The organism is Marinobacter lacisalsi (genome assembly GCF_042651045.1).
Lineage (GTDB): Bacteria > Pseudomonadota > Gammaproteobacteria > Pseudomonadales > Oleiphilaceae > Marinobacter > Marinobacter lacisalsi.
Genome location: NZ_JBHSDI010000016.1, coordinates 56,126 through 113,653 on the forward strand (window position 1 = coordinate 56,126; position 57,528 = coordinate 113,653).

A 57,528-nucleotide genomic window follows, 5' to 3' on the forward strand; every position below is an offset into this window, starting at 1 on the left:
CCAGGGTCAGCGGCGACTTAATGCAGGCCCGCAGGTCGAGACCGGCGGAACCGTCAGTGGCATAGACGGGCATGGGGATCTCATCCCCGATTCGTGCATCCAGCACTCTCAGCTGCACTGGCTGTTGACTCATAATGCGTCCTATCTCATTGGAATGTCGGAGGTTAGCGGACCCTGAACGCCGGACGCCAGGGATCCATTGAACGGGTTTGTCAGGCCATACGCTCGGCGATCAGCCCTATCAGCGAGGTGGCGATCTCCCGTTTGGAGGCGGGGCCGATGGCTTGCCGGCCACCGGGCCAGAATACCGTCACGGCATTGTCGTCGCTGTTGAAGCCAATACCGGGGGCAGAGACATCGTTCGCAACGATCATGCCCAGCTTTTTCCGTTTCATCTTGTCCGTGGCGTAATGCTCGACGTCCGTGGTTTCCGCCGCAAAACCAACGGTAAACGGGGCATCCTCTCGAGCAGCAATGGTAGCCAGGGTATCGGGATTGCGCACCAGTTCCAGCGACAAAGATTCGTGGGATTTCTTCATCTTCTGCCCGGCACGGGAGGCCGGGCGATAGTCCGCCACGGCAGCGGTGGCGACAAACAGATCGGCGCCCTTGTCCACCTCTTCCGAGGTAGCCAGCAGCATTTCTTCGGCTGTCTCGACCGGCACCACCTGGACCCCTGCCGGGGCGGCCAGGCTGACCGGGCCACTGATCAGGGTCACCGTCGCCCCGGCTGCGCGGGCCGCCTCGGCAAGGGCGTAACCCATCTTGCCGGAGCTGTGATTGGTAATATAACGAACGGGATCGATAGGCTCGCGGGTAGGGCCAGCGGTAATCACCACACGGCGCCCCGCCAACCGACCACCACCGGTGACCACGGCTGCGGAGGCCTGCTCGATCAGGGCGAACAGGGTTTCCGGCTCCAGCATGCGCCCGGGGCCCACGTCGCCACAGGCCTGACTACCCTGGTCCGGCCCCCACAGGGTGATCTGGGGATCGTCCTGCAACAGGCGGACGTTGCGCTGAGTCCGGTAATTTCCCCACATCGCCTGGTTCATGGCCGGCGCCAGGGCAATCGGTGCCTCGGTGGCGCTGCAGACCGTGGCCAGAAGGTCATCGGCCAGACCATGGGCCAGCCGCGCCATGAAATCCGCCGACGCCGGTGCTACCACTATCTGATCAGCCCATTTGGCCAGCTCGATATGCCCCATGCCGGCCTCCGCCTCCGGATCCAGCAGTGAGGTACGCACCGGCTCGCCACTGAGGGCCTGGAACGTCATGGGGGTTACAAAGGCTTCAGCGCCCCTGGTCATCACCACCCGGACCTCGTAGTCGGCCTTCTTCAGCAGCCGGACCAGTTCCGCGCTCTTATAGGCGGCAATGCCACCGGTGATACCAAGCAGGATCTTTCGGCTGGCCATAGCGTCTCCATCGATTACCACGTCCAGGGCCCCTTTATATGGCCCCGGTCAAAGGGCTATAAGATAGCATTGCCGGCATCTCCCCGACAGTGCAGCTCTCATGTTAGGATAGCCAAGTGTCTCGTTTGGTTAATTTGCTGATCTACTGAGCCACTGAGAGCTTTGAGAGCTAGGCGCGGTGGCGAAGGTCTGGTGGTTCCAAATCGAGTCAGCGCAACGCGGCTATCAAAGCTCTCAGTGGCTCCCGAAGGGCGTCACGCAGTAGGTCAGCGAATTGACCAAACGGGACACTAATGCAGGACGCATTAACACCGCACAAGGAACGTCATGACAACAACGGAATGGCCCCGGGACGAACGCCCCCGGGAACGACTGCTCGCCCACGGCCCGGAAACCCTGTCCGATACTGAATTGCTGGCTATTTTCCTGCGTACCGGAACCGCCGGCATGCCGGTGATGGCTCTGGCACGCCACCTGCTGGACGAATTCGGCAGTCTGCGTGGTCTGATGACCACGTCCCACAGCAGCTTCTGCCGGGTAAAGGGTCTGGGCACGGCCAAGTACGCCCAGGTCCAGGCGGCCATGGAAATGGCCCGCAGGGTGATGGACGAACCGGTACGCCAGGGTGATCCACTGACATCGCCGCAAGACACCCGGCGCTATCTGAGCAGCCGGCTGGGCACCCAGCCCCACGAGGTGTTCGCCGGCCTGTTCCTGGACAACCGCCATCGGGTTATCCGTTACCAGGAGCTGTTTCGCGGCACCATCGACGGGGCGGCGGTCTACCCCCGGGAAGTGGTGCGCCACGCCCTGGACTTCAATGCGGCGGCGGTCATCTTCGCCCACAATCATCCGTCAGGGATTGCCGAACCCAGCCAGGCGGACATCTCGCTTACCCGGCGCCTGAAGGAGGCCCTGGGGCTGGTGGACATTCGTGTGCTGGATCATATGGTTGTGGGCCACGGCGATGTCATCTCCCTGGCTGAGCGGGGGCTGATGTGAATAGCCGGCAGGCTGAACAATTTCCCAACAATTTTTTGCGTTAGGGGGGGCATTCTGGTATAAAAGCGTCCCTTTCTGGCGGCGTCTGGCGAGCACCGTGCGATCTGCAGACACGTAGAGCAACCAGAGACCCGATACAAGGAGCCCCCGAAAAGGGGATCTGCCCTTTCCAGAGGCTCCTTTACCAAAAACGATTTCGTATTCAGGACCAACGTTCAGGTCGGAGGCAAACATGTCCAGAGTCTGTCAGGTAACCGGTAAGCGACCGGTCACCGGTAACAACGTTTCTCACGCGATGAACCACAACAAGCGTCGTTTTCTGCCCAATCTGCAGAATCATCGCTTCTGGGTTGAGTCCGAGAAGCGCTTCGTGAAGCTGCGCGTATCCACCAAGGGCATGCGTATCATCGACAAGAAAGGCATCGACGCTGTGCTGGCCGATATTCGTGCCCGCGGCGAGAAAGCTTAAGGAGCCGCATCATGCGCGAGAAAATCAAACTGGTTTCATCAGCAGGTACTGGTCACTTCTACACGACCAAGAAGAACAAGCGTAACACTCCGGAAAAGATCGAGATCAAGAAGTACGATCCGGTTGTCCGCAAGCACGTTGCGTACAAGGAAGCCAAGATCAAGTAAGGTCTTTGCCTCCAGAGAAAACCCGGCCCCGGCCGGGTTTTTTTATGCCTGAACCCAAAGCCCCGGGCGGAACCGTCAGAACGTCTTGAGATACCCTCTCGGCAGGGCGATATCCATGGCAATGGGAAGGTGATCAGACAGGGGGTAACTCACCACCTCGGAGTTGCGGATCTCCAGGCTGGGGCTGACCAGGATATGATCCAGTGCCCGCTCGGGCCGCCAGCTGGGAAAGCTGTGGGCGGTGTCCGGCAACGGAATCAGGTTGGCATGCTTCAGGGGCGTATTGGTGAGCAGTTCTTCCGCGTGGTTGTTGAGATCTCCCATCAGCACCACATGCTGATAGTCCGCAATCAACTCGTGCACATAGGCCAGCTGACGACTTTGCCCCGCCTTGCTCAGCGACAGGTGCATGATCACCAGCACCAGGGGGTCCTCAATATCCCCGAAACGGGCAATGATCGCACCCCGCCCCGGCAATATGCCCGGCAACCGGTGCTCCGTCACGTCCAGCGGTCGGAACCGGCTGAGCAGGCCATTGCTGTGCTGGGCCACCGGCCCCAGATTACGATTCAGTTGCTGATGCCAGTAGGGAATGCCACTGGCCTCGGCCAGATACTGGACCTGGTTGATATAACCACTGCGAATGCTGCCGCCGTCACACTCCTGCAGGGCGACCACATCATAGTTGCGTACCAGGCTGGCAATACGGTCCAGGTTTTCAATGCGGCCCCGGTGTGGCAGCACATGCTGCCAGCTTCGGGTCACGTAATGATGATAGGACGCGGTATTGATCCCCACCTGGATGTTGAAGGTCAACAGGCGGATATGGCGGTGGGGCTCGAAATCCGGCACATGGTCCATACCGGAGCAGGAACCCCGCGAGGGCGAGGCCCGGCCGGAGATATTACTGAACCCCTGCTTCAACCTTCGATACATCAGTGAGGCTCCGGAAACATGGTGGTGCCGGGGAAGAGCCTGCATGGATACCACGCAGGCTTCCGGATCTTACTCGGCGCGTTCGTTGCGCTCCTTCTCAACAAGATAGTCCACAACTTCCAGGGCTTCCTCGTAGCCACCGGCCATTACCGGCCCGGTCTTGTACTTGCCCGCCACCAGCATGGTGGGGGTACCACCGACCTGGGCGCCGCGAAGCAGTGACACGGAACGCTGCATCTGGGCTTTCACTCCGAAACTGTTGAATGCCTTGATAAACGCTTCACGGTCAACCCCCTGGGCTTCAACGAAATCCCCCAGAGTAGAGGCATTGCTCAGGTCCTGACGCTCTTCAGCCAGGGCTTTATAGAAGGCATCATGGGTCTTGTCGGTGGCGCCAATCGCCTTGGTGGCGTAATAGGCGCGGGCGTGCTCGACAGCGGCCTTGTTCATGGGGGCAGGCACCAGGACAACATTGACGTCATCAGCAGCCTCTTTTTTCCAGGCCTGCATCAACGGCTCAAACTGGTTACAGGCACCGCAGCCGTACCAGAACACCTCGACCACCTCGATGCCCTCATCGGAAGACGCAGAAACTTCCGTTGCCAGGCGCTGGTAATGCTGCCCTTCCACCCACTGGTCCTGTGCGGAAGCGGAAAACGCGACAGTCGCGGCGACAACGCCGGCGGCAAGAGTTCGGAAAATACCCATCAGACACCTCTGGATTGGTTATGATTGTTTCATGGACCCGGCTGAGACAGGTCCACCGGTAAAAGGTTCATCTGCCATGGATTATGCCATGGCATGGCGCCATATCCAGTCGACCACCGTTACAGCCAGGTCAGAATGCCAGAAACGCAAAAGCCCGCACATGGCGGGCTTTTGTGATTGCCAGACTGACCGGGAATCAGTTCAGACCGGAAATATAGTTCGCAACGGCTTCAATTTCAGCGTCAGTCAGCCGGGATGCAATGTCCACCATGATCTGCGCCTGGGGCGCACCATTACGCTCACCGGACTTGTAATCGTTCAGGGACTTGATCACGTATTCGGCGTTCTGGCCACCAATATGAGGATAGCCGGCCGGACCATTACCCTTGCCTTCCGGGTTGTGGCAGGCTGCACAGGCGGCCACACCGGAAGCCAGGTTGCCTCCCTTGTAGAGGCTGCGCCCCTGCTCCAGGCCTTCGGGGCTGGCCTGACCGACGGGCATGTCTGTCTGCTCAAAGTAAGCGGCCAGATCCTGCAGATCCTGATCGCTCTTACCGTCGAGCAGACCGGTCATTTCCGGAATCGGACGATCACCATCGCGAATGGCCTGCAGCTGCTGGAACAGGTATTTTTCTCCCAGACCCGCAATCTTGGGATAGGCTCCCATTACCGGGGCAGCACCATTCTGCCCATGACAGCCAGCACAAACACCGGCATTCGCCTCACCTGCTTCAGGATCTCCCGCCCCGTGGGCCGCCATCGAAAGGCCCAGGCCGAGAACCACACCTGCGATCAGTTTTTTCATGCTCGCTCCGCTTGTCTCTCATCAGAAATGTTATTCTTTGTGCCGCCGGCAGAACTGGGAAAAGCCCCCGACTGGCGGGCCATTTGGCAGTAGTACCCTGCGCACTGTCCGGAAATTGGTGTAGCATTATACATTAAGGAGCCCATGAATAAATGCCATGGGTCAGTTTGCAGCCACCCGACCGTTCGCCCATGTCATCCAGGATCTCTTTGTGACCACTGAACCACCCAAGCCAATCTCCTATAATAGTGCCCGCTTTCTGCTCAGCGCCGCGCAACTGTCGGACTGCCCGCCGGACAGCGGTCGCGAGGTCGCCTTTGCCGGCCGCTCCAACGCCGGCAAATCCAGCGCGATCAACTGCATCACCACCAACGGCAAGCTGGCACGTACCAGCAAGACGCCAGGGCGCACCCGGTTGATCAACTTCTTTTCCCTGAACCGGGAGAATTGCCGCCTGGTGGATCTGCCCGGGTACGGTTACGCCAAGGTTTCCCGTGACATGAAGGACGACTGGCAACAGCACCTCAGCCACTACCTCACTGAGCGCCGCAGCCTGGCAGGACTGGTGCTGGTGATGGACATTCGCCACCCGCTCACCGACTTCGACCAGATGATGGTGGAATGGTGCGAACATAACAACCTGCCACTGATGATCCTCGCCACCAAGGCAGACAAGCTCAAGTTCGGACAGGCAAAAACGGCGCTGCTGGGTATAAAGAGTGCACTGAAGGATGTGCAATGCCTGCAGCACCTGATCATGTTCTCCGCGACCGCCAAGACCGGGCTGGAGGATTGCCGCAATGGCCTGACCCAGTGGCTCGAAGGTTGAAGCAAAAAAAAACCCGACCGGGAACGCCGGTCGGGAATCGTCAGGGTTAGCGACGTACTGAGACCTGAGTCTCGCCGGCGAGTCCTTCTGCACCGGCATTGACTATGATCAAACTTTCACCGAAAAGTTCCCGTCCCTGCGTTTTAATACTGAACCCGGGTCGGCGAGACTCCCGTTCCTGAAATCGGCATTTATTCCCGCACGTCTTAACGTATAAACTCTAATCAACAGTGAAGCCTGTCAGGTGCGGTTTTTGCAAACCCACCGTGTCGGGGGCAAACCCCATGTTTCCGGGTCGGCCCACCCGGCGCCACAGGCTCCACATCATCTGGCCGAGGATTCCATCATGACTGCCACGGTTGTTCCACTGAATGAAAGCAAGAAACAGATCCAGCTCACCGCCAGGGTACTGGCCGAGCAGAAGCAGGCCTTCAGCCGCAACCCGCTGCCGTCGCTGACCGAGCGCAAGGATAACCTGTCACGCCTCAAGAAGACGCTGATCGCTCACCAGGAACAATTCTGTGAAGCCATCGACAAGGACTTCAACGGCCGCTCCCGGGACGAAACCCTGATCGCGGAAATCATTCCCTCAATCCAGGGTATCAATTACGCCCTCAGCCACCTCAAGGACTGGATGCAGCCGGAACGCCGGCACGTATCCATGCTGTTCCAGCCCGCCAGCAACAAGGTCTTCTATCAACCAAAGGGCGTTGTCGGCATTATCGTGCCCTGGAACTACCCGCTGTATCTGGCGATCGGGCCACTGGTGGCCGCGCTGGCCGCTGGCAACCGCGCCATGATCAAGATGTCCGAATTCACCCCCCACACCTCCGCCCTGCTGGCCAACCTGGTGGAAACCACCTTCCCCCGGGACCTGGTAGCGGTGATCAACGGCGAGGCGGATGTGGCCGCCGACTTCTCGAGTCGGCCCTTCGACCACCTGTTGTTTACCGGCTCCACCACCGTGGGGCGCCTGGTGATGAAGGCGGCGGCGGAAAACCTGACGCCGGTTACCCTGGAACTGGGCGGCAAATCTCCGGCGGTCATCTCCAGCGACGTGCCTATGGAGGATGCGGCCGAACGCATTGGCTTTGGCAAGGCCCTGAATGCCGGCCAGACCTGCGTGGCGCCAGACTATGTACTGTGCCCGTCTGATCGCATCAATGCCTTCGTCGACGCCATCCAGGACGCCCTCTCGCGCATGTATCCCACGCTGAGGGACAACCCGGATTTCACTGGCATCATCAACGACCGCCAGTACCAGCGTCTGCAGGAACTGCTGGCCGATGCCCGCAGCAAGGGGGCTCAGCTGGTGGAGATCAACCCGGCCCAGGAACACTTCGAGGAGGGCTGCCGCAAAATGCCGATCACCCTGGTGCTCAACCCCACCGAAGACATGAGGGTGATGCAGGAGGAGATTTTCGGCCCCCTGCTGCCGGTGGTGCCCAGCAAGGGTCTGGATGACGCCATCACCTACATAAACAGCCGGCCACGGCCGCTGGCACTGTACTATTTCGGCTATGAACGGGAAGACCAGAAGCGACTGCTGGCGGGCACCCACTCCGGGGGCGTGTGTATCAACGACTCACTGATGCACGTGGCCCAGGATGATCTGCCTTTCGGTGGTGTCGGCGACTCTGGCATGGGGCATTACCATGGCCGGGAAGGCTTTCTCACCTTCTCCCATACCCGGGCGGTGTTCGCCAAGCAGAAGCTCAACAGTGGCAAGCTGGTGTATCCGCCCCATGGCGGCCCACTGCACAAACTGGTCTATCGCTTCTTTATTCGCTAGTATTTCCGGCCACCGAGACCTTAAGGAGCACACCAATGACAACGGTTATCTACCCCGGAACCTTTGACCCCATCACCAACGGTCATGTCGACCTGGTGGAGCGGGCCAGACGGCTGTTTGACGAGGTGGTGATTGCCGTTGCCCACAGCTCCAAGAAAAACCCGCTGTTTACCCTCGAGGAACGGGTAAAGCTGTGCGAGGCGTCCACCAGCCATCTGGACAATATCCGTGTAGTCGGCTTCAACAACCTGTTGGCGGATTTTGTGCGCCAGCAGGAGGGCAACGTTCTGCTGCGTGGGCTGCGGGCAGTGTCGGATTTCGAGTATGAATTCCAGCTGGCGAACATGAACCGCCACCTGGCCCCGGAAGTGGAGAGCGTGTTCCTGACGCCTTCCAATCACCTGTCGTACATTTCCTCCTCCCTGATCCGGGAAATCGCCTCACTGGGCGGGGACGTGTCGGAGTTCGTCACACCAATCGTGCACGACGCCCTCAAGGCGAAGTTTTCAGGGTAGGCCCACGGAACACACTTTCTGATACGGCATAAAAAACGGAGCCCGCAGGCTCCGTTTTCTTATCGTCGGCCATGCATCACTGGAGCATGGGCGAACCACCCCCCATACCGGGCATCGGAATGGGCATCTCCTGCCCGTTCAGATTCACCGTCATGTTCTTCAGGGAAGCATCCATAACATAGAAGTCCCCTTCCTCAACGAGGGCGCCCTGAACAACCATGGGCATGATCTGCGAGCCCAGCTCCGGGTATTCCTCACCCAGGGCCACCGGAATTTTCAGGTTCATCTCGCCTTCGATAGTCTGGGCGATCAGCATCAGGGGTACCCGGTCGGTGTCAGGCTGCTCCGGATGGAAAACCCGCAGGTGACCGGTCACAGGGCCTTCCGGGGAAGCAATGTCCAGGTTGGTGATGAGGGTCATGCCACGGGCCATCAGCTTCTCCAGGCTGCCAGTCACGGCCATGGTCGCCTGCATCTGCTGCTCGAAGGCCTTTTGCGGATCATTGCCTGCCGAGATAGCGAGTTCCTGTGCCGTTTCGACAGCTTCCAGCAGTTCGTTCCAGGCCGCGACATCCATCTCCTTCAGCTGAACCTCCAGGCTGTGGGGACCATAGCTCTCATCCCCATAGACAACCTGGTCCAGGCTTGTCGTGACGGTGGCTGAAAACGCCTTGTCATCATTGAGCGCCTCGGAACTGGAGGCCACCTCCAGCCCCTCCAGGATCACCTCGGGTTCATCCCGGGCTGCGATCGACAGTTTGTCCAGGGTCACGGAACCCTCGCCGGTCCATAGCTTGCCGGTCAGCAGGGTGGACTGCTGCTCCAGGTTCAGGTTTTCCAGGGAAACCCGGGCGTCGGCAGTACGCAGCACCATGCCGGGCCACTGGCTGTCGACATCCAGTGTCTCACCGTCGCTGCTCACCTCCAGGGTGGCATAGCCCCGGGACATATTGAGAGTCTCGCCGGATGCTTCGTCGGTGTAATCGATAGCGGGCACATCCAGTTCCACCAGGGATGAGCCCCAGGCACTGGTGGTCACTTTCACGGTTGGCTGCTCGTCCGGGAAGATCCTGTCAAACTCTTCGTCTTCCGGCAGATCGAAATTGAACAGGATGGTGCTGCTGGTAAGACCGTGAGTGACATCACCGGTCCAGCCCATGGCATGTCGCTCACCGGTATCCGGATCCACCACGTAGAGCTGACCACTCGCCGTGGAACTGAGGTACCCCCTGTCGAACTGCCCGGTTTCCATCACGAAGAAGGGTTGCGACTCGTTGAACTGCGCAGTCGCAGACTGCCAGTGCTGTTCCGTCAGCATTCCCACGGCCCATGGGGCGGCTACCGCTGCCACCACGACCACGCCGCCGGCCATTATCCATATTTTTTTCATGTCCTTTGCTCCATTTCAGGGAGTCCGTCAGGAAGCGACAGTACCAGTCTGCCCCCCAATCTCCCTGTCTACTGATCCCGCCCGTTCATTCTTGAACGGGCTGCGAGACCGGACCCCGGTTACTTGGCGCTCAACCGGTCCAGCAGGACCAGCTGGCACGCAAAGCGTTCCTCATCCGGTGAAGGCTGATTTTGCAGGTAACGTCCATCAGGCTGCAAGACCCAGCTCTGACAGTTGTCACGTAAACAGGCATCCAGGTCTTCTTTCAGGCGGGTGGCCAGGCTGGGCTCCTCCACCGGAAAGGCCGTCTCGACCCGGTTGACCAGATTGCGGACCATGGCATCGGCGCTGGAGCAGTACACCTCGGGCTTGCCATCGTTGCCGAACCAGTAGACCCGGGTGTGCTCCAGAAAGCGCCCGATGATGGACCTTACCTCGATGTTCTCCGACAGCCCCGGCACACCCGGCCGCAGGCAACAGATGCCGCGTATGATCAGGTCGATCTTTACCCCGGCCTGGGAAGCACGGTACAGCGCCAGCATGACTTCCGGATCGGTCAGGGCATTGAACTTGAAGATGATGTGCCCTTTGTCGCCAAAGCCCGCTTCGCGGTCGATCAGCTCGATCAGACGTTTATGCAGGGTAAAGGGCGCGTGGAACAGCTTCTTGATCTTGAGGGCCTTGCCCATCCCCGTGAGCTGCTGGAACAGCTTGTTGACGTCGTCGCCCAGGGCGTCGTCCGCAGACAGGAAACTGTAGTCGGTGTAAAGGCGGGCATTTCCGGCATGGTAGTTACCGGTACCCAGGTGAACGTAGCGCTTGAGGCGGCCTTCCTCCCGGCGCACGATCAGGATCATCTTGGCGTGGGTCTTGTACCCCACCACGCCGTAGACCACGACCACCCCGGATTCCTGCAGGCGACTGGCCAGTTCCAGGTTTTCCGCTTCGTCAAAACGGGCCCGCAATTCAATGACCGCGGTCACCTCCTTGCCGCGACGGGCGGCGTCCATCAATGCCTCGACAATTTCCGAATCGGCGCCGGTGCGGTAGAGCGTCTGGCGGATGGCCAGCACCTGGGGATCCTTGGCGGCCTGACGCAGGAAGTCCACCACCGGGGTAAAGCTCTCGTAGGGGTGCAGTAGCAGGACAGGCTGCTTGCGAATGGCGTCGAAAATCACTTCGTTGTTGCGAATGGGCTTGGGCACCGCCGGCGAAAAGCCCGGATAGGTCAGGTCCGGACGATTGACCAGACCGCTGACCGCCATCAGCCGGGTCAGATTGACCGGCCCATGTACCTTGTAAAGATCCCGTTCGGTCAGGCCAAACTGGCGCAACAGGAACTGCACCAACTCCTCCGGGCAGTTGTCCGCCACCTCCAGGCGCACGCCGTCACCAAAGCGACGGCTCAGCAGCTCGCCGCGCAGGGCGGAGGCCAGGTCTTCCAGATCGTCTTCCAGTTCCAGGTCGGCATTGCGGGTCAGACGAAACTGGTAACAGCCCTTGATTTCCATGCCCGGAAACAGCTCATCGGCGTGGGCGTGGATCATGGACGACAGAAATACCAGATTCTCGCCGCCACTACACACGTCATCCGGCAACCGCACCAGCCGCGGCAGTGAGCGGGGCGCTGGTACGATGGCCATGCCGGTCTCCCGACCGAAGGCATCCTTGCCATCGAGTTCGACGATGAAGTTAAGACTCTTGTTGACCAGCCGCGGGAACGGGTGCGAAGGGTCCAGACCGATGGGGTTGACCACTGGCAGGATCTCATCCTCGAAATACTGGCGCACCCATTCCGCCTGAGCAGGCGTCCAGTCCCGGCGACGCACGAAATGGATGCCCTCCCTCTCCATTTCCGGAATCAGCACCTTATTGAGGATGTCATACTGCTCACTGATGTACTCGTGAGCCACCTGGCTGATTTCCTGCAGCACCTGCTCCGGCAGCATGCCGTCCGGACCCACCATTTCGCGACCGTATTTCATCTGCTGACGCAGCCCGGCGACACGGATCTCGAAGAACTCGTCCATGTTGCTGCTGAAGATACACAGGAAGATCAGCCGGTTGATCAGCGGGTGATGCTCGTCCAGTGCCTGCTGGAGAACACGGTAGTTGAACTGAAGATGGCTCAGCTCGCGGTTGAAATAGTTTTCCCGGGCGGCCAGATCCATTACCCGCTCAGGCACCTCGACGGGTTCAGGTACCGCAGCCACTTCACCCACCTTTCCTACCTCGGGCACCCGTTCCATACTCATATCAACCTCCGTTGAGCAAGCGCGCCGCCCGCACCGCAAAATAGGTGAGAATACCGTCGGCACCGGCCCGACGCATCGCCATCAGACTTTCCATCATCACCTTGTCACCGTCCAGCCAGCCGTTCTGGGCCGCAGCCATGTGCATGGCGTATTCACCACTGACCTGGTAGACAAAGGTAGGCACCTGCAGTTCGGTTTTCACCCGGTGAACAATGTCCAGATAGGGCATGCCCGGCTTGATCATAACCATGTCGGCACCCTCCGCCAGATCCATGGCCACTTCGTGCAGGGCCTCGTCGCTATTGGCGGGATCCATCTGATAGGTTTCCTTGCTGCCCTTGCCCAGATTGCCGGCTGAACCCACCGCATCCCGGAACGGGCCATAGTAGGAAGACGCGTACTTGGCTGAGTAGGCCAGGATGCGGGTATTCACATGACCGGCCTGCTCCAGTGCCTGGCGGATCTCGCCAATGCGGCCATCCATCATGTCGGAGGGAGCCACCACGTCGGCACCGGCCTCAGCATGGGACAACGCCTGCTTCACCAACGCCTCGACGGTAATATCATTCAGCACATAACCGTTGTCATTGATGATGCCATCCTGGCCGTGGGTGGTGAACGGATCCAGGGCCACATCGGTAATAATGCCCAGCCCGGGGAGCTGCTCTTTGAGTGCACGGGTCGCCCGTTGCGCCAGACCCTGCGGATCCCACGCACCGGACCCGTCCAGGTCTTTCTTTTCCACTGGCACCACCGGGAACAGCGCCATGGCGGGTATGCCCAGTTCATAAACCTCCCGGGCGTGATCCAGCAGCAGGTCGATGCTCAGGCGCTCAACCCCCGGCATGGACGGGACGGCCTCACGCTGCCCCTCGCCTTCCAGGACAAATACGGGATAGATCAGGTTATCCGCGCTGAGCTGATTTTCCCGTACCAGCCGGCGGGAAAAATCATCCACCCGGTTCCGGCGCAGACGGGTTCCTGGATAACCACGATTGGGAAGTGAAAACACGAAAGCCCTCCGTAACTGAGTCGTTTAACGCTCCATCATACACGCCACCAGGTTACCGGGGCATGACTTGAGGCATATAAGAATACGCATAGTGAAAGACAGGCGCCCAACAGGCTGGCACCTAAAGGTAGGGAGAGACGGGTTCTCTATTCCGACTGAAGACAATGACAGCCGGCCCAGGTTTGTCCGGCTGCCACCTTTGTGATTACAAACTGCGATTGTTGAATCCCACTTCGACCTTGCGAGGTGCATCCGTGCGGAAACTGGTGTCCACCTGCTCGATCCGACCGCCCTCGTTCAGGAACGCCTGGATATCCGCCTCCAGTTGAGCCCGGATGCGTGCGCGACCGGCAACAGAGTGGTTATCGTCGAGATCGTTCCAGCCGCCGGATACCTCCAGACTGCTTTCGTCCAATTCACTCATGGCTAGCCCCCCATCAGCGAAAATCGGGGTGTATTCGGATACCGCCCCGGCAATCAAATGAAACGCGCTCCGGAGAATGCTCACAGTTCCCGTGGCCGTTTCCTGCTCGACGCCGCTGTTTCCACGGTATACCGGGTAACGTGCATGGGCGCCTTGACGTCTTTATAATCGGGAAATGATGACAGCGCTATCTCAACATCAGATCTTTTTTGTTACTTTTTGTAACTGACCGGATGGCACGCCTGACCCATCAATTTTTAATAATAATTACAAACAGATACACACAGTGAGGCCCGACATGAACGGCAAGCATCCGACACCCCCGGACGCCGGATTTACCCCTGACCAGTGGCTGGCCAGGACTCACGAGGTCACCAACCAGCCGCCGGCACTGGAAAACTACAACCTGTTCCGGCAGGACAGAGCATTGCAGGAAGCGGTAGATCGGGAAGGCGCCAACTGGGCCCGTTCCGAACTGGACACGTACGGCGAGCTGGTCGGGCGTAGCGATATCATTGAACTGGGCTTCCAGGCCAACGACAACAAGCCCTCTTTTCATACCCACGACCGCTTCGGCCACCGTATCGACGAGGTACGTTTCCACCCGGCCTACCATGAGCTGATGGCGATGGCCATGGAACATGGCCTGCACAGTAGCCCATGGCAGAAGCCCGGCCCCGGGGCTCATGTGGCCAGGGCGGCCCGGTACTACCTGCACACCCAGGTGGAAGCATCCCACGGCTGCCCCATTACCATGACCTTTGCCGCCATGCCGTCGATCATGAAACAGCCGGACCTGGCGGAGACCTGGGCACCAAAGATACTGGATTGCAGTTACGATTCACGTAACCTGCCCGACTCCGAAAAACAGTCGGTCACCATTGGCATGGCGATGACCGAGAAACAGGGCGGCAGCGATGTGCGCGCCAACTCCACCCGCGCCATTCCCACCGGCAGGGAAGGCCCCGGCCAGGCCTATGAGCTGGTGGGCCACAAGTGGTTCGTCTCCGCCCCGATGTGCGATGCCTTCCTGGTGCTGGCCCAGGCCCCCGGCGGCCTGTCATGCTTTCTGATGCCACGCTGGTGCCCGGACGGCAGCAAGAACCCCTGGCAGATCCAGCGCCTGAAGAACAAGATGGGTAACGTGGCCAATGCCTCCAGCGAGGCGGAACTGCGAGGTGCCCTGGGCTGGATGGTGGGCGAGGAAGGCCGCGGCGTACCGACCATCATCGAAATGGTGGCCATGACCCGCTTCGACTGCATGATCGGCAGCTCTTCCGGCATGCGCCAGGCCGCTGCCCAGGCACTGCACCACTGCCACCACCGCAGCGCCTTCGGGGCCCGCCTCAGTGAGCAACCGCTGATGCAGAACGTGCTGGCCGACCTGGCCCTGGAAAACGAGGCGGCGATGACCTACAGCCTTCGCGTGGCCCGGGCCCTGGACGCCGGTAACGATGAACAGGAAAAGCTGTTCCTGCGCCTGGCCACACCGGTGGGCAAGTACTGGATCTGCAAGCGCACGCCCAACCACGCCTACGAAGCCATGGAATGCATCGGGGGCAGCGGTGTCATGGAAGACTGCATCATGCCCCGGCTGTTCCGGGAGTCCCCGGTGAATGCTATCTGGGAAGGCTCGGGCAACGTCCAGTGCCTGGATACCCTGCGGGCTCTGCAGAAATCGCCGGAAAGCCTTGATGCCTTCCTCGGCGAGGTGAATCTGGCCCGGGGCAGCGACCGCCGTCTTGACGGCTTTGTTGACCGGCTGACGACGGACTTCGGCGCCGCCATCAGCAACCCGGACCGGATTGCCTTCCAGGCACGGGATCTGGTGGACCGGCTGGCGGTATCCCTGCAGGCCTCACTGCTGATCCGCCACGCGCCGGCCGCGGTGGCCGACGCTTTCTGCGCCTCCCGCATTGACAGCCAGGGCATCCACAATATCGGCGCCCTGCCTGTCGGCGTGGACGCCAAAACCATTATCCAACGGGCCACACCCCATGTCTGATGCGTTTCGCAAACTGCTGGCGGAGCGGGAAACCGCTCCTGCCACCATTACACCCCACATCGGCATCGTGACGCTGCACTTCCAGCTTTACGGCGTGGAAGACCTGAAAGCCAAGCGCAAGGCCTTCACCCCCATGCGGGCCATCTGGGGCAAGGAGCCCGACCTGGCTGTCGCTGAAACCGGTGATCATGAGACACTGGACAGTGCCGTGTGGAGTATCGTCGCCATTGGCGGCACCTCACAGCAACTGACGGCCCGCTTGGACCAGGTGGAAAAGGCCATCGAACAGCGTATTGATGCGCCGGTTCTGGAGGTCCACCGGGAGCTGTTATAAGTGCTCGTGCGGACCAGGCCGGTCGCTTGGCAACCAATGTCATGACGCCGTATACTACGCGGCCCTGACCACGGACCAGGACAGGAGATGAGGACTGCATCCCCTGTTGAAAGTTCCGCTGAATTCGCCGGGCATCAGGAAAGCCCCCGGGGATACCACAGATGGCGTGGCGTGTATGACCGGTAAGAAAAAATCAGCTCAGGCGTCGGTAGAGGCCATGTACCGGGTATTCACCGTACCCGAGGCCCCCGAATCCACCCTGAGCCGCATTGACCAGAACATCTCGGGCAACCTTGCCGGTTTCCTGCAGGAACATATCGTTGCGGTGGAACGGGACCTGAGCGAGGTGGAGAAAAACTTCGCTGACTCCGCCATTCCAGAGAAGCCCATCTTTGTGTCCGAACAGGCCCAGTTCCTGCTGGACAAGCTGGTGGCCAACTCGGTTCATACCGCCTCCCCCAGCTTTATTGGCCACATGACCTCGGCGCTGCCGTACTTCATGCTGCCGCTGTCCAAGATCATGATCGCCCTGAACCAGAATCTGGTGAAGACGGAGACCTCCAAGGCGTTCACTCCCATGGAGCGTCAGGTGCTGGGCATGATTCACCGGCTGGTCTACCAGCAGGATGGCGCCTACTACCGCAAGTGGATGCACGACCCCCGCCATGCCCTGGGCGCCATGTGCTCCGGTGGCACCGTCGCCAACCTCACCGCCCTGTGGGTGGCCCGCAACCGCGCGTTCCCGGCGGAAGGCAGTTTCCGCGGCCTGCATCAGGAAGGCCTGTTCCGGGCGCTGAAATACTATGGCCATGACGGCGCCGCCATCCTGGTATCCCGCCGCGGCCATTATTCCCTGCGCAAGGCCGCCGACGTGCTGGGCCTGGGCCGGGACGCCCTGATCCCCGTTGACACTGATGATGACAACCGCATCCAGATTGATGCCCTGCGGGACAAGTGCCTGGAACTGCAACGCCAGAAAGTGAAGATCATGGCCATCTGCGGCATCGCCGGCACCACCGAGACCGGCAATGTGGACCCCCTGGACGCCATGTCCGACGTGGCCCGTGAATTTGGCGCCCATTTTCATGTCGATGCCGCCTGGGGCGGACCGACCCTGTTCTCGCGCCAGCACTCCCACCTGATGCGGGGCATCGAGAAGGCCGATTCGGTGACCTTTGACGCCCACAAGCAGCTTTACGTGCCCATGGGCGTGGGCCTCGTAGTCTTCCGCGACCCCACCATGGCGAGCGCGGTGGAACATCATGCCCAGTACATCATCCGCAAGGGCTCCCGGGACCTGGGCAGCACCACGCTGGAAGGCTCCCGCCCCGGCATGGCCATGCTGATCCACTCGGGCCTGAAGATCCTGGCCCGTGAAGGCTACGAAATCCTGATCAACCAGGGCATCGACAAGGCCCGCACCTTCGCGGACATGATCACCGGGCATCCGGATTTCGAGCTGGTGACCGAGCCGGAACTCAACATTCTTACCTACCGCTTCTGCCCGGCCCGGGTGCAGCAGGCGCTTTCAGCCGCCGATACTCTACAGGCCGAGCGCATCAACATGAGCCTGAACCGGGTTACCAAGTACATCCAGAAAACCCAGCGGGAACGGGGCAAGGCCTTTGTCTCACGGACCCGCCTGGAGCCGGCACGCTATGGCAACTTCCCCTGTATCGTGTTCCGGGTGGTACTGGCCAACCCGCTGACCACGAAAGAAATCCTCGACGACATCCTCAACGAGCAGAAGGAACTGGCCGGGGAGCCTGGGCTGAAGGACGAGATGGATATTCTGTACCAGCACACGGAGGCGGTGCTGGGCGGGCCTGTGGCGAAGCGGGCCTGATCAACGATCAACTGTCTTTGGCCAACAAATCAATATTGGCTGGCCAGGCAACTCCGCTGTACGAGGACGGGTAGGTCAGGGTGGTTTTGGAGCAGGGCCAGGGACGGCCCGGAGCAAGGCGGGCGCCAGGGATGGCCCCTGAATTGTGGCGGAAAAACCACCCTGGCCTACCCGGCCATGCTCCCAGACTAAAGAACGCGCCTGAACGAAATCAGTAAAGCGCCTCCTCATCATCCAGCACATCGTCCAGAATCTCGAGGAACATCTTGTCCGCCTCACTCCAGTTCTCGGGAATGCGCACCGTGGTCGAGGCACTGATTTCATCCGCCATCAGCTGGTGGGCATCCGGCTTGCCCCGGTGCTTGCGGGCCACTTCCACACATTTTACCGCCACCGTGGGATCACTCAGAACCTTCTTGATGAACACCCGCAGCTCATCAATCACCCTCGCCTGACGGCTTTCACTTGCTGTACTCATAGGAATCTCCGGAACAGTTCAGGGAAAGGGGCTCACCATGAGTATGCAGGATACCCCACCCGGACAGCCAGTTGTTAGTCGGGAAGTGTTGACCATGCCCGCGTGCGGCAGGCGGACATGGTCTCCAGAAGTCTCTGTCTGGCCGGGAATGGCATCAGATCAGCAGACCACGAATGGTAAAATAGAGAATCGCCGCCAACACTGCTGACACCGGCACCGTAATTACCCAGGCGGCGGCAATACGGATCAGGTGGGAACGCTTGACCAGCTCTTCCCGATAGATCTTTTTCAGCCGCTTGCGCTCCTTCTTGGACAGGGGAATATCCTGCTTGTGCTTGCGGGCTTCCTTCAGCAGTGCCTCCATTTCTTCGACACTGGCATTACGGAAATCATCCAGGAACGGCTGCAGGCGCTCACGCTCGGCATCATCATGCTTGTCCAGGATCGAGTGGATCTGGGTGGCGTAACTGCGCTTGAGGTACTCCCGCAGGAAGCCCACCCCGAAAACACCGCCAATCGCGATGTGGGTTGAGCTGACCGGCAGGCCCAGCTGTGAGGCCAGGATCACCGTCAGGGCCGCAGACAGCGCCACACAGAAAGCCCGGGTCTTGTCGAGCTCGGTGATCTCGGAACCGACCACCTTGATCACCCGGGGCCCGAACAGCAGCAGACCCACGGAAAGACCCAGAGCGCCCACCATCATCACCCACAGGGGGATACTGGCATCGGAGACGATACTGGAAGCGGCCAGGGCATCGTTGATCGCCGCCAGCGGGCCGATAGCGTTGGCCACATCGTTGGCGCCATGGGCAAAGCTGAGCAGACCGGCAGCGAAGATCAGCGGCCAGACAAACAGGGTGTTGACCCCTTCGGCGTTGTTTTCCATGGTAGCTGCGCGCCGGCCGACACGAATCCGCACCAGCACGAACACCACCGCGGCCACCGCCAGGCCCACAAGGGCGGCGCCCATGAAATCCACCTGGATGATCTTCTTCACGCCCTTGATCATCAGGTAGGTACCGAAGGCCCAGGCCATAATTGCTACCAGCCAGGGCACAAAGCGGCGGGCGCTTGCCACCACATCACCCTTATAAAGGATCGTCTTCTTGATCGCATAGAGGAACAGCGCAGCGATCAGCCCCCCAAGAGCCGGCGAGATCACCCAGCTGGCGGCGATCTTGGCCATGACCGACCAGTCAGCAATCCCCCAGCCGCCAGCCGCGATGCCAGCGCCGAGCACACCACCCACGATGGAGTGGGTGGTACTTACCGGCGCGCCCATCCAGGTGGCCAGATTCAGCCACAAGGCTCCCGCCAGCAACGCCGCTGTCATCAGCCACACGAAGGAATTGACGTCGTCCAGACGCTCCGGGGTGATAATGCCGCCCTTGATGGTCGACACCACATCACCCCCGGCAATAATCGCCCCGGCAGCCTCGAATACGGCCGCCAGCATGACCGCACCGAACAGGGAAATGGCCCCGGAGCCTACCGCCGGGCCGACATTGTTGGCCACATCGTTGGCCCCGATATTGATCGCCATGTACCCGGCGATTACGGCGGCGCCGATCAGGAGGGATTTACTGGGGAGATCACCGGCGATCTGGCCAACCACCAGAGCGATGATCACAAGAAAAATGAGACTGAAGCCTATACGGTAACGTTCCGTCGACTGGCTGGTCAGAACCTGATCGATAAAACCGGTTGATTTCGCCATATCGGGTTTCTCATGCAGCGGATTGGTGGGCGGCACTATAAAATTTCTGACATGAAATTGAAATACAGACTCGATGCATCGGTGGCGAGTATAGCCTAAGTGTCCGGTTGTGAGCATGAAGCCTCGCCGCTACCATAGCGGGCTTTGAGCAATCGGCCGGGAGGCAACGGCAAGATGACCCATATCCAGATTCTGGTAGGTAGTGTTTTCGGTGGTGCCCTGATGACCGCCCGCAAGCTCAAAGAGGAGCTGTCTTCCGAAGCGGTTTCCATCACCGTCCATGAGAAACCGACACTGGCCAGCCTCACAGAGACCAGCGGACCGGTGCTGGTCTGCACCTCTACCACCGGCCAGGGAGAGGTCCCCGAGAACCTTTTGCCGTTCTACGTGGAATTGCGCGATACACTGCCCATGCAGGACGGCCGACCCTTTGGCGTTATCGTGCTGGGTGACAGCTCCTATGGCGACACCTTCTGCGGAGCCGGCGAGCTGATGGAGGAAGCACTCTGCGAGGCAGCCGCTCGCAAGGTCGGAGACACCCTTTGCATCGATGCCATGGAAACCATGGAGCCGGAAGAGGAAGCGCTGCCCTGGGCACGGGAATGGGTAAGCCAGGTTACCTGAGCCCTGATCGCGGCAGCGACGTCCCGTCGCTGCGACTGACCTGCCCGGGCCCTGCATCAGGCGGTACAATAGCTGGCTCGTGCACTGTCCTGTTACACACTGTCATTGTCCGGAAACATTCCGTGCCAACATGACACTTGAGTAATCTGTCATATGTGACGATACTCACATCAAACAACCGTATCTAAAACAACAGGATTCCTGTGCTTCGAACGGCGGTTCTGACCCTCCTGCTGACCATTCTGTCCCTGGCTGCGCCCGCAGTGCTGGCAGACACATCAGGAAAGGAAAGCCTGGGCCAGATTGATTACCTTCGCATGCCTGGCGAATCCGGCTTCACCCCGGAGCAGGCCCTCGCCCGGGAAGACTGGCAGCCACTGCCGGGCCAGACGCCGAATTTCGGGTATGAGGAGGACGTCTTCTGGTACCATATGCCCGTGCCGGAAGGGGATACCCGCCTTATCCTGCTGATACCTTATCCCCACCTGGACAACATCCGGTTCTGGCCGCTGACCAATGGCCGGCCGGGGTCGATGATTCAGACCGGCGACCAATACCCTTTCGCCCAGCGGCCACTACCACACTCCAATTTCCTGTTGCCGGTGGAAAGGAAAGCGGGAGCCGAGCACGGCATCCTGCTGCGCATCCAGACCCGGGGCGCCCACCATGTACCCATGGAGCTCTGGGAACCCCGCGCCCTCTTCGTGCAGCTATCAACCGAAGACCAGTTCCACGCCCTTTACTACGGCATACTGATCACTATCATCCTGTTCACCCTGATGGTATTTGCAGGGCTGCGGGAGAAGATCTACCTCTACTATCTTTTTACCACCGCCAGCTTTCTGTTCCTGCTGGCGTCGCTGCGAGGCATCACCTACCCGGTACTCTGGCCAGAAAGCCCGACGCTGCAAAATTACAGCATCCTGATTGCCATACCCCTGGCCGCCCTGTCGATCCTCCTGTTTTCCCGAACACTGCTGGGACTGAATCGTCTCAGGGGGTGGATCCGACACTCGATTCAGGCCGCGACGTACCTCAACCTGTTTGCGTTGGTGGGCGTCGCCATTTTCGACTACAACCTGTCCATCTGGCTGTCGGTATCCATCGCATTGCCCACCGGTATTGTGCTGGCCCTTGTCGGGCCCGCGCTGTGGATGCGCGGGCACCCTCAGGCCGGCATCTACACCCTGTCCTGGGGAGCACTGACCATCGGCAGCCTGCTCACCAGTGCCAACATGTATGGCTTGCTGCCCAACAGCTTCATTACCACTTACGGCGTGCAGCTGGGCTCCACAGTGCAGGCACTGGTACTGACTGCGGCCCTTGCCAACCGCCTGTATCGAGAACGGGCATCCCGGAGCCGCTCGCGGGAAGCCGAACTGGCTGCTCTCTCAGCCCAGCGCCGGGCGGAACAGCGGTCCCTGGACCAGGCCATGAGGGAGCCTTTGACCAAACTGCCCAACCGCACCTGTTTCGAGATGCACGCCAGCGAAATCCTCAATCTGACCCCCGGCAAAAGCTGGGCAGTGTGTGTGCTCAGGCTGAATAACCTGGCCGCCATTACCAAGACCCTGGGCCACCGCAACTCAGACAGGCTTCTGGAACTGGTTGCCCTGCGCTTGCACCAGATTGCCGTGGAACTTCCCGGCGTAAAGACTGTGGGTCCCCGCGACGATGACAACCTGGCGGTACTGGAGCCCGCCACCTTCGCCTACCTGATGGATGCCGGCACCGCTTCCGGGAACCCGCGACGCATGGCCCAGAGCATGGAGCAGCTGCGCGAACCCATTGACTACCTGGGCATGCAACTGCCCCTGGACAGCTGCATTGGTGTCGCCATGTTCCCGGACCACGGCCAGGACCTGAACACCCTCGTCCGCCAGGCCTATGTCGCCCAGGAATCGGCCATTGCCACCGAAAAGGGGCTCGCCTACTACGACCCGGCCCGGGATCCCTACAGCCCGGAACGCCTGACCCTGGTCTCTGAACTCAGGCATGCGCTTCATAACAATGAACTGGCACTCTGGTACCAGCCCAAGCGCTGCCTGAAGAGCAATGAGATTGTCGGCGTGGAAGCGCTAATCCGCTGGCCAGGCCGCCAGCCCGCTGTGCATGCGGACCAGCTGATCGCCCTGGCCGAGCAGAGCGGCCTGATTCGCCCGCTGACCCGTTGGGTAATGGAACAGGCCCTGGCAGCCCGTAATGTTCTGCTGGAAGCGGGCCTGGACCTGACCGTGTCCATAAACATCTCCCCCAACAACCTGAGGGAGCGGGACTTCCCCTTGTTCGTCCAGCGCCTGATGACCAGTCATCACCGGCACCGGGGACGGCTGATTCTGGAAGTCACCGAAACATCCATGATGCAGGACCCGGCTAACTCCATGCGCACCCTGCGCTCCCTGGACTATGCCGGCATCCCGCTGGCCATCGACGACTTCGGTTCCGGCTATTCGTCGCTGTCCTATATCAAGCAACTGCCGGCCTGCGAAGTGAAAATCGACCGCTCACTGATCACCGACCTGCTGACCCACACCGACGACCGCATCATCGTGAAGACCACCATCGACATGTGCCACAACCTGGGGTACCAGGTGGTGGCGGAAGGCGTGGAAGACGAGGAAACCATCGAACTGCTGCGGGAAATGGATTGCGACATGATCCAGGGCTACGTACTGGCAAAGCCGCAGCCACTGGCGGACCTGATCGGGCAATTGCGCGCGCAGGACAGCCAGCCCCCGGTACCCCTGAATCTACGCTAGAAGGCTGTCCTGGTAACGGCGAGGGTTACTGTTTGTTCGGCTTGCGACGCCGTATCAGTGCTTCCTGGGCCGTGGATGCCACCAGGACACCGTCGCGGCTATAGATATTGCCACGATTGAAGCCACGGCCGCCGAAGGCGCTGGGGCTGTCCTTGTCGTAGAGCAGCCAGTCGTCCATGCGCAGGTCCCGGTGGAACCAGATGGCGTGGTCCAGGCTGGCCGACTGCATGTTGGGGGTCATGAACGTGACCCCGTGAGGGTTCAGGGACGTGCCCAGGAAGGCGAAATCCGAGGCGTAGGCCAGAAGGCAACGATGCAGGATACGGTCGTCCGGTAGCTCGCCCTGGGCCCGGAACCAGCTTTGCTTGCCCGGGGGCTTGATTTCCGGGGCCATGGGATTGACCGGGTCCACCGGCCGAATTTCGATGGGACGATCACGGGTCAGCTGGTCGTGGAACTTCTCCGGCACCTTTTCCAGCAGTTGCTGGTTGAGCTCCTGCTCGGACTTCAGGGTTTCCGGCGCCGGTGCGTCCGGCATGTCCATCTGGTGATCGAAGCCATCTTCCTCTACCTGGAATGATACCGAACCGGTGAGGATCTCCTTGCCATCCTGACGGGCAATCACCCGCCTGACTGAAAAGGTGCCACCGTCGCGGACCCGCTGGACCTCATAGTCGACGGGTGCCCGGGCATTGCCGGGGCGCAGGAAATAGGCGTGCATGGAATGGGGCATGCGGCCTTCAATGGTGCGGCTGCTTGCCATTAGCGCCTGCCCCAGCACATGACCCCCAAACAGGTTGGGAAAGCCAAGGTCTTCACTCTGACCCTGGAAGTGATCATCACCCGCAGGGGCGATATCCATCAGTTCAACCAGCGCTCTGGTAATGTCTTGCATGCCTGCTCCTGAAAAACGCTGATCCGGCCACACGCCGGATCGTCTGGAATGCTGCCGCACCTGTCAGTGGGGTTGGTACTGCAGCAACTGCTTAGCTTACGAAGCGGTAATTTCTACCCGATACGGCTGTGAAGCGCAAGACGAGCCTCAGGCGTTGGCGAGCAACGGCGGTACCTCTTTCGCCAAGGCCTGCTTTTCGATCACGTAGTCACCGGTTACCGCGAAACCCAACAGGTCCCCGGCAGCATTCCGGTAAAGCGCCCGTACATTGTTACCTTCCCGCTGCACGTCCCAGTGGCCATCGTCACTCTCAACCGGTGGACACGCGGCGGTCGGGCAGCATGGTGTCTTGACCATGACCGGCATGGCGCCCCACTTCACCGGCGTGGGCGTACCGGTCAGTGTCGCCGCCAGGGCTCTCGCCGCTGCCATCAGCGGCATCACGTACATCAGCACCTGGCCTTCCACTTCGGCGCAATCGCCCAGGGCGTATACGTCCTCCGCGCTGGTGGCCAGCAGCCGGTCCACGCGGATGCCATGGCCAACCTCCAGCCCGGCTTCTGCCGCCAGACTGGTTCGGGGCCGCAACCCCACGGCGGAAATCACCAGATCTCCCTGAAGCATAGCACCGTCACCAAGATGTACCTGCGCACCACTCTCGTCTTCAGACACCGCCTCGGCGGCCACGCCCAGATGGAAGGTAACACCCTCAGCCTCGAGGGCGTTCTGCACTGCCTCTGCGGCCGCCTCCGGCAGTAGCCCGGGCATGACCTGCGTGGACGGTGCCACCACGGTGACATCAAAACCACCATTGCGAAGGTCGTTGGCGTATTCGCACCCGATCAGACCGGCACCCAGCAGGATGAACCGACGACGGCCTTCCACCATCCGCCGGAAATAGCGGTAGTCCTCCAGGTCATTGATGGAGCACACCCGCCCGCAGCCACTGACCGCATCCGGCAGGCGGATAACATCGGCACCCCAGGCCAGCACCAGCTTGCTGTAGGTCAGCCGTTCGCTGCCGATCAGCACCTCATGGGTCTGCGGATCAATTCCCGTGACCAGGGTGTGGGTCCGTATGTCCATGTTGAGCTGTTCCGCCATTGCACCAGCCTCTGACTGGGCCAGCTCATCGGCGGTCTTGCCCTTGGTGAAACCGGTCGACAGCATGGGCTTGGAGTAGCTGGCGCCATCATCGGAGGTGATCATCATCAGTGGCAGGTCGCTGTCGCGTTTGCGCAGTTCCCTGGCCAGAGAATAACCGGACAGCCCGCTGCCGATGATGACCACCGGGGCCTGATCACTCTGGGTGTCTGTCATGCCCCGTTCCTCATCCGATCTCGATCATTTCGAAGTCTTCCTTGCCAACACCGCAGTCCGGGCACTCCCAGTCCTCCGGCACGTCCTCCCACGCCGTTCCCGGGGGGATGCCATCCTCCGGCCAGCCTTCGGCTTCATCATAAATAAAGCCACATACTACGCACTGCCATTTCTTCACGCCTATCCTCCTGCAGGAAACATACTGGCGACCTGACGGCACACCACGAAATTTTCAGCCCATAATACGCATACGGGCGGAACCGCTAAAGGACCATTCCGTAATGCGGGTCCACCCACGGAACCTGCCGTCAACCACCATGGTTGTTTTTGCGTATCCAACAACAGGCAGCGATACTCCCTTACAGCCCTCATTTTCGCTATACTTGCGCGTTTTACGACAGGACCCGACGACTATGACCAACCCCGTCGACGAGCTGAAGCAGGTCATGGCGGAAGCCGACTGCCTGGTTCCCGAGCACCAGGTCTACCAGGCCATCGATACCATGGCGCGGGAGATCACCACCGCCCTGGAAGACAGCAACCCCCTGCTGTTCTGCGTCATGAACGGCGGCCTGATCCTGACCGGCCAGTTGCTGCCCCGGCTCAAATTTCCCGTGCAGGCCGAGTACCTTCACGCCACCCGCTATCGCCAGGAAACCACCGGCGGCATTCTCGAGTGGAAGCTGCGCCCGGACACCGACATGAACGGGCGAACCGTGCTGATCGTGGACGACATCCTCGACGAGGGCACCACTCTGACCGCTATCGCCGACTACTGCCTCGCTCATGGCGCCAGCCAGGTACTGACGGCAGTGCTGGTGGACAAGCTGCATGACCGCAAGGCGCGACCGGGGCTGAAGGCAGACTTCACCGGGCTGGAAGTGGAAGACCGTTTCCTGTTCGGCTTCGGCATGGACTACAAGGGCTACTGGCGCAACGCGCCGGGCATCTATGCAGTCAAGGGACTGTGAACCGCTGGTGAGCAACCGTAACGCACGCTCCATAGTTCCGGCGGTGCGCTGGTACCGGTCCTTCCGGCAGGCGCGTCTGAACCATCCTGGCCTGCAGGGTACGGCGGCCTTCTGGTTACAGGCGGAAGGCTCCCTGACGCGCCACCTGCAACTGCGGTGCCGACAGCACTTCCACGTGGAAGTGGCCAACGAGGGTTTCTCCCTGCCCACCCGTGACGAGGCCCTGACCCTGGGCATCCCCCACCGGCAACGGGCCTGGGTCCGGGAGGTCCGGCTCTGTGGCGACGGTGCGCCCTGGGTGCTGGCCCGCACCATCATTCCCCTGGACACCCTGAGCGGCCGTGGCCGCCGTCTTCGGCACCTGGGGCGGGTGCCGCTCGGTGCGTGGCTGTTCAGTCATCGGGAGTGGAGCCGGGGACCCTTGCAGGCCGGCCTGTGCCGTGAGGCCCGACCCGACGAGCCCCATTGCGCCCGGCGCTCCATCTTCACCAGCCATGACCACAGCCTGCTTGTGGGCGAGTACTTCCTGCCGGAGCTTCTGGCCCAGCCGCTCTGACCACCGGTCCTTACGGATCCGGCGGATAATGATAAACTGCCGGCGTCCGATCACCAGCCGATGGAGCACTGATGACCCTGGCCACGCTATCCCCCAGCCTGCGAAGCCGCCTGAAGGACTACGCGCAACTGTTGCGCATCAATCGCCCCATTGGCTCGCTGCTGTTGCTCTGGCCCACCTGGTGGGCCCTGTGGCTGGCCGCTGACGCCAGCTACCCTGCCATTGGCAACATCATCGTCTTCACCCTTGGGGTCTTCTTCATGCGGGCCGCGGGTTGCGCCATCAATGACTTTGCCGACCGCAAGGTGGACCGGCACGTCAAACGCACCAAAGACCGCCCTCTCACCTCCGGACGCATCCAGCCAAAGGAGGCCATTGCCCTGTTCCTGGGACTGGTGCTGGCCTCCTTCCTGCTGGTGGTGCTGTTTACCAACACCCTGACATTCTACCTGTCGTTCGGCGGCCTGGTGCTGGCCTTTATCTATCCTTTCATGAAGCGCTACACGCACCTGCCCCAGCTGTTCCTGGGAGCGGCCTTTTCCTGGGCCATCCCCATGGCCTGGGCGGCGGAGGCCGGTGAACTGAGCCGCCTGACCTGGCTGCTGTTCACCGCCAACGTCCTGTGGACAGTAGCCTACGACACCCTCTACGCCATGGTGGACCGGGACGACGACCTCAAGATCGGCATCAAGTCCACCGCCATTCTGTTTGGTGATGCCGACCGGGTGATCATCGGCTGCCTTCAGGGAATGGTCGTGGTGACACTGATCATGGTCGGCACCCAGGCGGAATTGGGGTTCTTCTGGTATCTGGGCATAGCCTCCATGGCAGCACTGTTCGGCTGGCAACAGTACCTGGCCCGTAACCGCAGCAGGGAAGGTTGCTTCGAGGCATTCCTGAATAACAACTGGGCAGGTTTCGTTGTCTTTGCCGGCCTGGCCCTGGATAAGGTCTTCTGAACCGTGCGCGCAAATACAACGGCCTCCCGCGGGTAATCCGTACTTTTTCGGATATAAAGCGGCGCATGTCATAAACTTGTAACAGTTCCCCGTTGTAATGAGGCAGCAATAACCAAAGGACTACAGGTAAAAGCGCAATGTCCAAGACCGTTCTGATTGTTGACGATGAAGCGCCCATCCGCGAGATGATCGCCGTTGCCCTGGAAATGGCTGACTATAACTACCTGGAGGCAGCGGACGCCCGCGAAGCCCACGCCCTGATCGTGGACCGACAGCCTGACCTCATACTGCTGGACTGGATGCTGCCCGGCACCAGTGGCGTTGAACTGGCCCGTCGCCTCAAGAAAGAGGAAACCACGGCGGAAATCCCCATCATCATGCTCACCGCCAAGGTGGAGGAAGACAACAAGATTCAGGGCCTGGAAGTGGGTGCGGATGACTACATCACCAAACCTTTCTCTCCCCGGGAACTGGTTGCCCGCCTCAAGGCAGTGCTTCGCCGGACCACGCCGGCGGGCGTTGAGTCTCCGATTGAAGTGGACGGCCTGACGCTGGATCCGGTCGGCCACCGGGTCACCGGCCCCGAGGGCGCCATCAGCATGGGCCCCACGGAATATCGGCTGCTTCAGTTCTTCATGACCCACCAGGAGCGTGTGTACACGCGGTCGCAACTGCTGGACCAGGTTTGGGGCGGCAACGTGTATGTGGAAGAGCGCACGGTGGATGTTCACATCCGTCGCTTGCGAAAAGCCCTTGGAGACCAATATGATCACCTGATCCAGACCGTGCGCGGCACCGGTTACCGGTTCTCCACCAAGGCCGCCTGATGGCCGGGGGTAACCCGGCGGTTCTGGCCAGAGTCCCGTCCGGGAATACGCAGGAGTAGGTCAGATTTCGATGAATTACAAGTGGTCCCGATACCTGAGACTGATCCTGGTGATCCTGGCCCTGGCCACCGGGGTCGGGGCGATATTCGGATACCCGATGGAAGGCCTGCTCGCCGGATTGCTGCTCTATCTGGCGTGGACCCTGGCCCAGGCCCGCAAGCTCTACCAGTGGTTAAGCCATCCCGGCGCAGGACAGGAGGCGCCGGCCAGCATCGGTCTCTGGGGCGATATTTTTGATGGCCTGCACAAGCTGCACCAGGGCCACCTCGCCACCCAGGACCGGCTGCTGGCCCAGTTCAACCGGCTGCAGGAATCCACCAACGCCATGCGCGACGGCGTGGTAATGACCGATGCCAATGGCGTGCTGGTCTGGTGGAACGGTTCCGCCGACTATCTGCTGGGCCTCCAGCGCCAGACTGATCGCGGCCAGCCCATACAGAACCTGCTCAGGGCTCCGGCCTTCAAGGCGTATTTCGACAATCGTGACTACCGCGACCCCCTGGAACTGACGTCCCCCGCCCGCCCCCACCTGCACCTGCAGATCCAGATCAGCCTGTTTGGTGAGGATGACCGTCTGATTGTAGTGAAGGATGTCACCCGCCTGTTCCAGCTTGAGCAGATGCGCCGTGACTTCGTCAGCAACGTTTCCCATGAAATGCGCACGCCGCTCACGGTCATCAGTGGTTACCTGGAAACCATGGCGGACTACTCCGACGAACTGCCCGCCAAATGGAAGCGCGCCATCCAGACCATGGCCCAGCAGTCCAGCCGCATGGAGGCACTGATCACTGACCTGTTATTGCTGTCGAAGCTGGAAACCGGAGAACATCACGGAGCGGAGGTGACGGTGGACATCGGCGCCCTGTGTCAGCAGATCTGCCAGGATGCCAGGGCCCTCAGTGGCGAATCCGGCCACCAGTTCCACCTGGACATCGGCGACCGTCATCATCTGCGGGGTGATGAAGACCAGCTACGCAGTGCTTTCTCCAACCTGATCTTCAACGCCGTCAAATACACGCCGGCCGGTGGCAGCATCTTTGTCCACTGGTTCATCAATCGGGAGGGCGCCCACCTGTCGGTGAAAGACACCGGCATCGGTATCGACCCGGTTCACATCCCCCGCCTCACCGAACGCTTCTACCGGGCCGATCCCAGCCGGCACAAGGAAACCGGCGGCACCGGGCTGGGGCTGGCCATCGTCAAACATGTGCTGCTGAACCACGAAGGCGAGCTGGAAATTGTCAGTAAGATTGGCGACGGCAGCGAGTTTATCTGCCACTTCCCCCGCCAGCGGCTGGCTGAACCCGAACCTGAACAACCGTCATCGACGGAAACCAGCAATGAAGTGTGACAGGTCCTCGAGCTTTTTGGGATCGTCGTCCACGAAACGCACCGTCATGCTGACAAAGTCCGTATCCTGACGCTTGTCCACGGCCTGGAGCTGGTGCACGTAACCATTGAGTCGTGCCATCCGCCCATCCGCTACCTCCATGTCCACCACTGCCTGGTCAAGGATGCCGGGAAACGCCTGATCACGCCTGGCGATCACCCTCACCTCCGAGAGCGTAATATCCTTGATCACGCATTTGAGCGTGCTGTCGGCGAACCGTATCGCCGCCGTAACCATTCGGCTGGCCCGACCCGGCGCTGCCGGTTCCGGAACGCTGGCTTCGGCGGACGGCTTGCTGCCACCGGTGAGCAGGTCGGCAGATTGCCGGAAGGCGTCTGCCGCCGGACTGGGGCGCCCGTCTTCCTCCATGGCCCGCTGCAGGGTCTTCCCCATAACCTTGATGACCTTTTTGCTCAGCCCCTCCGGACTGAACGGCTTGCCCAGGTACTCGGACACCCCCTCCTGGACCGCTTCCACCACGTGGCTCTTATCGCCCCGACTGGTGATCATGATAAAGGGGACCTTGCGGTAGTATTCGTCGGCACGCACCCATTGCAGCAATTCCAGCCCCGACATCTCCGGCATTTCCCAGTCACACAGGATCAGGTCGAACCGGTTGCGGGACATCAGTGACTGGGCGCGCCGGCCATTCTGCGCCTCGGTCATCTCAATCACCGGGAACCGCTGGCGCAGCGTGCGCTTGACCAGGTCCCGGACAAAACTGGCGTCATCAACCACCAGCGCCTTCAGTACTGCCATAGTGCTGCCTCCACACTCGCCGTTACGGGCACCCGATCCAGCAAATGGTGCTCGTACGGACTGTTTAACGCGATCCCAAACACGCTACTATAGGCCCTGATCAACAGGATAGAGAGGTTTACGTGGTCAAGACCCTGAATTATCGACACTGGATGTCATACCATTTTTCCCCGGGGGCGATGCGCCCATCAATAGCGGCGCTGCTATTAACCGGCGGGCTTGCCGCTGCGGGCCTGTCATCGGCGGCTTTTGCCAACACCAGCGAGACCACCGAACCCGAACCGCCGCAGAAGCCGGCCAGTTTCGACCAGTGCCTTAAAGACATCGAACAACGGGCCGTATCCGAGGGCGTTTCCCGAGACACGGCCCGACGGGTACTGGCCAGGGCCGAGTTCCTGCCGCGGGTGATCGAACTGGACCGCCGCCAGCCCGAATTCACCACCACGTTTGCCGACTACCTTGGCCGCCGGGTCAGCGAAACCCGAATCGAGAAAGGCCGCGAAATGCTGGAACAGCACCGAGACCTGCTTGACCGGGTCAGCCGCGAAACCGGCGTCCCACCCGCGTACCTGGTATCGTTCTGGGGCCTTGAAACCAACTATGGCAGCTATTTCGGAAAAATGCCCGTACCCAGCTCGCTGGCAACCCTGGCCTGCGACAAACGCCGGGGCACCTACTTTTCCGGAGAACTGGTATCCGCCCTCAAGATCATCGATGAAGGCGCCATTGAGCCTGAACGTATGGAGGGCTCCTGGGCCGGGGCCATGGGCCATGTGCAGTTCATGCCGTCCGTTTTTCTCAGACATGCCACCGACGCCGACAACGACGGTCGCAGGGACCTCTGGAACAGCGTACCCGACGCCATGATGTCGGCCGGGCGCTTTTTGCAGAGCATGGGCTGGGATCCGCAGTACCGCTGGGGCCGCGAAGTGCTGCTGCCGGAAGACTTCGACTATTCACTGTCCGGCCAGGGTCGTCTTGGCCTGGCCCGATGGAACCAGCTCGGCGTCACCGACGTTCATGGTAACCCGCTGGCGGAAGAACCCATCGACGCCAAGCTGGTGGTTCCGGCGGGACACCGGGGTCCGGCTTTCCTGGCCTACGACAATTTCCGGGTGATCATGGGATGGAACCGCTCCGAATACTACGCCATTGCCGTAGGTCATCTGGCCGACCGCATTGCCGGTGGTGGAGACCTGAAGAATCCGCCACCGGAGGATGCGCCGGCGCTGTCTCGAAACGATGTCATCAAGCTGCAGTCGGCCCTCAATGCCCGGGGCTACGACTCCGGCATCCCGGACGGCATACTGGGGCCCAACACCCGCTCCGCCATCCGCCGCTACCAGGCCAACGAGGGTCTGGTTGCCGACGGATTCCCGGGACCGGAACTGCTGGAAGCCCTGGGCGTACAGCCGGCGGCATCCTGACGGGCATGCAGTCGCCAATAGGTGTCAAAAAGGCGTCAATCAGTCTAACGGGACGGGTTTAATGGTATGGATTCAGTAACCCAGGCTGCTCTTGGCGCCTGCATTGGCGGTGCCGTTGCCAGCCGCACGCTGGGTCGTGCCGCCTTCATCGGCGGCGCGGCCCTCGGCACCCTGCCAGACCTGGATGTCATGCTGGACTACGGCACCGCTATCGCCAACTTCACCCAGCACCGCGGGTTCAGCCACTCGCTGTTTATCCTGGTGCCGCTGGCGGTCGCCCTGGCCCTGGCATTGCACCGTTGGAAACCCCAGCTCTCCCGGGGCCGCTGGCTCGCCTTCACGCTGCTGATACTGGTGACCCACCCGCTACTGGACAGCCTGACCACCTACGGCACCCAACTGTTCTGGCCCCTGGGCCCGCCCGTGGGCACCACCAGCATTTTCATCATCGACCCGCTGTATACCCTGCCGCTACTGTTGGCGGTCCTTTACGGCGCGTTCAAACCACCGGCACCCCGGGCCCAGGGGGTGGCGCTGGCCCTGTCGTCCGCCTACCTGTTGTGGGCTCTCGGTGCCCAGACACTGGTAGACCAGCGGGTCGAGGAACATCTGGCAGGCCAGGGGCTGGCAGGGGCCCCGCGGATGGTGCAGCCGATGCCGTTCACCACACTGCTATGGCGGGTTACCGTGCTGGGTGCCGACGAACGGCTGGAAATGGTCACCGGCCCCTTCGAGGGCGACCGGCCCCTGACCGTGGAAAGATTCCCCCGGGATCCGGCCCTGATCGAGCAGTTGGTGTCTTTCCGGGAGGGGCAGCGGCTGTTCTGGTTCACTGACGGCTTCCTCGACGTCAGTATCCGCGATAGCAGCCTGCTGGCGACGGACATAAGACTGGGTGTACCCGGAGCCCATCCCTTCACCTTTGTGATTGCCCGACAGGACGCGGATGGTGAATGGTCTGCCACCGCCAGCACCCAGGAACCACGCCCCACGATGCGCAATGACGCCCTGCGGGCCTTCTGGTCACGACTCAGTGGTGAGGCCGAGGTGCTGTGCATGGCGACCTTCGAGGCGCTGCCCGCCGGCGAGACCTGCTCCTGACCATGCGCCTGGACGGTTTCCTCTCACGGTGCACCGCCCTCTCCCGCAAGGAGGCACGCCATGTTATCCGGGCTGGCCGGGTAACTCTGGGTGGCCAGCCCGCGCGCAAGGCGTCGACCCTGGTGGCAGAAGGGGCCACCGTAATGCTGGATGGCGAACCGGTGGCGCTGCCGGGGCAGCTGTACCTGATGCTGAACAAGCCCGCCGGGGTATTGAGTGCCACCACGGACGCCGCCCAGCCGGTGGTCACCGACCTGCTGCCGGACGACCTGGCCGAACGTGTACATCCCGTTGGCCGGCTTGACCTGGACACCACCGGCCTGCTGCTCCTGACCTCTGACGGGCAGTGGAGCCATCGCATCACATCGCCCCGCCACCACTGCCCCAAGACCTATCGGGTAACCCTGGCAGAGCCCTTGAGTGACGACGGGCACCGACACCTCGAATCCGGACTGGATCTGCGTAACGACGACAACGCCACGCGGCCAGCCACCGTTGAGCGACTGTCAGACAGAATGATCGACCTGACCATCACCGAGGGCCGCTATCATCAGGTCAAGCGGATGGTGGCGGCCGTCGGCAACCACGTGGAAGCCCTGCACCGCCACCGGATCGGTTCCCTGACGCTGGATGATTCACTGGCTCCCGGAGAATTCCGCCACCTTACCGACCATGAAGTCCGCGAGCTTGCACCACCGGAATAGGGTGGCGAGTCAGTCCCGTTCGAAACGTCCCGCCTTGAGATTCTTCCTCACCTTGCCGGCCTCGAATACCTCGCCATTCATGGCCACATAAACACCGGCGGGCAACAGTCGCACCGCGGCCACCGCAAACCCGAGATTGAATGCTGCGTCGCTGCGGCGCATTCGGGCCGGCTGCATGGCGCCGAACAGCACGATGGTCTTGCCCGGTGTGCCGTCGAGCACGGCGGCCGTCGCCGCCATGGTATCCGTGCCATGGGTGATAATGATCCGCTCTTCCGGACAGGCCGCTACCGCCTCCCGCACCTGTTGACGGTCATCGCTGGTCAGTTCCAGGCTGTCCTTGCGCAACAGGCCGGTCACGCGCCAGGGTACCGTAACGTTTGCTTCTTCCAGTAACTCAGGCAACAGGCTATCGCCAACCGTGAACTCGCTGTTGGCATCATGATAGATCTTGTCGATGGTCCCCCCGGTGGTGAAGAGGTGAATCATGGCGTTTCTCCGGTTCATAAAGGTTTACGGGACCTGGCCGAGGCCCGGTTGTTTCCATCATAACCGATAGCGGGGCGACATCCGGAGTGACCCAAATCAAAGCGCCTCCCTGGCAACAAGGTTACTCTGATCCACAATGGAACCAGGCGCACCGGAGGCTTACATGAGCAAACCTTTTGCCGATCTTCAGATGCTGGACCACGTGGCCGGCACCGACCCTGACTTCGCCCGCTGGCGCCAGGGCTACGGCGTTATCCGACATCTGCCGGATACCCAACAGCAGGTGCTGGACCTTGCCGAACAACTGGTGGCCGAAGGCCTGCAGCCTGACACCTCTGCGGTATACCGCACCCTCGCCGCCCTGGACCGGGTGACCAGCGCTGGCCTCTGGATGGTGGTTCACATGACCTACGCCCTTCGGGTGCATCCGGATGGCACTCCGCTGCAATCCAGCGACTTCAAGATCAACCCGGAAGGCCACACCGGCGGCGCCCTGAACATGGTGCCCGGCTATGCCGCCTATATGGCCCTTAACGCGCTGACCGGCCATACCCGCAGCTGGCTGATGGGCCAGGGCCACTGCGTAGCTGCCATTGACGCCGTCAACGTGCTGCTGGACAACCTGAACCCGGAGCAGGCCGCCCGGTATGGCACCGCCGGTGGTCTGGACCGACTGGTGACGGACTTCTACAGCTATCGCCAACAGTCGGATGGACGCACCGAGGCGCCCCTGGGCAGTCACGTCAATCCCTTTACGGCAGGCGGCGTCATGGAAGGTGGCTACCTGGGATTCGCGGAGTTGCAGTACGTGCATATGCCGTTGCCCGGAGAGAGCCTGGTGGCGTTCCTGTCGGACGGCGCAGCGGAAGAACAGAGGGGCAGCGACTGGGCCCCGCGCTGGTGGCGGGCAGAGGACTGCGGCTTGCCCCTCCCGGTCATGATTGCCAACGGGCGGCGCATCGAACAACGCACCGAGCTGGGCACCCGCGAGGGTCTGGACGGCTTCATGACCCACCTGAACCGCTGTGGGTTCGACGCCATACGGTTCGATGGCCGCGATCCGGCCGCTTTCGTATGCACGCTGTTCACCATGGAGCGACGCCTGAAGAAGGCCGCGCGGGAACACGGCCAGGGGCTGCGCAGGTACCCACTGCCCATTCCCTATGGCATTGCCGAAACCGTCAAGGGGTACGGCTTCCATGGTGCTGGCAGTAACGCAGCCCACAACCTGCCCCTGCCCGGCAACCCACGCCGTGATGCCCGGGCGCGGGACCTGTTCAACCAGCACACCGGCGTCCTGCACGTACCGGAAACGGAGTTGCAGGACGCCGTCGAGCTGATCAGCAACCACCGTCGCCAGCAACGCCCCCAGGAAAAGGACCACCCGCTGGCGACCCGTAATCCGGAAGCACCGGCCATGCCGGAATTGCCCCCACGCTCTGACACCTGCTCACCCATGCTGGCGGTAGATGACTTCTTTCAGGCCATGGTCGCCAGCAATCCGCGGCTGAGACCCCGGGTGGGCAACCCGGATGAGCTGGCCAGCAACAAGTTGTCCGGGGTGCTGCATGCCCTCCGCCACCGGGTCGATGACCCGGAAAACGACACCGAGTCGATTCACGGCAACATCATTACCGCCCTCAACGAGGAGGCCGTGGTATCCGCATGCCTGGCCAACAAGGGGGGCCTGAACCTGGTCGCCAGTTATGAAGCCTTCTGCGTGAAAATGCTCGGGGCTATCCGCCAGGAGCTGATCTTTGCCCGGCACCAGAAAGAACTGGACCGCCCTGCCCGCTGGCTCGGTTTTCCGGTAATTGCCACGTCCCACAGCTGGGAGAACGGCAAGAACGAGCAGTCCCACCAGGACACCACCTTCTGCGAAGCCTTGCTGGGAGAAATGAATGACATGGTCCGGGTGCTGTTCCCGGCGGACTATAACAGCACGCAGGCGCTGCTACCGGGCATCTATTCCAGCCGGGGCCAGCTCGCCTGCATGGTGGTCCCCAAGCGGGACCGGCCCTGCGTATTCACCGCCGATGAGGCCCGCAGTCTGGCCGCGACCGGTGCCCAGGTAGTGGATGAGGATCTGTCGGAGGGCACCCCCCTGCTGCTGATCGCCAATGGCGCCTACCAACTCTCCGAACTGATCCATGCCAGTGAGCGGCTGCGTGATACCGCTACGCCTTTCCGCCTGGTTTACGTGCAGGAACCCGGCCGCTTCCGCACTCCCCGGGACCGTTTCGAAGCGGCCTACACGTTGCCGGAGCTGGAGCAGGAAAGGCTGGCGCCCAGCCGGTACCCGCACCGGGTGGTGCTCACCCACATGCGCCCGGAGGTGTTCCGCGGTCACGCCGGGAACCTCTGCGGCAACCCGAAACACAGCCGGGTGCTGGGCTACATCAACCGCGGCGGCACGCTGAATGAAGCCGGCATGCTGTTCGCGAACCAGTGCACCTGGGCGCACGCGCTTTACCAGGGCGCACAGCTCCTCGGTCATTCCCCCAGCCTGTTCCTGAGCGATGAGGAAATCGCCGCGGTGGAAGGCCATGGCGAGCCGGACATTTTGCTGGCCTGACCGCCGGGCCTGATGTTCCGACCGGGTATCCCGCTACCTTACCGGGTCCACCCGGCGACTGGAAAAGCTGCTCCTGACCCGTGTTTCCAGCTCGAGCAGAATCAGTACCGCCACCCCCGCGGTTGCCGAAAAGGCCAGACCAGCCAGATCCATCGGCGCAGAGCCAAAAGCTTCATTGAACAGGGGCACCCAGGTAAACAGCGATTGCAGGATCACTACCGCCACCAGCGCACCGATGACTATCGGCGTACCCACCACGCCCCGCAGGGTGATCGAGGGCGTATCCAGGTAACGCACGGCGAACAGGTAGAACACCTCCATGGCAACCAGCGTGTTGACGGCCATCGTGCGGGCATACTCCAGCTCACCGGTGCGGCCCATACCCCAGCCCCAGGCCGCGAAAATACCAGCAAGAAACAACAACGATACCACCAGCACCCGCCATACCACGAACCCCTGTAACAGGGATTCGGCCCGGGCCCTGGGGGGACGTTTCATGACATCACCTTCCGTTGGCTCGAACGCCAGGGTCATGGCCAGTACCACCGAACTCACCATATTGACCCACAGGATCTGAAGGGCAGTGATCGGCAGGGTCAGCCCCAGCAGCAGCGCGACGACCAGACTGACTGACTCGCCACCGTTAATGGGCAGCAGAAACGCCAGACCCTTGCGCAGGTTGTCATAGACGGTGCGTCCCTCACGGACAGCGGCCGCTATACTGGCAAAATTGTCATCCAGCAAAACCATGGAAGCCGCTTCCCGAGCCGCCTCGGAGCCTTTCAGCCCCATCGCAATACCCACGTCGGCACGCTTGAGCGCGGGCGCATCGTTGACGCCGTCTCCAGTCATGGCGACAACACCATGGCCAGCCTGCAGGGCCTTCACCAGCCGTAGTTTGTGCTCGGGACTGGTGCGGGCAAAGACATCCACCGTGGCAGCCAGGTTGACCAGTTCCCTGTCATCCACCTGGTCCAGATCCGCTCCCGTGAGCACCCGCCCGGTTTCCCGCAGGCCCAGCTTTGAGGCAATGGCCCCTGCGGTACGGGCGTGGTCGCCGGTAATCATCTTCACCCGAATGCCAGCGTCATGACAGTCGGCAATCGCTTTTACGGCTTCTGGCCGGGGCGGATCCATGAAGCCGGCCACGCCCAGGAACTGCAGCCCCTGGCGAACATCCTCAATGGCCAGTGAGCTGGTGCCGGAAGACACCGGCAAGCGGGCGAACGCCAGCACCCGCAGCCCCTCTGCCGCCATATCATCGATCTTCTTCTGCCAGGGGCCGGCATCCAGTGGCTGCAAGGAGCCATCGGTGGTCATGGCGTCGGAACACATGGCAAGCACCTGTTCCGGCGCGCCTTTCAGATAGACCATGGCATGACCATGATGATCATGGTGGAGGGTGGCCATGAAACGGTAATCGGCGTCGAACGGGACCTCATCCACTCGTCGCCACTGGCCGTCCACGCCGGCTAGCTCATTGTCCACCTTCAGGGCCAGTACCTTCAGGGCGCCCTCCATGGGGTCACCCTCCACCCGCACCGGGTCCTGTTGCAGCTTTAGATGGGCGTCATTGCATAACGTGCCAGCCAGAGCAAGCTCGCCCACGGCCGGCGAGAGCTTCTGACCAGTTGGTCCGCTCACCGCCCCATCGGGAGAGTATCCGGTACCGGTGACCTCAAAACGTTCGCCTCCTGCCACCAGCGCCGTCACCGTCATCTCGTTACGGGTCAGTGTGCCGGTCTTGTCGGAACAGATCACCGACACCGCCCCCAGGGTCTCGATCACCGGCATCCGCCGCACTACCGCCTTGCGCGTGGCCATACGACGAACCCCGATGGCCAGGGTAATGGTGAGAATGGCTGGCAGCCCCTCCGGAATCGCGGCCACCGTCAGGCCCACCACCGCCATGAACAGCTCATCGGTGGCCATGCCACTGAACCATGTGCCCGCGAGGAAGATCATCACCGCCGCCACAATGATCAATATCGACAGGTACCGGGCAAAACGGTCTATCTGTTCCAGCAACGGGGTCTTGAGGGTGTCGGTATAACGAAGCAGGCCGGAAATACGGCCGATTTCGGTAGCCTGCCCGGTGCGGACCACCACTCCCTGGGCCGTACCGGTTGTCACCATGGTGCCGGCAAAGACCATGCTGCGCTGATCCCCCAGGGCTGCGCCTTCGGGCTCGCTGGCCACCGCCTTGTCCACCGCCATGGACTCCCCGGTGAGTATGGCTTCATCCACCTGAAGACCGTGGACGCGCTCCAGTCGCACGTCCGCCGGCGCCCGGTCACCCGGCTCCAGCAACAGAGTGTCTCCGGGCACCAGCTCGGCCGCCGCAATGGTATGGCGGCCATCGCTGCGAAGCACCACCGCCTGGGGCGCGAGCATGTGCCTTATGGCCGCCAGCGCCTGTTCTGCCTTACCCTCCTGCAGGAACCCCACCAGGGTCTGGACCACCACCACGGCCAGAATCACGACGGTATCCATCCAGTGACCCAGCAATGCCGTTATCAGTGCGGCACTGAGCAGCACATAGATGAGGAAGTTCTTCAGCTGCCTGCCGAGTCGGGCCATTGGCCCCCTGCGGGCGGCCTCCGGTAACTGGTTGGGGCCATAGTGCTGCAGGCGTTGCCTGACGGCGTCCGCATCCAGCGGCCCCCCGGCGTCGAGGCGGCCCCGCACATCCCCGGGACTCAGGTTATGCCAGGGCACGCCGTGAACGGCATCAGTTTCGGAAGTCGGGGCGGTCATGGTTGAACTCCATTTTCAACAGACGGGGGCATCACGTATCAGGCCTCTACTGCATCCGAGGCTACAGAGGGGCGCCATGCTTCAGGTCAAGAAACGGTTTGGACGATAAATCAACCGGACCGGATGCTGGTCAACAGGTTCTGGAACTCCCCGGCAGGCATGGGCGCAGCCCGCAGGAACCCCTGGAAACTGTCGCAGCCAAGCTCGGCCAGAGTGACCAGTTGGCTTTCCAGTTCCACCCCCTCCGCCTGAACCTCCAGATCCATGGCCTGCCCCATGCGGATAATCGCCTTGACGATGCCTTCACCACCCCCCTCCATGGCCAGTTCATTGACGAAGCTGCTGTCGATCTTGAGCTTGTCGACCTTGAACCGGCGCAGGTAGCTCAGGGAGGAATACCCGGTACCGAAGTCATCGACGGCCAGACGCGCGCCGGTGGCCCGCATTTCAGCCAGCAACTCGGTGGTGCGATCCCCCAGCGCCAGCAGACTGCTCTCCGTCAGCTCCATTTCCAGACGATGCGCCGGAATACCGGCATTTTCCACCGCCTGCTTGAGAATGCCGGGGAAATGCCCCCGCATCAGCTGCCGTGAGGACACATTGATGGCCACGGACCCCGGCTCCAGTCCCTGATCCAGCCACTGCCGGACCTGGCCCGCCGCCTCTCTCAGCACCCATTCGCCGAGTTCCACGATCAGCCCGGTTTCCTCAGTCAGGGGGATAAACTCACCGGGCGACACCAGACCCCACTCGGGATGACGCCAGCGGATCAGCGCCTCCGCCCCGGTCAGTTCTCCGGTACCGATGCTGTAGACGGGCTGGTAGAAAAGCTCGAACTGATTCAGCGCCAGCCCGGTGGTCAGCGCTTCCTCCAGTTCCAGCCGGCGGCGTGCCAGGCGGGTCATGTCGGCATTGTAGAAAGCAAACGTGTTCTTGCCGGCCAGCTTGGCCTCCGACAGCGCGGAGTCTGCCTGGCTGAACAGACGGGATACCGCCCCCAGGTTGTCGCCGGCCCTGTCACCGCAGGCCAGACAGATACCGATACTGGCGCGCACCATGACCCGGGTATTGTCGTCCAGGCGGAAGCCTGCTCCCAGGGCATCAAGCAGCGCTGTTGCCAGCTGTTCCACCTGCTGCTGGTCGGTAACGCGGGGCATCATCACCACAAACTCGTCACCACCAAACCGGCCCAGCTCGTGCCCGTCGGACAGGGTTTGCAGGATTCGCTGCCCGGCTACCTGTAACAGGCGATCACCGAGCTGGTGACCATAGGATTCGTTGATGGTCTTGAAGTCGTCCAGGTCGATGAACATCAGCGCTACCTGGCAGTCACCCTGCTCCGATGTCTGGCGCAGGGCGTTACGGATGTGGTCCGACATCATGGCCCGGTTGGGCAGATCCGTCAGGGGGTCATAGAAGGCCAGATAGCGCAGTCTTTCCTTGTCGGCCTTTTCTTCGGTGATATCCGTTATGAATAGAATGTAGTAGGCCGCCTTCTGCTTACTATCATTCACCCGGGTAACCGTCACCCACTGGTTGTACATAGACCCGTCCCGGCGCCAGGCCACCACCTCCCCCTGCCACAGGCCGCTACTTTCCACCTCCTGCCAGAGCTGATCATAAAAGGCGTCATCATGGGCGCCGGATCGGAACTCCGAGAGCGGCCTGCCAAGAACGCGGTCCAGCCTGACATTGTTCATGCGGGCAATGGCCGGGTTGGCGTAAATGATCCGGCGCCCGGCATCCGCCGCCAGAATTCCGGTATGGGCATGCTCGATCATGGAGCTCTGCAGCGTCATGAAACTGGTAGCATGTTCCAGCTTCTGCAGGGACTGATGCACCAGCCAGCCAATCAACACCGCGCTGACCAGCACAAATACCCAGCCCTTGAATGTCTGGGCCTTCGACAGCATATCTGTGCCCGTGCCCGCAAACAGCCAGGCCACCAGCTGGTCGGAAAACAGGATCCACAGGCAGCCCAGCGCCAGGTAGATCAGGGCAATCCTGACGGGCGATGTCCGGACTTCAGGTAGCGACACTACAAATACCTCCGCGACTCCGATGGCCTGGCCGGCTTCCTGTGGCACTGCACCATGCAGTATGCTGCCCTGGTGCGCATCGGGGGTCTTGCCGTAGGCCAGCGAACGCCCTTGACGGCACACCAGACTGTTTACGCAACGCCGGAGCATCCATGCCATCCAAGAAAGCTTTTTCACTACTGGAGCTTGCATCCGTCAGGGAAGGCGACTCCGTATCACAGACGCTGTCCAACAGTGTAGCCTACGCACGCCATGCGGAAAGCCTGGATTTCAACCGTTTCTGGCTGGCGGAACACCACAATATGGAAGGCATCAGCAGCGCCGCCACCTCGGTTTTGATTGGCCACATCGCCGGCAAGACCGAGCGCATCCGCGTCGGCTCCGGTGGCGTTATGTTGCCCAACCACCCGCCACTGGTGATTGCCGAACAGTTCGGCACCCTGGGGTGCCTGTACCCTGGCCGTATTGACCTGGGCCTGGGCCGCGCCCCTGGCACCGACCCCATCACCAGCCGGGCACTGCGCCGTGACGGCATCGGCGCGGAACAGTTTCCCCACGACGTCGAGCAGCTGCAGGCATTGTTGGGGCCGCTACAACCGGGGCAACAGGTCAAGGCGATTCCCGGGGCCGGCACCAATGTGCCCATCTGGCTGCTGGGTTCATCCCTGTACAGCGCTCAGCTGGCGGCCCTGCGGGGGCTGCCCTACGCCTTTGCCGGTCACTTTGCGCCACGGCTGTACCGGGAAGCCCTGAAAGTCTACCGGGACCACTTCCGGCCGTCTGAACAGCTGGACCGGCCCCACGCCATGCTGTGCCTGCCGGCCGTGCCGGCGGATTCGGTGGCCGAAGCCGAGCACCTGACCACCACCAGCTACCAGCGCATCCTCGCCCTGTTCCGGGGCCAGCCCCTGTGGATGAAGCCACCGGTGGAGTCCATGGAAGGTCTCTGGAGCCCTGCCGAGGAGGCCGGCGTGAAAGACTTCCTGGGGCTGCAACTACTGGGTGATGCGGACAGCATCCGCCAGCGTCTTCAGCAGATCCTTGCCACCGTGGAGGTGGACGAGCTTATGTTCACCGTGGACCTGTACGACCCGGCCAGACGCCGCCATAGCCTGGACATCCTGGCCGAGGTCAGGGATAGCCTCTGATCTCCGCTAGGCATTGCGGGGATCGGTGTCCGCCACTTTCGCCTCATGCCGGTGGTGGTCACGGAAGGCCAGCAGACTCTCGACGCCGGTGAACTCCACCAGTTCCCGGAACTGCATCCAGTCCACCAGGCAGTACAGGCAGATGGCCGGATAATCCCATCCGGCAAACTCGCCTGCCTCCACCATGGCATTGAGGGTGCGCAGGGTGGTCATGATCCGCTCCCGCTGGAGGTTCCAGAACATCACGTCGGCCTCCACATCCAATCCGGACTTGCGGGCCAGCAACAAGGTGACGCAGGAGTCGTTGGCGCCGTCAATCAGGGTCAGCTGGTTCTCCTGGTGCCAGTCAAGGGGGGCCAGATCGAGTTTCTCCCCCAGATAACGGGCGATCACCCGGGAATCGTAGATATCCTGATCGCCGTCCCTGAGCACAGGAATCTTGAGCGTAGGGTTATTACGCCGCAATTCGTCACGACCCTCTCCGTAGATATCCAGGTGAACGAAGTCGTGGGGCGTCTCCGACAGCAGCAGTCGTATACGCCGAACGTAGGGAGAGGTATTGGAACCGATCAGCTTCATGGTCACTCCATCAGGGTCAGGGACTGCTGCTATCAGGGCAGCACGGAACGGGGATCAGCATAGGCCAGACCGTGCGCCTCGGCTACCTCACGATAGGTGACCTGTCCGTCATAGACGTTGAGTCCGGCCAGCAGATGGGGGTTCTCCTTCATGGCCGCCACCGGCCCCCGCTCTGCCAGCTGCCGGATAAACGGCAGGGTTGCGTTGTTCAGCGCCAGAGTGGATGTCCTCGCCACGGCCCCGGGCATATTGGCGACACAGTAATGCACGACACCTTCTTCAATAAAGACCGGGTCATCATGGGTGGTCGGCCGTGACGTCTCCGCACAGCCGCCCTGATCAATGGCGACGTCCACCAGCACGCTGCCATCAGGCATTCTCCTGAGCATGTCCCGGGTCACCAGCTTGGGAGCGGAGGCACCTGGAATCAGCACCGCACCAATCACCAGGTCTGACTCCGTGACACACTGGTCAAGCTGGTCAGCACTGGAGAAGACGGTGCGGATGCGGTTGCCATAGCGATGATCCAGCTCCCGCAACATATTGATATCCAGGTCGAGGATGGTGACATCCGCCCCCAGCCCCACGGCCATGGCCAGCGCGTTCTGTCCAACCATACCGGCTCCGATAATGGTCACCCGGGCCGGACTGACGCCGGGCACACCACCAAGGAGTACGCCCCGCCCGCCCCTGGCACGCTCCAGGCAATGGGCCCCGGCCTGCACGGCCATACGCCCGGCCACCTCCGACATGGGCGCCAGCAATGGCAGGTGACCATGATCATCGGTGACCGTTTCATAGGCAATACAGGTGGCTCCGGAAGCCACCAGATCGTGGGTCTGATCCGGGTCCGGTGCCAGGTGCAGATAGGTGAACAGGGTCTGGTCCGGAGTTAAAAGCTGACGTTCCTCAGCCTGCGGCTCCTTGACCTTGACGATCAAGCCGGCATTGCGGAATACCGCTTCCGGGGAAGATTCGAGATGTGCGCCGGCCTGTCGGTAATCGTCATCGGAAAAACCAATCGCCTCACCGGCGCCGGCCTGCACTACCACTTCATGACCGCCCTGGGTGAGCTCCCGCACGGCGGAAGGGGTCATGCCCACCCGGTATTCATGATTCTTGATTTCCTTCGGTACGCCGATTCTCATGCCATGCCTCCCGGACAATGGGTTTGTCATTGAGTCTAGTGTCCCGTCTGGTTAATTGCTTAATCTACCGCTCGCCTCTGAGGACTCTGGCCAAGACATCCGTCCTGGCGTTCGCGCCGTAAAGCCAAAGTGTTCTATGATCATTCAGCACCCCAATTCCTACTGCTAAAAGGATTTATTCATGACTGGAAAACTCACTCCGCTGGCCGCCGCTATCGCCCTTTCCCTGAGCGTCGGCGCTGTTAACGCCGAGCTACAGACAGAAACCGTGGAATACACCGTGGACGGCAAGACCTTCACCGGCTACCTGGCCTGGAACGACAGTGACCAGGGTGAGCGCCCCGGGGTTCTGGTAGTACACGAATGGTGGGGCCATAACGAATTTGCCCGTGACCAGGCGGAGAAGCTGGCCGCCGCCGGCTACACGGCCTTCGCACTGGACATGTATGGCAAGGGCAAGGTCACCGACCACCCGAAAGAGGCCCAGGCCTTCATGAAGGAGGCCACCGGCGACCCGGAGAAGCTGCAGGCGCGGTTCGCCGCCGCCATGGAACAGTTGCGCAATCACGATACCGTGGACGATAACCGCATCGCCGCCCAGGGCTACTGCTTCGGCGGCGCCGTGGTACTGAATATGGCCCGCCTTGGCATGGATCTGGATGGTGTGGTCAGCTACCACGGGTCCCTGGGCAGCCCGATCACTCCCGAGCCCGGCGATATCAGCGCCCGCATCCAGGTGTACACCGGCGGCGCCGACCAGATGGTACCGGCGGAACAGGTGGGCACCTTCGTGACCGATATGCAGCAGGCACAGGCCGACTTTTCAGTCACCAGCTTTCCCGGCGTACAGCATTCCTTCATGAACCCGGGGGCTGATGCCATTGCCGAGGAATTTGACATGCCCGTGGGTTACAACGAAGCCGCTGCCGAGCGCTCCTGGGAAGGCACCATGCGCTTTTATCAGGAGATTTTTGCCCGCTAAATCAATGGCGGACACTGGCACAAGGTGTTGGTGTCCGCCCGATCGGCGGCCCGGTTAAAGTACGTGTTTTTTTGTATCCAAAGGGCTGGCATTCCACGAAAAGCAGGAGTAGAGTCAGAAATCAGGAAAGATCAGTAAAGCACTTCAACAATCAAGGCGTTTCTCTACTTCTGCAGTGATGTATTCGTCGTGTTTTTGAATCCGCAATTCTGTGATTCCTCCCAAAGGTCCTTTGACGGCATCCAGCCCAAGGCTGGTGTGAGAAGGGCAATATCTAGCAAGTGATATGAATACAGGAAAATCGAGTATGTCTACTGTTACCGGTACTGTTAAGTTCTTCAACGAAGCGAAAGGTTTTGGCTTCATCACCCGTGAGTCCGGCCCGGACGTTTTCGTTCACTACAGTGCCATTCAGGGCAGCGGCTTCAAGACCCTGGCCGAAGGCCAGCAGGTCGAGTTCACCGTAACCCAGGGCCAGAAAGGCCCTCAGGCGGAGAACGTTGTCCCCCTGTAAATCAGGCTTCAACGTGGGTAGCACCCGGAACCCGTTCTGAGTGCTACTGAATAAAAAAGGCAGCCAGTTGGCTGCCTTTTTTGTTGGTCATATCCGGGCATGGCCTGGTGCTCCGCAGGCGGGCCCCGATAAACGTTGATCAGCCAATGGATCGGGTCAGGCCATAGACCCACATGCCTACCCCCACCATGGCCAGCGAACCGAGCACATGCACCAGCACGGTAACCAGGGCCACCAGCCATCGGTCAGCCTCGATCGCTCCCACCAGTTCCAGTGAAAACGTCGAGAAGGTGGTCAGCGCGCCACACAGCCCGGTAACGGCAAACAGCCGCCATTCCGGCGACAGCGAGCTGTGACTGAACCAGCTGATGAAGAAGCCGGCCAGGCCAGCTCCGATCAGGTTGGCGACCAGAGTACCGGGTTGCACACCATGGCCCGGCCCATTGAGCCAGAGGCTCAGCCCCCAGCGCAGGTTGGCGCCGATGACGGCGCCAACACTGACTGCAAGGAACGCCCAGCCATTCATGCCGGGTTATGGTCAACCAGGGTGGACTTGTCCATGGCCAGCGCGTCAAACGGGAAGTCATCCACGGTCAGCATCTCAAGCACGTTCTTCTCGTACTCTCGCATGAACGTGATTTCGTCCTCGCTGAGTATCTTCGCCTCGTAGGCCGCCTCGAACTGCTCCTCGGGATGCAGGGCCTGCGCCGGCAGCTCGCCCTTGGCAGCGGCCTTCGCCACCTTGCGGTAGATGGGATCCGCCCGCTCGTTATCCTTCAACAGGGCGTTGTAGCGTGCCACCGGGTTTTCCTTGTCGTCACCCTCGGTATGCCATATTGGCTGAAGCAGCTTGTTCCGGACCGGGCTGTCGGTGGAAACGGCACGGGCAACCCGGCGCACCAGATCATCGGTGGGCAGGTGCCAACGACGACCGAGCGGCATGGTGACACCTCTCAGGGCAACCGCCACCGCCCGGTTGGGCAGGTTCTGCAGCAGCTCGTCCAGGGCGGTTTCGGTGCGGTACAACAGCAGGCTCATGCTGTATTCCAGCACATCCGCTTCACCTTCCACCGGCTGGGTCTCATGCCAGTGCTTGAGCACCATGGAAGCCATATACAGGTTGGACAGCATGTCACCCAGTCTGGCCGAGATCAGCTCGCGCATCTTCAACTGCGAGCCCAATGTGGTCATGGCAGCATCGGAGCACAGGCCGAAGGCGGCACTGAACCGGGCCACCGCCTGGGCATAGCGGCGGGCGGTGCTGTCAAAGGGCACCTCCGCCCTGCCCAGCCCCAGGGCCTGGGTAAAGGCCCGGGCGGCGTTGCCGAAAATCAGCCCGGCATGCTTGAAGAAGACTTCATCGAATGCCTTTTCATCGTCCTTGTCCTTGGCGGCCAGCTCCTTCAGTACATAGGGATGGCACCGAATGGCCCCCTGACCAAAGATCATCAGGCTGCGGGTCATGATGTTGGCACCTTCCACGGTTATGGACACCGCTGAGCCGGAATAACCGATGCCCAGGTAGTTGCGCGGCCCAAGGGTGACTGTCTTGCCCCCGTGCACATCCATGGCGTCGGTCAGAGCGGAGCGTTGCATCTCGGTCAGGTGATATTTGAGGATGGCCGAAGGCACGGCCGGTTTGCCGCCGTTATCGACCATGTTGGCGGTCTGCAACACCGACGACTGGGCGATGTAACAGTGGCCGGCGATTCGCGCCAGGGCTTCCTGCACGCCCTCCATATCCGCCACCGGGTTGTTGAACTGGCGACGGATGCGGGTATAGCCCCCGCCTACCCCGACGGCGGTAGCGCAGGACCCGGCAGCACCGGACGGCAGGGTAATACAGCGACCCACCGACAGACACTCCACCAGCATGCGCCAGCCCTCTCCGGCCATTTCCGGCCCGCCAATAATAAAGTCCAGGGGAATGAACACATCCTTGCCGACAATCGGCCCGTTCATGAACGGGCTGCCAATGGGCCAGTGTCGACGTCCGATTTCCATACCTTCGGTGTCACGGGGAATCAGGGCACAGGTGATACCCAGTTCTTTTTCCTCACCCAGCAGGCCGTCCGGGTCGAACATCTGGAAGGCCAGCCCGACCACGGTGGCGATTGGCGCCAGGGTGATCCAGCGTTTCTCAAAGTTGAGTTTGAGGCCCAGCACTTCCTTGCCGTCATATTTTCCCTTGCAGACGATGCCGGTGTCCGGCAGGGAAGTGGCGTCAGAGCCGGCCCGGGGACCGGTCAGGCCGAAGCACGGAATCTCCCGGCCATCGGCCAGTCGCGGCAGGTAATAGTCTTTCTGCTCATCGGTGCCGTATTTGACCAGCAACTCGCCGGGGCCCAGGGAGTTGGGTACACCCACGGACGTCATCAGCACCTCGTTGGCCCCCAGACGCTGGAGCACCGCAGACTGGGCCTTGGCGGAGAATTCCAGACCGCCGTATTGCTTCGGGATAATCATCCCCAGGAATTTTTCCTTCTTGATGTATTCCCACAGCTCAGCCGGCAGGTCCGCCCGCTCGACCGCAATGTCCCAGGAATTGCACATGGACACCGCCTTGACGCACTGGTTGTCCACGAACGCCTGTTCTTCCTCGGTCAGGCCGGTATTGCGGTTGATCAGCAGGTTATGCCAGTCGGGGCGCCCGGTAAACAGGTCGCCGTCCCAACCCACGGTGCCGGCATCCAGCGCCACCTGCTCGGTGGCCGAAACCTTCGGAGCGACTTTCTTGAACATGGCGAACACCCGCGGCGTCAGCCAGCTGCGTCGGAACTGGGGCAGACCGGCAGCAGCGGTTGCCGCCGCGCCGATGAACAACAACAGGGTCAGCCAGCCCGAGGCGAAGATCCACGACAACAGGCCGAATACCACCATTACCGCAATGGCGGGCTTGGCCCCCGCTTCACGACGCATTACCGCCAGCAGCGAAGCAGCGGCCAGAACAAACAGTATCAGGGTCATCATAGGCGCTCTCTTTTATCCTCCGGACAGGTGTCCAAATGGGGTGAGGCCTGGCAGGCCATCCTTGAATGTCAGCATCTCCGAAGACGTCCGGATCGACGGCCATCTTCGAAGGGTTCGTAGCAATTTCCTACGTTTAAGCTACCGGAACGGATCGGGGCTGGCTAGTGTCCATTACCCGATCAGGCACTGATGACCACCCGTATCCCCTCCAGTGACAATTCCGCCCGTTCGATGGCTGTTTCAGCAGCCTCAAGCTGATCACGGAAGTACTGTATCTCCTCATCACGGATGGCCGGGTTGTGCCGCTGTAGCGCCTCCAGGCGCCGCACCTCCGGTTGCAGCATACTGCGAACCTGCTGCAGGGCGGCCTCCCGCCGGGGCTCGAACTGGGGCTCCGCCAGTTCCCGCGCGTGCTCCACCGTGGTTTCCACCTCGGCCCGCACCCGGGGCACAACGGACTGGGCGGTGCGACGCGGGATATTGGAGCACAGACCGTTGAGGCGGTCATGGGGCAGCACCTCCGAGAGGTCACGGCCATTCACATCCACCAGCACCCGCAACGGCGACAGGGGCAGGTAACGGGACAGCTGCAGGTGCTCCGGGGCCGGACAGTGCACCACGAACACAGCCTCCAGCAACACAGTGCCGGGCTGCAGGCCCTTGACCGAGATAGTGGACAGGGCAGCCTTACCAAGCCCCGAGCCCAGCACGAAGTCCATTACCCCGCTCACTACCGGATGCTCCCAGCTCATGAAGGCGATATCCTCCCTCTGGAGCGCCTTCTCCCGGCTGTAGGTGGCCGTCATGCCATCGTCAGGCACCAGTTCCAGCTGCCCCGAGTGGCGTTGTTCGCTGGGGCGCATGATATCGGTATCGGCGGAGTGTTCCTCCACCTCCACCCCGAAGATGTCGCAGGCGGTGTGGACATACGCCTGCAAACGGCTATCGTCCTCTTCCTGTTCTATCGCGTCGATCAGCGCCCTGGCCTCCTGCGGGCGGCAGGAATTCAGTTCGATCAGGGCGTCACGGCCGGCCTCCAGCCTTGCCCGCAGGTCTTCCGCCAGGGACGCCGTGCGGCTGACCAGCTCGCTGACCTTCCCGGTCTCGCCATTCATGACGGTTTGCCACTGGTCCTTCACCTGGTCGAACACGGGCATGCCAATGGCGCAGCTCTGTTCAAAGGCGTTCAGCCCCTCGTGGAACCATTGCATCTGCAGCTCACCGGCGGTGCCCTGCAGGTATGGCAGATGGATATCGATCACGTCGCCCTGACCGATCCGGTCCAGGCGCCCGATCCGCTGTTCCAGCAGGTCCGGGTTGACCGGCAGGTCGAACAGCACCAGGTGGCGGGCGAACTGGAAGTTGCGCCCCTCGCTGCCGATTTCAGAACAGATCAGTGCCTGGGCGCCCTGTTCGTCCTCCGCGAAGTAGGCGGCAGCCCGGTCCCGCTCGATCAGGCTCAGGTGTTCGTGAAAAGCGGCACTGCGGATACCGGCCCTCAGCTGCAAATGCACTTCCAGAGCCATGGCGGTCTCGGCGTGGGCACAGATCACCACCACCTTCTCACGCTTGAGCTCCTTCAGGGTCTGCTCCAGCCATTGCACCCTGGGGTCTTCCGCCAGCCAGGTTTCGTCGGTAAACCGATGCTCCGGTGTCAGGCTAGGCTCGCCGAAGATCTCACCTTCCTGCTGATACAGCGCCGGGCAAGGCAGGGCCACGGTCTGCAGTCGGCGTTCCGGAAAGCCGCGAACCGACGCACGGGTGTTACGGAACAGGACACGACCGGTGCCATGTCGGTCCAGCAGTGCATCCACAATGGCGTGGACCGGGTCGTCCGCCGACAGCAATTGCTCCAACTCATCTCCCAGCCATGTTCTCAGCAACGCCTGACGCTCTGCCCCCGGTGGCTGCCCGGAAGCCAGCAACTCACGCACCACCTCATTGATGGCCTGGTAATCCTGCTCCTGCTGCCGAAAAGCGTCCAGGTCATGGAAGCGTGCCGGGTCCAGTAGCCGCAAACGGGCAAAGTGGCTTTCCTCGCCGGCCTGCTCCGGGGTTGCGGTCAACAGCAACAGGCCCCGGGTTTCTTCCGACAGGCTCTCCACCATGGAATACTCGGGGCTCACCTGCTCCGGGCTCCAGCCCAGGTGATGGGCCTCGTCCACCACCATCAGGTCCCAGCCAGCGGCTACTGCGTCGCGCTGGGCCAGGGTGTTTCCGGTGAGGAAGTCCAGGGAACAAAGGACCAGCTGGCTCTGCTCGAATGGATTGACCTGTTCCTCGTCAGTGTCGATATCGGGGTCCGGATCGGACAGCGCCTCGTAACTGGAGTGGTCAACGATGGAAAACCGCAGGTTGAAGCGGCGCAGCATTTCCACCAGCCACTGATGGATCAGCGAATCCGGCACCACCACCAGCACCCGGCTGGCCAGACCCGTATGAAGCTGATAGTGGAGAATCAGCCCCGCCTCGATGGTCTTGCCCAGCCCCACTTCGTCCGCCAGCAGCACCCGCGGGGCATAGCGGCGAGCCACCTCATGGGCGATGTAAAGCTGATGAGGCAGGTGCTGGGTTCGGGCACCCAGCAAACCCTGCACCGGCGACCTGGCCAATCGATCCTGGTGTTCAAGGGTCGCCAGGCGCAGGCGAAACGCGCCGTTGCGATCGAACTGGCCGGCGAACAGCCGCTGGTGGGGCGCCGAGAAGCTGACCTGGCTGGCCAGGCGGACTTCCGAGATCTCCTGCAGGTTGCCGGTATCATCCACGGCGTGGTAGAGCAATACGCCGCTGCGATCCTCCACCGCCTGCACCGTCAACACCTGGCCATCAAAGGTTTCAATATCCTCCCCCATCTGGAAGGCAATGCGGGACAGGGGGGCACTATCAATGGCATAGGTACGCTCTTCATCCGCAGCTGGAAATCCCAGGGTCACGGTGCGACCAGCCACTTCCGTAACAATCCCCAGGCCCAGGCCCGCATCCGAATGACTGACCCAGCGCTGGCCAATGGCAAAAGCAGGTGCTTCCAAGAATCCTCCCGAACAGTTCGGTCAATAGACATTTGCCCCCCGATCACGGGCGGCCTCGACAAGTTATCGCCGTGCGATTGCCGTCGGATCAGGTTCCCTGACCCAGAAGGCGGTGGCGCCGCAGACGGCGGCCGGCACCACAAACAGGTTCACCACCGGCACCATGGCCAGCAAAGCCACGGGCAAACCGAACCCCAGGGCACTGAGGCGACGGGCGGCGAGACGCCGGCGTAATGCCCCAAAGCTGACCCGATGATTGTCCGCCGGATAGTCCACATACTGCAGGGACATCATCCAGCAGTTGAAGGCAAACCACAGTACAGCCGCTACCAGGTTGACCACGGGTATCAACCCGATAACGAAAAGTAGCAGCGCCCGTGGCAGATAATAGACGATCTTATGAATCTCCCGGCCCAATGCCCGGGGAATGTCCTTGAATATCTGCATCCAGCCACCGTCTTCGCTCACTTCCTGACCTGTGAGGAACTTCTCGGTCTGCTCCGACAGAAACCCGTAGAACGGGGAACCAATCAGATTCGCCATGATCACAAAGCCGTACGCGAACATCAGCAATATCACTACCGCGTACAGCAACCAGAACAGCCAGTCCAGGGCCTGCAACCACTGCCAGTCGGGCAGCCACGCCATAACGGTGGCGATCAGCAGCGCAAAACCCTCGGCCATGGCCCAGACCAGCACGACGAACAGCAGGAGATTGAGAATCAGGGGAACAATGACGAACAGCCGCAACCCCGGTTGCCGGATAAGCCCAAAGCCCTCACCAAGATAGCCCAGGCCCTTGAAAAAATTACCTTGCAACATGCTTGCAGCCTCATGACGCGTGGCAGTAACGGGGCGCAAAGCATATCATGAAGCCGGGGAGCCGCTGAATAAACGACGTAAATCATCAGTGGGCCCTTATCACCTCAACCGGACAGGTTATGCGACTTCCAGAACCCGTTTACAAACTGATTGCGTGTCAATTTCTCTGGCGAACCCTGTTCTGCATCTCCATTGCAGCGATTACCTGGCTGGGCTTTACCAGCGAACCCTACCCGATCCCTTCGGCGGCCAGCGACAAGGTCAATCACCTGCTGGCATTCATGGAGCTGGCGATACTCACACGTCTGGGCTGGCCCCGGCTCGGCCTGATGCCGCCCCTGCTGGTGCTTACCGGTTTCGGTCTGGCCCTGGAGCTGGGCCAGTCGATCACACCCTGGCGGGATTTCGCCCTCTCCGACCTGCTCGCTGACGTCATTGGCATACTCCTGGGCTACGGCCTGATGACGATGTTTTTCAGGTTCACGGCTGCGCGCCCGGCCGCCTGAAACCGGATTTGAGATTTTCGCCATTCTTCGTGTGAGATATTTCCTACATTGCCGTGAGATTCTGCCAGAACAACGCGTGGGCGATGCCAAACTCTGCATAACCGAAATATCTACATCGTTGTTTTTACGAAAGTTACTGACAAAGGCATCACTCTGTGACGGAACCATCATGGTTTTGTCATGCACCCGAAATTTCTGGCTTGGTATGATGGGAACCGTCAAGGATGACAAGGAAGAGGAAGACGCATTGGATGCTCCTCACAGGATGTGGGGGGAAGCAGGGACCCTAGGAAAGAAGGCTTAAGGGAAAACCTAATTACGGACCGCTGGCTCGGAAGCTGGCGCCAGGGACCTGGCAAGGACAATACAGCAACAGGACGGTTGCGACAGAGCATGGACGCCACGACCTGTTCCGACGAGGGCAATCCGCAAGGGTTGCCCTCTTCTTTTTTTGCCCCCTTTTGAGTTCACGCCACTACGCCTGACGCGCTGCAGACCGCTATCCGGCCCGGTACAACCTTACCTGATTGAACTCTTCGAACTCGCCAAGGTCGGGCCAGGTGCTGGCTGAGACCATATCGAGTACATCGTATCCCGGCTCTTCCAGATCCCTGACCCGGGAATCCGCCAGCAACACGCCCCCCGCCGCTTCCCGGAATGCCTGCAGAAACGGGCGGTTGTCCCGATCATATAGCACATCGGCAGCCGTAATCAGATCCAGCGACGATGGTCGCCGGTGCCAGTCATCGCAGAGTGCGATCTCCACACCATTAAGCTCGGCATTGGCCCGGGCAGCCGCCAGTGCGTCGCCGTCCAGATCGCAGGCAATCGCCTCTGCGGCGCCGGCCATGGCCGCTGCCACAGCGACAATACCGGAGCCCGAACCGAAGTCCAGCACACGCTTGCCCGCCACCGTATCCGGGTGGTCCAGAATCCATTGGGCCAGCACCTGACCGCTGGCCCAGCAGAATGACCAGTAGGCCGGTTCCGCTACCACTGCCTGTGCCTCGTCATGGCTCAGCGGTCCTTCCAGAACCTGTGGATCAAACAGATAAAGCGGCAAGGACGGACAACCAGCCGGGCGCGATACCGCCAGTCGTCCGTGGGGCAATGTGCGCCTGATGGCCCTGGTCAGGCTGTCGGGAATGGGGTAATGATGGTTCATGAATCGCCTCGACATTCGGAACCGGCGTATTCTACACGGGCCCACCCTGGAAGTGGCACTGCCCTATACCTGAGGATGCCCGGGACGGTCACGACAGACCCTTGACCCATCCGCTATACTGATTCCCCTTTTTCAACGGACGACCACCCGCAGGCATGAGTACCCGACCCGATACCGACCAGTACCGTCAGCTTTTTCTCAATGATGTTCCGCTGATGGACGTACGCGCGCCCGTCGAGTACGCCCGGGGCAGCTTTCCCAATACCTACAACGCTCCCCTGATGAACGACGATGAACGGCACCGGGTGGGCATCTGTTACAAGGAGAAGGGGCAGGAAGAAGCCATCCGGCTGGGCCACCAACTGGTGTCCGGCGACATCAAGGCCGAGCGGATCGCCGCCTGGAAACGGTTCGCCATCCAGCACCCCGAGGGTTACCTGTTCTGCTTTCGCGGCGGCCTGCGCTCCCGCCTGACCCAGGAATGGCTGCGGGAAGCCGGCATTGACTACCCTTTGGTAAAGGGCGGCTACAAGGCTCTGCGTCGCTTTCTCATCGATTCACTGGATGAGGTCATCCAGCATGGCACCTTTCACGTAATCAGTGGTCGCACCGGCACCGGCAAGACTCGGGTTCTGCACAGGATGCCGAACCCGGTGGACCTGGAGGGCCTGGCAAATCACCGCGGTTCCAGTTTTGGTCGCCAGGTGACTCCGCAGCCGACGCAGATCGACTTTGAAAACGCCCTGGCGGTCGCCATGCTCAAGGCCCAGGAGAAAGGCGGCCCCATCTACCTGGAAGATGAAAGCCGCCTGGTCGGGCGTTGCCATCTGCCCCTGGACCTGCGCGAGCGCATGTCTTCAGCACCGCTTCTGGTACTGGAGAGGCCACTGTCCGAGCGTATTGCCATTATCCGAGAGGACTATGTGGAAGGCATGGTCCGCGATTACCAGTCCCGCGATGGTGAAGCCGCCGGCTGGGAGAATTTCTGTGACTACCTGCTCAGCGCACTGGACCGTATCCGCAAGCGCCTGGGAGGAGAACGCCATCAGCGATTGCGCGGCATTATGGAAGAGGCACTGGAGCAACAGGGCCGGACCGGCAATCTGTCGGGCCACGAAATCTGGATCAAGTCACTACTGACGGACTATTATGATCCTATGTACGACTACCAGCTCAGCCAGAAGTCCGGTCGTGTCACCATGGCCGGCAACGAGGATGCGCTGATGGACTGGGCCCGACAGGCTACCAGCGCATAAGTCGGGCACAGGGGTGCTCAGTGACTCCCGAGGCTTCCCGGCCGGAAATGAATCCATCAAGAAAAATCAGGAGATAGTATGGAAGACCTTTTTAGCGAAAACGGCAGGGCCACCGAGTGGCTCGACACAGCGGTTGAGATGGTCATGCTGTACGCCCCCAAGGTGGTTCTTGCCATCATCACCCTGTTGGTGGGCCTCTGGCTGATCCATCGGGTGGTCAATCTCCTCGATGCCCGGCTCAAGGCCAAGGACCCCAGCCTCAACAAGTTCCTGTGCGGTCTGGTCAGCATCGTACTCAAGATTCTGCTGCTGATTTCCGTAGCCTCCATGGTGGGTATCGCCACCACCTCCTTCATCGCCATTATCGGTGCCGCCGGCCTGGCGATCGGTCTGGCCCTGCAGGGCAGCCTCGCCAACTTCGCTGGCGGCGTGCTGATTCTGATCTTCAAACCCTTCAAGGTGGGAGACACCATCGAGGCCGAGGGATTTCTCGGTGCGGTGGACGAGATCAACATTCTGTACACCATCGTCAATACCTTCGACAATCGCCGTGTCATCATCCCCAACGGTTCCCTGGCCAATGCGTCGCTGGTGAACGTCAGCTACTACGATACCCGCCGCTGCGACATGACCTTTGGCATCCATTACGATGATGACATCGACAAGGCCAAGTCGATTATCAAACGCTGCCTGGACGAGGATGACCGTGTACTGCCCGAGCCGGAACCACGCATCTCGGTGGGATCCCTGGGGGACAGCTCCGTGAATATCATTGTCCGCCCCTGGACCAGGACCGACGACCTGTGGCCGGTCTACTGGGACATGCACGAGAAAATCAAGAAGGCGTTCGATGCCGAAGGGATTACCATCCCGTTCCCCCAACGGGATCTGCACGTATACCAGCAAAACCGGACGACCGACGCCGAATAGTCCCGTGCTCTGCCAGGGCCGCCCCTCCCGGGGCGGCCTTTTTGACTGGTTTGCGCCAAACCTGTCATGAACCACAAGCGCTCTGCATCACAGTCTTTCGCAATACCCTCTCGCAATCCCTGTACAGTTGACTAAGCTAGGCAATAACGAAACTGACTGCGCACC

General features: G+C 61.2%; 51 protein-coding genes (1 of these 51 running past the window's edge). 26 read left to right on the top strand and 25 right to left on the bottom strand.

Going from position 1 to position 57,528, the window contains the following annotated elements; translation table 11 throughout:
* Both dut and coaBC read right to left on the bottom strand, forming a co-directional pair.
* Positions 1-133, bottom strand: the beginning of a protein-coding gene (gene dut / locus ACFOZ5_RS12795) for a dUTP diphosphatase (RefSeq protein WP_379887905.1). It extends 329 nt beyond the left edge of the window; 133 of the gene's 462 nt are visible here — the first part of the coding sequence; it begins with the start codon at positions 131-133; the stop codon falls past the left edge of the window.
* Between the two features lie 79 nt (positions 134-212).
* Positions 213-1,418 carry a bifunctional phosphopantothenoylcysteine decarboxylase/phosphopantothenate--cysteine ligase CoaBC gene (gene coaBC, locus ACFOZ5_RS12800; RefSeq protein ID WP_379887908.1) on the bottom strand — a complete coding sequence of 402 codons (1,206 nt, stop codon included), beginning with the start codon at positions 1,416-1,418 and terminating at the stop codon, positions 213-215.
* 327 nt (positions 1,419-1,745) lie between these two features.
* Here coaBC and radC point away from each other — a divergent pair, with 327 nt between their 5' ends.
* The 3 genes from radC (at position 1,746) to rpmG (ending at position 3,056) form a co-directional block, all read left to right on the top strand.
* Positions 1,746-2,420: a RadC family protein gene (gene radC, locus ACFOZ5_RS12805; protein WP_379887910.1), complete on the top strand. Its 675-nt coding sequence runs from the start codon at positions 1,746-1,748 to the stop codon at positions 2,418-2,420.
* 232 nt (positions 2,421-2,652) lie between these two features.
* Positions 2,653-2,889, top strand: coding sequence for a 50S ribosomal protein L28 (gene rpmB / locus ACFOZ5_RS12810; protein ID WP_379887912.1), 237 nt, complete (start codon positions 2,653-2,655; stop codon positions 2,887-2,889).
* A gap of 11 nt (positions 2,890-2,900) precedes the next feature.
* The gene (gene rpmG / locus ACFOZ5_RS12815; RefSeq protein ID WP_008173465.1) at positions 2,901-3,056 is read left to right on the top strand and encodes a 50S ribosomal protein L33; all 156 of its coding nucleotides are present in this window, start codon (positions 2,901-2,903) and stop codon (positions 3,054-3,056) included.
* Between the two features lie 75 nt (positions 3,057-3,131).
* On the opposite strand, the gene ACFOZ5_RS12820 is transcribed toward rpmG, so the two are convergent.
* The 3 genes from ACFOZ5_RS12820 to ACFOZ5_RS12830 form a co-directional block, all read right to left on the bottom strand.
* Entirely contained in the window at positions 3,132-3,992 is an 861-nt protein-coding gene (locus tag ACFOZ5_RS12820; RefSeq protein ID WP_379887914.1) for an endonuclease/exonuclease/phosphatase family protein, read from the bottom strand.
* A 69-nt stretch (positions 3,993-4,061) separates the two neighbouring features.
* Positions 4,062-4,700 carry a thiol:disulfide interchange protein DsbA/DsbL gene (locus ACFOZ5_RS12825; RefSeq protein WP_379887916.1) on the bottom strand — a complete coding sequence of 213 codons (639 nt, stop codon included), beginning with the start codon at positions 4,698-4,700 and terminating at the stop codon, positions 4,062-4,064.
* A 196-nt stretch (positions 4,701-4,896) separates the two neighbouring features.
* Positions 4,897-5,505 (bottom strand): c-type cytochrome, encoded by a 609-nt coding sequence (locus tag ACFOZ5_RS12830; RefSeq protein ID WP_379887918.1) that lies wholly within the window; start codon positions 5,503-5,505, stop codon positions 4,897-4,899.
* Between the two features lie 157 nt (positions 5,506-5,662).
* Between ACFOZ5_RS12830 and yihA the strand changes: the two genes are divergently transcribed.
* From yihA to coaD, 3 genes are all read left to right on the top strand, one after another.
* Positions 5,663-6,334, top strand: a complete 672-nt coding sequence (yihA, locus tag ACFOZ5_RS12835; protein WP_379887920.1) for a ribosome biogenesis GTP-binding protein YihA/YsxC — start codon at positions 5,663-5,665, stop codon at positions 6,332-6,334.
* 346 nt (positions 6,335-6,680) lie between these two features.
* Positions 6,681-8,126, top strand: a complete 1,446-nt coding sequence (locus ACFOZ5_RS12840; RefSeq protein WP_379887923.1) for a coniferyl aldehyde dehydrogenase — start codon at positions 6,681-6,683, stop codon at positions 8,124-8,126.
* A gap of 35 nt (positions 8,127-8,161) precedes the next feature.
* Complete coding sequence (coaD, locus tag ACFOZ5_RS12845; RefSeq protein WP_379887925.1) at positions 8,162-8,641, top strand: pantetheine-phosphate adenylyltransferase; 480 nt, start codon at positions 8,162-8,164, stop codon at positions 8,639-8,641.
* Positions 8,642-8,717: 76 nt separating this feature from the next.
* Here the strand turns inward: coaD and ACFOZ5_RS12850 are convergent, their stop codons facing one another.
* The 4 genes from ACFOZ5_RS12850 to ACFOZ5_RS12865 all read right to left on the bottom strand — a co-directional run bounded on the left by ACFOZ5_RS12850 (position 8,718) and on the right by ACFOZ5_RS12865 (position 13,722).
* The gene (locus tag ACFOZ5_RS12850; RefSeq protein WP_379887928.1) at positions 8,718-10,031 is read right to left on the bottom strand and encodes a DUF945 family protein; all 1,314 of its coding nucleotides are present in this window, start codon (positions 10,029-10,031) and stop codon (positions 8,718-8,720) included.
* A gap of 119 nt (positions 10,032-10,150) precedes the next feature.
* Positions 10,151-12,286 (bottom strand): polyphosphate kinase 1, encoded by a 2,136-nt coding sequence (ppk1, locus tag ACFOZ5_RS12855; RefSeq protein ID WP_379887930.1) that lies wholly within the window; start codon positions 12,284-12,286, stop codon positions 10,151-10,153.
* A 1-nt stretch (position 12,287) separates the two neighbouring features.
* Complete coding sequence (gene hemB, locus ACFOZ5_RS12860) at positions 12,288-13,298, bottom strand: porphobilinogen synthase (RefSeq protein ID WP_379887932.1); 1,011 nt, start codon at positions 13,296-13,298, stop codon at positions 12,288-12,290.
* A 205-nt stretch (positions 13,299-13,503) separates the two neighbouring features.
* Positions 13,504-13,722, bottom strand: a complete 219-nt coding sequence (locus ACFOZ5_RS12865) for a hypothetical protein (RefSeq protein ID WP_379887934.1) — start codon at positions 13,720-13,722, stop codon at positions 13,504-13,506.
* Positions 13,723-14,020: 298 nt separating this feature from the next.
* Between ACFOZ5_RS12865 and ACFOZ5_RS12870 the strand changes: the two genes are divergently transcribed.
* The 3 genes from ACFOZ5_RS12870 to panP all read left to right on the top strand — a co-directional run bounded on the left by ACFOZ5_RS12870 (position 14,021) and on the right by panP (position 17,907).
* Positions 14,021-15,727, top strand: coding sequence for an acyl-CoA dehydrogenase family protein (locus tag ACFOZ5_RS12870; RefSeq protein WP_379887936.1), 1,707 nt, complete (start codon positions 14,021-14,023; stop codon positions 15,725-15,727).
* Positions 15,720-16,061 (top strand): DUF503 domain-containing protein, encoded by a 342-nt coding sequence (locus ACFOZ5_RS12875; protein WP_379887938.1) that lies wholly within the window; start codon positions 15,720-15,722, stop codon positions 16,059-16,061. Before ACFOZ5_RS12870 ends, ACFOZ5_RS12875 begins: the two co-directional genes overlap by 8 nt.
* 175 nt (positions 16,062-16,236) lie before the next feature.
* Complete coding sequence (gene panP, locus ACFOZ5_RS12880) at positions 16,237-17,907, top strand: pyridoxal-dependent aspartate 1-decarboxylase PanP (RefSeq protein ID WP_379887940.1); 1,671 nt, start codon at positions 16,237-16,239, stop codon at positions 17,905-17,907.
* 211 nt (positions 17,908-18,118) lie between these two features.
* On the opposite strand, the gene ACFOZ5_RS12885 is transcribed toward panP, so the two are convergent.
* A complete protein-coding gene (locus ACFOZ5_RS12885; protein WP_379887942.1) occupies positions 18,119-18,385 on the bottom strand; it encodes a hypothetical protein in 267 nt (88 codons plus the stop codon).
* 154 nt (positions 18,386-18,539) lie between these two features.
* Positions 18,540-20,102, bottom strand: a complete 1,563-nt coding sequence (locus ACFOZ5_RS12890) for an inorganic phosphate transporter (RefSeq protein ID WP_379887944.1) — start codon at positions 20,100-20,102, stop codon at positions 18,540-18,542.
* A gap of 174 nt (positions 20,103-20,276) precedes the next feature.
* Here ACFOZ5_RS12890 and ACFOZ5_RS12895 point away from each other — a divergent pair, with 174 nt between their 5' ends.
* Positions 20,277-20,726, top strand: a complete 450-nt coding sequence (locus ACFOZ5_RS12895) for a flavodoxin domain-containing protein (RefSeq protein ID WP_379887946.1) — start codon at positions 20,277-20,279, stop codon at positions 20,724-20,726.
* Positions 20,727-20,929: 203 nt separating this feature from the next.
* Entirely contained in the window at positions 20,930-23,485 is a 2,556-nt protein-coding gene (locus ACFOZ5_RS12900) for an EAL domain-containing protein (protein ID WP_379887947.1), read from the top strand.
* Between the two features lie 25 nt (positions 23,486-23,510).
* On the opposite strand, the gene ACFOZ5_RS12905 is transcribed toward ACFOZ5_RS12900, so the two are convergent.
* The 3 genes from ACFOZ5_RS12905 to ACFOZ5_RS12915 form a co-directional block, all read right to left on the bottom strand.
* Entirely contained in the window at positions 23,511-24,380 is an 870-nt protein-coding gene (locus tag ACFOZ5_RS12905; RefSeq protein ID WP_379887949.1) for an acyl-CoA thioesterase, read from the bottom strand.
* Between the two features lie 147 nt (positions 24,381-24,527).
* On the bottom strand, positions 24,528-25,700 hold the full coding sequence (locus ACFOZ5_RS12910; RefSeq protein ID WP_379887951.1) for an FAD-dependent oxidoreductase: 1,173 nt from the start codon (positions 25,698-25,700) through the stop codon (positions 24,528-24,530).
* A gap of 10 nt (positions 25,701-25,710) precedes the next feature.
* Entirely contained in the window at positions 25,711-25,878 is a 168-nt protein-coding gene (locus tag ACFOZ5_RS12915) for a rubredoxin (RefSeq protein ID WP_379887953.1), read from the bottom strand.
* Between the two features lie 235 nt (positions 25,879-26,113).
* Here ACFOZ5_RS12915 and ACFOZ5_RS12920 point away from each other — a divergent pair, with 235 nt between their 5' ends.
* The 5 genes from ACFOZ5_RS12920 (at position 26,114) to phoR (ending at position 30,424) form a co-directional block, all read left to right on the top strand.
* Positions 26,114-26,671, top strand: a complete 558-nt coding sequence (locus ACFOZ5_RS12920) for a hypoxanthine-guanine phosphoribosyltransferase (RefSeq protein WP_379887955.1) — start codon at positions 26,114-26,116, stop codon at positions 26,669-26,671.
* Positions 26,672-26,678: 7 nt separating this feature from the next.
* Positions 26,679-27,227 carry a chorismate--pyruvate lyase family protein gene (locus ACFOZ5_RS12925; protein WP_379887957.1) on the top strand — a complete coding sequence of 183 codons (549 nt, stop codon included), beginning with the start codon at positions 26,679-26,681 and terminating at the stop codon, positions 27,225-27,227.
* Between the two features lie 71 nt (positions 27,228-27,298).
* Entirely contained in the window at positions 27,299-28,186 is an 888-nt protein-coding gene (gene ubiA / locus ACFOZ5_RS12930; protein ID WP_379887959.1) for a 4-hydroxybenzoate octaprenyltransferase, read from the top strand.
* A 137-nt stretch (positions 28,187-28,323) separates the two neighbouring features.
* Entirely contained in the window at positions 28,324-29,013 is a 690-nt protein-coding gene (phoB, locus tag ACFOZ5_RS12935) for a phosphate regulon transcriptional regulator PhoB (protein WP_379887961.1), read from the top strand.
* Positions 29,014-29,083: 70 nt separating this feature from the next.
* Positions 29,084-30,424: a phosphate regulon sensor histidine kinase PhoR gene (phoR, locus tag ACFOZ5_RS12940; protein WP_379887964.1), complete on the top strand. Its 1,341-nt coding sequence runs from the start codon at positions 29,084-29,086 to the stop codon at positions 30,422-30,424.
* Here phoR and ACFOZ5_RS12945 read toward each other — a convergent pair.
* Positions 30,395-31,222, bottom strand: coding sequence for a response regulator (locus ACFOZ5_RS12945; RefSeq protein WP_379887966.1), 828 nt, complete (start codon positions 31,220-31,222; stop codon positions 30,395-30,397). The two genes, phoR and ACFOZ5_RS12945, sit on opposite strands and share 30 nt — an antisense overlap.
* 179 nt (positions 31,223-31,401) lie before the next feature.
* Between ACFOZ5_RS12945 and ACFOZ5_RS12950 the strand changes: the two genes are divergently transcribed.
* From ACFOZ5_RS12950 to ACFOZ5_RS12960, 3 genes are all read left to right on the top strand, one after another.
* Complete coding sequence (locus ACFOZ5_RS12950) at positions 31,402-32,649, top strand: lytic murein transglycosylase (RefSeq protein ID WP_379888122.1); 1,248 nt, start codon at positions 31,402-31,404, stop codon at positions 32,647-32,649.
* 66 nt (positions 32,650-32,715) lie between these two features.
* Positions 32,716-33,750, top strand: a complete 1,035-nt coding sequence (locus tag ACFOZ5_RS12955) for a metal-dependent hydrolase (RefSeq protein ID WP_379887968.1) — start codon at positions 32,716-32,718, stop codon at positions 33,748-33,750.
* A gap of 2 nt (positions 33,751-33,752) precedes the next feature.
* Positions 33,753-34,454: a pseudouridine synthase gene (locus ACFOZ5_RS12960; RefSeq protein WP_379887971.1), complete on the top strand. Its 702-nt coding sequence runs from the start codon at positions 33,753-33,755 to the stop codon at positions 34,452-34,454.
* A 9-nt stretch (positions 34,455-34,463) separates the two neighbouring features.
* Here the strand turns inward: ACFOZ5_RS12960 and ACFOZ5_RS12965 are convergent, their stop codons facing one another.
* Positions 34,464-34,943, bottom strand: a complete 480-nt coding sequence (locus tag ACFOZ5_RS12965) for an asparaginase domain-containing protein (RefSeq protein WP_379887973.1) — start codon at positions 34,941-34,943, stop codon at positions 34,464-34,466.
* Positions 34,944-35,106: 163 nt separating this feature from the next.
* Here ACFOZ5_RS12965 and ACFOZ5_RS12970 point away from each other — a divergent pair, with 163 nt between their 5' ends.
* The gene (locus tag ACFOZ5_RS12970; RefSeq protein ID WP_379887976.1) at positions 35,107-37,518 is read left to right on the top strand and encodes a phosphoketolase family protein; all 2,412 of its coding nucleotides are present in this window, start codon (positions 35,107-35,109) and stop codon (positions 37,516-37,518) included.
* Positions 37,519-37,551: 33 nt separating this feature from the next.
* Here the strand turns inward: ACFOZ5_RS12970 and ACFOZ5_RS12975 are convergent, their stop codons facing one another.
* Entirely contained in the window at positions 37,552-40,275 is a 2,724-nt protein-coding gene (locus ACFOZ5_RS12975) for an HAD-IC family P-type ATPase (RefSeq protein ID WP_379887978.1), read from the bottom strand.
* A gap of 110 nt (positions 40,276-40,385) precedes the next feature.
* A complete protein-coding gene (locus tag ACFOZ5_RS12980) occupies positions 40,386-42,473 on the bottom strand; it encodes a putative bifunctional diguanylate cyclase/phosphodiesterase (protein WP_379887980.1) in 2,088 nt (695 codons plus the stop codon).
* On the opposite strand from ACFOZ5_RS12980, the gene ACFOZ5_RS12985 reads away from it, so the two are divergent.
* Positions 42,467-43,462, top strand: coding sequence for an LLM class flavin-dependent oxidoreductase (locus ACFOZ5_RS12985; protein ID WP_379887983.1), 996 nt, complete (start codon positions 42,467-42,469; stop codon positions 43,460-43,462). The two genes, ACFOZ5_RS12980 and ACFOZ5_RS12985, sit on opposite strands and share 7 nt — an antisense overlap.
* A 6-nt stretch (positions 43,463-43,468) precedes the next feature.
* On the opposite strand, the gene ACFOZ5_RS12990 is transcribed toward ACFOZ5_RS12985, so the two are convergent.
* Together ACFOZ5_RS12990 and ald are read right to left on the bottom strand one after the other, a co-directional pair.
* The gene (locus tag ACFOZ5_RS12990; protein ID WP_379887985.1) at positions 43,469-44,041 is read right to left on the bottom strand and encodes a glutathione S-transferase family protein; all 573 of its coding nucleotides are present in this window, start codon (positions 44,039-44,041) and stop codon (positions 43,469-43,471) included.
* A gap of 32 nt (positions 44,042-44,073) precedes the next feature.
* Positions 44,074-45,189 (bottom strand): alanine dehydrogenase, encoded by a 1,116-nt coding sequence (ald, locus tag ACFOZ5_RS12995; RefSeq protein WP_379887987.1) that lies wholly within the window; start codon positions 45,187-45,189, stop codon positions 44,074-44,076.
* Between the two features lie 181 nt (positions 45,190-45,370).
* On the opposite strand from ald, the gene ACFOZ5_RS13000 reads away from it, so the two are divergent.
* Positions 45,371-46,171: a dienelactone hydrolase family protein gene (locus ACFOZ5_RS13000; protein ID WP_379887989.1), complete on the top strand. Its 801-nt coding sequence runs from the start codon at positions 45,371-45,373 to the stop codon at positions 46,169-46,171.
* Positions 46,172-46,478: 307 nt separating this feature from the next.
* Positions 46,479-46,685: a cold-shock protein gene (locus ACFOZ5_RS13005; RefSeq protein ID WP_189571230.1), complete on the top strand. Its 207-nt coding sequence runs from the start codon at positions 46,479-46,481 to the stop codon at positions 46,683-46,685.
* A gap of 139 nt (positions 46,686-46,824) precedes the next feature.
* On the opposite strand, the gene crcB is transcribed toward ACFOZ5_RS13005, so the two are convergent.
* The 4 genes from crcB to cysZ form a co-directional block, all read right to left on the bottom strand.
* Positions 46,825-47,211 (bottom strand): fluoride efflux transporter CrcB, encoded by a 387-nt coding sequence (crcB, locus tag ACFOZ5_RS13010; RefSeq protein ID WP_379887991.1) that lies wholly within the window; start codon positions 47,209-47,211, stop codon positions 46,825-46,827.
* Complete coding sequence (locus tag ACFOZ5_RS13015) at positions 47,208-49,655, bottom strand: acyl-CoA dehydrogenase (protein WP_379887993.1); 2,448 nt, start codon at positions 49,653-49,655, stop codon at positions 47,208-47,210. The genes crcB and ACFOZ5_RS13015 overlap by 4 nt, the downstream gene beginning before the upstream one ends.
* A gap of 179 nt (positions 49,656-49,834) precedes the next feature.
* Positions 49,835-52,684, bottom strand: coding sequence for an RNA polymerase-associated protein RapA (rapA, locus tag ACFOZ5_RS13020; protein WP_379887995.1), 2,850 nt, complete (start codon positions 52,682-52,684; stop codon positions 49,835-49,837).
* A gap of 63 nt (positions 52,685-52,747) precedes the next feature.
* Entirely contained in the window at positions 52,748-53,506 is a 759-nt protein-coding gene (gene cysZ, locus ACFOZ5_RS13025; protein ID WP_379887997.1) for a sulfate transporter CysZ, read from the bottom strand.
* A 119-nt stretch (positions 53,507-53,625) separates the two neighbouring features.
* Here cysZ and ACFOZ5_RS13030 point away from each other — a divergent pair, with 119 nt between their 5' ends.
* Positions 53,626-54,012, top strand: a complete 387-nt coding sequence (locus ACFOZ5_RS13030) for a VanZ family protein (RefSeq protein WP_379887999.1) — start codon at positions 53,626-53,628, stop codon at positions 54,010-54,012.
* Between the two features lie 499 nt (positions 54,013-54,511).
* Here ACFOZ5_RS13030 and ACFOZ5_RS13035 read toward each other — a convergent pair whose 3' ends face one another.
* Positions 54,512-55,177, bottom strand: coding sequence for a 50S ribosomal protein L11 methyltransferase (locus ACFOZ5_RS13035; RefSeq protein WP_379888001.1), 666 nt, complete (start codon positions 55,175-55,177; stop codon positions 54,512-54,514).
* Between the two features lie 155 nt (positions 55,178-55,332).
* Here ACFOZ5_RS13035 and mnmH point away from each other — a divergent pair, with 155 nt between their 5' ends.
* Positions 55,333-56,433 (top strand): tRNA 2-selenouridine(34) synthase MnmH, encoded by a 1,101-nt coding sequence (gene mnmH / locus ACFOZ5_RS13040; protein WP_379888003.1) that lies wholly within the window; start codon positions 55,333-55,335, stop codon positions 56,431-56,433.
* Between the two features lie 78 nt (positions 56,434-56,511).
* Complete coding sequence (locus ACFOZ5_RS13045; protein ID WP_379888005.1) at positions 56,512-57,363, top strand: mechanosensitive ion channel family protein; 852 nt, start codon at positions 56,512-56,514, stop codon at positions 57,361-57,363.
* Positions 57,364-57,528 lie beyond the last annotated feature (165 nt).

Coding starts and splice junctions, on each gene's coding strand:
- ACFOZ5_RS13005 (WP_189571230.1), top strand. CDS start 46,479: ATGTCTACTGTTACCGGTACTGTTAAGTTCTTCAACGAAGCGAAAGGT.
- ACFOZ5_RS12830 (WP_379887918.1), bottom strand. CDS start 5,505: ATGAAAAAACTGATCGCAGGTGTGGTTCTCGGCCTGGGCCTTTCGATG.
- ACFOZ5_RS12865 (WP_379887934.1), bottom strand. CDS start 13,722: ATGAGTGAATTGGACGAAAGCAGTCTGGAGGTATCCGGCGGCTGGAAC.
- ACFOZ5_RS12825 (WP_379887916.1), bottom strand. CDS start 4,700: ATGGGTATTTTCCGAACTCTTGCCGCCGGCGTTGTCGCCGCGACTGTC.
- ACFOZ5_RS12990 (WP_379887985.1), bottom strand. CDS start 44,041: ATGAAGCTGATCGGTTCCAATACCTCTCCCTACGTTCGGCGTATACGA.
- rpmB (WP_379887912.1), top strand. CDS start 2,653: ATGTCCAGAGTCTGTCAGGTAACCGGTAAGCGACCGGTCACCGGTAAC.
- ubiA (WP_379887959.1), top strand. CDS start 27,299: ATGACCCTGGCCACGCTATCCCCCAGCCTGCGAAGCCGCCTGAAGGAC.
- ACFOZ5_RS12950 (WP_379888122.1), top strand. CDS start 31,402: ATGCGCCCATCAATAGCGGCGCTGCTATTAACCGGCGGGCTTGCCGCT.
- yihA (WP_379887920.1), top strand. CDS start 5,663: ATGGGTCAGTTTGCAGCCACCCGACCGTTCGCCCATGTCATCCAGGAT.
- ACFOZ5_RS13000 (WP_379887989.1), top strand. CDS start 45,371: ATGACTGGAAAACTCACTCCGCTGGCCGCCGCTATCGCCCTTTCCCTG.
- ACFOZ5_RS13030 (WP_379887999.1), top strand. CDS start 53,626: ATGCGACTTCCAGAACCCGTTTACAAACTGATTGCGTGTCAATTTCTC.
- ACFOZ5_RS12820 (WP_379887914.1), bottom strand. CDS start 3,992: ATGTATCGAAGGTTGAAGCAGGGGTTCAGTAATATCTCCGGCCGGGCC.
- ACFOZ5_RS12955 (WP_379887968.1), top strand. CDS start 32,716: ATGGATTCAGTAACCCAGGCTGCTCTTGGCGCCTGCATTGGCGGTGCC.
- coaBC (WP_379887908.1), bottom strand. CDS start 1,418: ATGGCCAGCCGAAAGATCCTGCTTGGTATCACCGGTGGCATTGCCGCC.
- cysZ (WP_379887997.1), bottom strand. CDS start 53,506: ATGTTGCAAGGTAATTTTTTCAAGGGCCTGGGCTATCTTGGTGAGGGC.
- ACFOZ5_RS13035 (WP_379888001.1), bottom strand. CDS start 55,177: ATGAACCATCATTACCCCATTCCCGACAGCCTGACCAGGGCCATCAGG.
- mnmH (WP_379888003.1), top strand. CDS start 55,333: ATGAGTACCCGACCCGATACCGACCAGTACCGTCAGCTTTTTCTCAAT.
- ACFOZ5_RS12905 (WP_379887949.1), bottom strand. CDS start 24,380: ATGCAAGACATTACCAGAGCGCTGGTTGAACTGATGGATATCGCCCCT.
- phoR (WP_379887964.1), top strand. CDS start 29,084: ATGAATTACAAGTGGTCCCGATACCTGAGACTGATCCTGGTGATCCTG.
- ACFOZ5_RS12870 (WP_379887936.1), top strand. CDS start 14,021: ATGAACGGCAAGCATCCGACACCCCCGGACGCCGGATTTACCCCTGAC.
- coaD (WP_379887925.1), top strand. CDS start 8,162: ATGACAACGGTTATCTACCCCGGAACCTTTGACCCCATCACCAACGGT.
- ACFOZ5_RS12920 (WP_379887955.1), top strand. CDS start 26,114: ATGACCAACCCCGTCGACGAGCTGAAGCAGGTCATGGCGGAAGCCGAC.
- ACFOZ5_RS12875 (WP_379887938.1), top strand. CDS start 15,720: ATGTCTGATGCGTTTCGCAAACTGCTGGCGGAGCGGGAAACCGCTCCT.
- ACFOZ5_RS12970 (WP_379887976.1), top strand. CDS start 35,107: ATGAGCAAACCTTTTGCCGATCTTCAGATGCTGGACCACGTGGCCGGC.
- ACFOZ5_RS12985 (WP_379887983.1), top strand. CDS start 42,467: ATGCCATCCAAGAAAGCTTTTTCACTACTGGAGCTTGCATCCGTCAGG.
- panP (WP_379887940.1), top strand. CDS start 16,237: ATGACCGGTAAGAAAAAATCAGCTCAGGCGTCGGTAGAGGCCATGTAC.
- ACFOZ5_RS12960 (WP_379887971.1), top strand. CDS start 33,753: ATGCGCCTGGACGGTTTCCTCTCACGGTGCACCGCCCTCTCCCGCAAG.
- ACFOZ5_RS12895 (WP_379887946.1), top strand. CDS start 20,277: ATGACCCATATCCAGATTCTGGTAGGTAGTGTTTTCGGTGGTGCCCTG.
- phoB (WP_379887961.1), top strand. CDS start 28,324: ATGTCCAAGACCGTTCTGATTGTTGACGATGAAGCGCCCATCCGCGAG.
- ACFOZ5_RS12840 (WP_379887923.1), top strand. CDS start 6,681: ATGACTGCCACGGTTGTTCCACTGAATGAAAGCAAGAAACAGATCCAG.
- ACFOZ5_RS13045 (WP_379888005.1), top strand. CDS start 56,512: ATGGAAGACCTTTTTAGCGAAAACGGCAGGGCCACCGAGTGGCTCGAC.
- ACFOZ5_RS13015 (WP_379887993.1), bottom strand. CDS start 49,655: ATGATGACCCTGATACTGTTTGTTCTGGCCGCTGCTTCGCTGCTGGCG.
- ACFOZ5_RS12965 (WP_379887973.1), bottom strand. CDS start 34,943: ATGATTCACCTCTTCACCACCGGGGGGACCATCGACAAGATCTATCAT.
- ACFOZ5_RS12850 (WP_379887928.1), bottom strand. CDS start 10,031: ATGAAAAAAATATGGATAATGGCCGGCGGCGTGGTCGTGGTGGCAGCG.
- ald (WP_379887987.1), bottom strand. CDS start 45,189: ATGAGAATCGGCGTACCGAAGGAAATCAAGAATCATGAATACCGGGTG.
- ACFOZ5_RS12910 (WP_379887951.1), bottom strand. CDS start 25,700: ATGACAGACACCCAGAGTGATCAGGCCCCGGTGGTCATCATCGGCAGC.
- ACFOZ5_RS12980 (WP_379887980.1), bottom strand. CDS start 42,473: ATGGCATGGATGCTCCGGCGTTGCGTAAACAGTCTGGTGTGCCGTCAA.
- ACFOZ5_RS12945 (WP_379887966.1), bottom strand. CDS start 31,222: ATGGCAGTACTGAAGGCGCTGGTGGTTGATGACGCCAGTTTTGTCCGG.
- ACFOZ5_RS12975 (WP_379887978.1), bottom strand. CDS start 40,275: ATGACCGCCCCGACTTCCGAAACTGATGCCGTTCACGGCGTGCCCTGG.
- ppk1 (WP_379887930.1), bottom strand. CDS start 12,286: ATGAGTATGGAACGGGTGCCCGAGGTAGGAAAGGTGGGTGAAGTGGCT.
- rpmG (WP_008173465.1), top strand. CDS start 2,901: ATGCGCGAGAAAATCAAACTGGTTTCATCAGCAGGTACTGGTCACTTC.
- crcB (WP_379887991.1), bottom strand. CDS start 47,211: ATGAATGGCTGGGCGTTCCTTGCAGTCAGTGTTGGCGCCGTCATCGGC.
- ACFOZ5_RS12890 (WP_379887944.1), bottom strand. CDS start 20,102: ATGGCGAAATCAACCGGTTTTATCGATCAGGTTCTGACCAGCCAGTCG.
- ACFOZ5_RS12885 (WP_379887942.1), bottom strand. CDS start 18,385: ATGAGTACAGCAAGTGAAAGCCGTCAGGCGAGGGTGATTGATGAGCTG.
- radC (WP_379887910.1), top strand. CDS start 1,746: ATGACAACAACGGAATGGCCCCGGGACGAACGCCCCCGGGAACGACTG.